Here is a 57,671-nt window from a genome sequence, read left to right on the forward strand (position 1 = left end):
TTCGCAAGAGATGCGATGGATGTCTGGTGATTTGTAGTCATAAATTTTAGTCCCCACTTGTTTTTAAGTGGGGACTAAATTAAGGCTTATAGGATGAATTCATAAGGTGTGTTCAGCGGACGCTTACCAATCTAAAGTTAAATACTTTAAATGAAGCCAAAGTAGAGCATTATTTTGAAAGTAATATGGCACAACGTCTAAATGATGAAATTCACTGCAAGAAATCTCAAAACCTATGTAATATTGATTTCGATATCTTCACGGATACGCAAGATCCAACTACATCAATTCACCCTAAACTTCGTTTTGATGAAAAAGCACATACTGTGCAAGCTGATTTCAAAATTGGAAATGAAGCCAAAATTATTAAATATGAAATGAGTGAAGAAGGTTGCCCTAAGATTAAAAATATAATTTATACAGGGGATTACGATTTAGACATGCTATTGAGTAATCCGACTGAACAGGACATGCATGCTGCTGATATTGAAATATCTAATGATGCTTCAATGGCAACAGTAGAATAGTTATAAACATGGATTACACTTGAAAGCCTGTACTAATTCATTTTGGGTACAGGCTTTTTTATAAAGACTATCTAACTTAGAGTGGTAAAATTTCAATGTCTGCATATTGCTGTATGTCTTCTTCTTTGAGATTAAATATTTCATCCAAAAAGGCAACATTAAAACTGCCGACACTTGATGCAAGCTCAAATGCCTTTTGCCCAGCGATGGCGAAGTGAATATGTGCAGCAACGGTTCCAGTCGTTACATTCTCACTGACAGCACAATAGGCAGCGATGAGTGCACCTAATGCACAACCCGATGCAGTTACTTTGGGTTGTAGATAACAACCGCCATTGATTTTAATTACTGCATTCATTTGCTTAGATAAAATAAAATCGGATTCCCCTGAGATTGCAACACATTCACAGTGTTCGAGTAGGGTACTGGCTTGTAAATAGGTTTCAGCACTATTTAAGGTGCTATCCACACCTTTAGATTCACCTTGATTACCAGCTAGACCGTTGATCTCGGATGCATTGCCGCGAATAACATGTGGTTTATATTGCAAAAGAGTATTTACCATCTCTGAACGCCATGGCAGTACTGGGCCATAACCGACAGGATCAAGCACCCAAACTTTACTTAATTGCTTTGCAGTTTGAGCAGTAATTTGTATTGCCTGCATTTGTTCAGATGTAGGCGTACCTAAATTAATATTGATAGCACTCGCAATTGTTGCAAAACTTTCAGCTTCAAAAGGATTGTCGATCATTGCAGGTGATGCACCTGCAGCCAGTAGGACATTGGCTACATAATTACTCGCAACTGCATTGGTAATAATATGCACCAAAGGTTGAGTGGTTTTAAGTTCAGTCCAAGCTTGGATAACACTTTCTAGGAGAGGACTATTTAAGTCAGATAAATCAGTATTCATAGTGGAATTAAATTTTTCAGATTGATTCATTCATGTTCTCCCTTAACGGGTGAAGTAGTGGTCTTGATGTTTGCAATTACGACAGAATAAGCTGACATAGTCCTCAGCGTCATAATCCACAGAGAGTTCCTGTGAACCGCAATACATACAACGTTTGGTGGAGTAAAAACTTAAACGAGGCTCAATTTTTTTCCAAGCATGCCGGATAGGTTGCACAAAAATGCTCTCATCTAGTCCGAGAAAGTTAAACAGTAAAATTTCACTCATTTTGCTAAAAGGGAGTTGTGGCGGACGTGGTAGGGTAAAAGTTTCCCATTTCTCTTGTAGGCCACGCTCACGATACTGCTGCAAGGTCTTTTTCAATAGATTGGTATTAATGAAATTTTCATTTCGAACTTGTAATGCTTTTTGCTTGTGCAGGTATTCTAAAGCAGACTGAATCATGTAATAGATTTGCCCTACAGCCAAACTATCTAATAAACGGTAACAGAACACTTGGAAACTTTTATTCCCTGCAATTTGGATTCCCCATGTTTTGCAATAAAACTGCATAAATTGTACGATTTCTTGATACAACACGAGATACAAAGTTTCTTTAACTTCATCAGCACTTTTGAACGCGACACCCATAGCAAGGTTTTGATAAAACCAAGCACGCAGTTGCGTGGTAATGCTAAATAGACTCGGTTCAGAATATCCATCTAAACGGACATTGATATAATATTGTTCAGCCTGTATTGCACTATCTTTAACAATTAAAACCTGCTCGTTAACTAAATGCTTTTTTAGTGCTTGCTGAAAAAAATAATTGGGGCTGATGTAGTGATATTTTATGGATTCCCAATCAATGTATTCCACATGTGTGGTGTGTTCATGTACATGATTATCCAGTAGTGCAAGTAAAAAAAGTTTTTGTACAAAACTTAATTCACTCAGTTCGCGTTCTTGTAAAACCTTATTTTTTAATTTGCGCTGTTCTTGTAATCGTGTTTCTTTAAGTAGCTTTTTACGGGCCATTTGGCAGCTTTCGCAATGGCAATTCAATTGCTGTTCAGGAAAGATTTGATGTTTACAGTGACTGCATTCGTGAAAGTTGAATTCCTGATCCATTTGTTCTGCGTCTACCCAATACATAGATGCTCGACACAAAGGGCATTGTGTACTGTCATCCATTTGTTTGCGTAGCACATTAAACATAGTTGTAAATCATTTCGATAAGCTCAAGTCGATTATACACATCTCTATTTAAGTACGGGTTACGGAATTTAATACCTTTCTTGTTTGCATAAAAAAAGTGCTGCATCATTTGCAGCACTTTAGCTGAAAAGAAAAATTAATAGGCTGCTGGACATGGAATTGATTCATCCTCCTCGCCAAGTTGTTTCGCATTAATTAGTGCTTGTACTTTTTTCGACGGCACTTTTTTAGCGCCAAGCGTATCGTAAGTGTTCAATATCGAACTTACTTCGTGAGGTTGAAGTGGGACACCTTCGCAGCTCATAAACATTGCTATTACTTTATGATCGATATTTGCGGCATCCAACGCTTTTAAAGTTTTAAGATTCTCCATCCGAACAATATGATCTTTAATAAACATAGTGCACCTCTTTTTTGTTTTGATAAATATTAAGTTTGTTTTACAAGATAGGTAGTGCAAAAAGTGTGCACAAAATAATCAGCTTGAAATTCATATGTATAAAAAATCAAATAATAATTTTTAATCTATTGATATTTAAATATATTTTATGCGGGTCTAAGTTGTAACAATTCTATAAATAGCTACTTTAGGATTGAGCGGAATATTTATTCAAAGTTTAGATGTTTTTATTGATACATGCTGGTGCACATTGTGAAAACACAGAGAGACAGATTAACTCATCTTTAAAATCATTGATTTTTCAGCGTTTATACGGCTCTTATGTTAAATTGAATTAAATTTTATTTTATCTTCATTGCACCTTTTAGGTAGCACTCAATTAAAAGTTGAATTAAATGGATTTGTGTTACTCAATAGGTTGCTATCGGTAGGCAGATTCGTTTGGAAATGATGGTGAATAACTCTTTAGATTCGTATTGGAAATACAAAATGTCAGATGCATTAAAAACAAGCAATATCACTCGTATGCAGCTATATAAAAAAGACCAAGGCGTAATGGTCGGTGCATTGGTCATTGGGCACGATAAAACGTTAGAGAAGACTTTGGAGTTATTAGGGTTAGCAACTCAGCATAATGTTTCAATGGTCTATGTCGCGGGAGCAACTGATGAAATTGAACAATTTCTAAAAGGCTTTGTATCTCGTTTTACTTTTGTATTTGTGGCAGATTATGACGCAGCGCTTGACCAAATCTTTCCAAATAGTTAAAGGCTTTAAAAAGTTAAATTTCAGTGAAGATTTATAAATGTCAGAGAAAGCACAGAAATGTGCTTTTTTTTATGCAAAGCTTTTTAAATGAATCGATCTAAAACCGAAGTCAAATAATACGGCACCGATATTGCTATAGAGATGCCTAAATATGCGCCAAACTTAAAGAATTATTCTCATTGAATGATTGAAAATAGGTGGAATTGCGCCCATATATAAAACATTGTAAATGCGCAGACAGCCAATAAAACTTGTCGTATGATCAAGCGAGTTAGAATTTTTTTCACGCTTCGCTGATCGACGATAACAAAGGAACAGGACAAGATATGAACATCGCGGCAAATCCAATGGTCGAAGCAGACCAAACTGTATTTTTAAAAGATTATCAAAAACCTTCATATGTGGTTGATAGTATTCATCTTGATATTCAAGTGTTTGATGATTATACCAATGTAAATAGCAAACTGGTGATGCAGCGTCAAACAGCTGGTGATCTTGTACTGTTAGGGCGTGATTTAGAATTAAAATCCATTTCAATAAATGGAGAAGTGCTTTCAGCAGATGCTTACCAATTAGACGCGGAACAATTACGCATCTCTAATGCGCCAGATCAGGCTGTGATTGAAACTCAAGTGGTGATTCATCCTGAAAATAATACTCAGCTTGAAGGATTATATCTTGCCGGAAAAGATTTATTTGTGACGCAAAATGAGCCTGAAGGTTTCCGTAAAATTACTTTCTATCCTGACCGTCCAGATGTTCTGTCTGTATTTACTACACGTGTTGAAGCCGATAAGAAATTTCCAGTTTTACTTGCAAATGGTAACTTATTGGAAAAAGGTGAAGCGGGTGAGGGTCGTCATTATGCCGTGTGGCAAGATCCGACTAAAAAACCGTCTTACCTATTTGCTTGCGTGATTGGTGATTTGGCTGTACTTAAAGATCATTACGTGACGTCTGAAGGTCGTAATGTTGCTTTAGAAATATATGCTGAAGAAAAAGATATTCCAAAATGTCACATTGCGATGGAAGCATTAAAACACTCAATGCGTTGGGATGAAGAACACTATGGTCGTCCATATGATTTAGACAATTATATGATTGTGGCAACTAGTGCTTTCAACATGGGCGCAATGGAAAACAAAGGTCTCAACATCTTTAATACCTCATGTGTGCTGGCTGATGAAGAATATACGACAGATGCTGCAATTATGCGTGTTCAGTCAGTTATTGCACATGAATACTTCCATAACTGGACAGGTAACCGTATTACTTGTCGTGACTGGTTCCAACTGTGCTTAAAAGAAGGTTTGACGGTATTCCGTGATCAGTCGTTCTCAGAAGATTTACAATCTGCTGCGGTACAACGTATCGATGACGTTGCAGTGCTAAAAGCCCATCAGTTTCCAGAAGATTCAGGCCCGCTTTCACATCCACCGCGTCCAGATCATTTTGTTGAAATTAATAACTTCTATACCGCAACAGTGTACGAAAAAGGTGCGGAAATTAACCGCATGATGGCGACACTCTTGGGCAAAGAAAAATTCCGTGCAGGTACTGACGAATATTTCAAACGCCACGATGGTCAAGCCGTGACTGTTGAAGATTGGGTAGCAGCACTGACAGCGGGTTCAGGTGTAGATTTGTCGAGTTTCTTGATTTGGTATAACCAACCGGGCACACCAAAACTTGAAGCAAAAGGTGAGTACGATGCTGCAAATCAAACCTATACTTTAAGCTTGAAACAAAGCTTAAAGGCACACCCGAAATATCCAAATTTAAAAGCTGTGCCTATTCCTGTGGCTTTGGCATTGTTTGATGCGACGAGTGGTGAACAGTTACTTCTAAGCTCAGATGCATTGGTTGAAAATGGCATTAAAGATGGCGTGTATTTATTTGATACCGATACTGCAACCATTACATTTAGCGGTGTAAAAACCCAACCTGTTGTGTCTTTACTGCGTAACTTCTCTGCACCCGTTAATCTTGAATTTAACTATTCAGATGAAGAGCTTGCATTCCTGATGCAGTACGAGCCGAATGGTTTTAACCAATGGCAAGCCAGCCAAACCTTGTTAGAACGTATTTTGTTAAATGGCCATGATGCCGACATCTATGTTCAAGCTATTCAAAATACATTACCGGCATTGGTTGAGCGCGATCCATTACTTGCTTCACGTTTATTCGATGTGCCGACAGAGGGTTATTTAGGTAGTCGTATTGACACTGAATATAATCCAGAAAAAGTTCAAGAACAGCGTGAGGCGCTATTGAGTACTTTGGCACTTGAACTTGGCGCATTCTGTAAAGAGACCTATTTAATACTTGATCCAGATCTACAAAAAGATTTCTCTCAAGCTATGGGTGTACGGGCACTGAAAAACATCATGCTTTCGATGATGGCACGTCAAGGCGATGCGGATGTATTTGATTTGGCTGAACAGCAATATCAAACTACTGGAAATATGTCTGAACGTTTAGGCGCGTTAAAAGTATTGGTTTGGAATGATGCACCACAAGCGGAAGCTGTTTTAGCAGATTTTTATACCAAATTTAAGGATGAAGCCTTGTCTATGGATCAGTGGTTTATGCTTCAAGCAGCACATCCGAAAGCAACGGCTGAAACGATTAAGGCACTGACTGAACACGCTGACTATGACTTGAAAGTGCCAAACCGTATTCGCGCTGTAACGGGTGGATTAAACGCAAATCCAGTCAATACTTGGAGCTTTGGTGTTCAGCATATTATCAATTTGGCAAAAATATTAGATGAGAAAAATCCGATTGTCGGCTCTCGTTTACTGCAAATTTTGTCGCGTTGGTATACTTTGGCTGAACCACAGCGCAGTACAGTGAAGGCTGAACTTGAGGCATTAAAACCATTGGTTAAGTCAAAAAATGTGTCTGAAACATTAAACAGTATGTTGAGTGTTTAAGCTGACGTTGAAATACTGATTTAACTTGCATGTTTTAAATCAATTATTAAACCCTGTTTATCTCGAGATGAGCAGGGTTTCTTAATGCTGAATCTGAAAGCAAGATTTAGATTTTTTTTGAGCAAATTTTTTTTAGATATAAAAGTCAAACTATTAACTTGATAACAAAAGATTTAATAATAAAACTAAATTTTTAAGTGTGATTGTTAACTTTAAATTAATATAAAATGCAATATATATCACATAATAAGCGTAGAATATTAAGGCTTAAAGATCTCGTGTGTCGAAGTAGGGTGTGTTTTATATACACGCCAATCTTTAAACCCAAGAATTAGAATGTTTGAGGCAGGTATGTTGGTTAAGGTGGATGATGGATTTTATTTAAACTCCCATCATATTATTGCGGTTCGTATATCTAAAGATGTTCACAATGCTTTTGTTGTAGCAGTTGAATACACACCTAATAGTGTGCAAAGCACAGGGCTTTTTGAGAAAAAGTTTTCGGTGGGGGTAGATGCAGAACGTTATTTACAAAGTTTGCATAAAATTATTGGCCAATCCTAATTTACATTGTTATCACATAAATAAAAAAGCCCTCGATGAGGGCTTTTTTATTTATTCTTTTACAATCAACACGGGGATTGGGCACTGCGTTAAAATATTTTGTGCAACGCTTCCGAGCATGGCTTTTTTCAAGCCAGTGCGGCCATGTGAACCCATAATAATTAAATCGACATTGAGTTCATCGGCAACTTGTAAAATACCTTCAGTTGGCGACACACCATGTACCAGACGTGTATCGACTTCAATACCATCTCGAATAAAAGATTGTTTAATATCTTCTAAACGTAATTGTGCGCTCTTTTCCGCTTGCATAAAGTATTCAGTAATCGCTGGTGCAATGGCATAAAAGTCAACACCCACAAAAGGGTCAACAGCAACCACACTTACTATAGTGACATGGGCATCTTGGCTTTTTGCCAGTGCTAATGCATGCTCAACAGCAGAATAAGAAATAGGAGATTCATCTACAGGAACTAAAATTTGTTTATATTGACTCATAGATCAGTTTCCTTGGTTATGGCTATTATTTTTAAGATATTCGTAAATCAGAATAATGCAATTATCATATTGAGAATAGAAAGCCCACCGAAGTGGGCTTAAACATTTATGCTTTAACAACAAGTACTGGAAGTTCAGTATTACTTAATACATCTTGAGCAAAACTACCTAAAAGCATTTTCTTGAAGCCCTTACGACCATGTGAACCCATTACAATTAAATCGGCTTTCACTTCATTGGCCGCTTCAACCACACCTTCAGCAGAAACTTGGCCTTTCACAATTTTACTTTGTGCTTCTACGCCTTCACTTGCAGTAATTGTTAATGCTTCTTTTAATGCAGCTTCTGCATTTGCATAGGCCTGGACAAAATATTCTTTCATAATTGCAGAAGAATAATAGAAATCCGCATCAGTAAATGGGTCTTCAGCAACAAGGCTGATCAGAGTCAGTTGGCTGTTAAATGCTTTCGCCAAGATGGCTGCTTTTTTAACTGCAGAAAATGAGATTTCTGAACCGTCGACTGGGACTAAAATTTGTTGATATGACATGAGAAAATCTCCACTATTATTGCTTTAAACCCTATGCTTTATTGATAGCATATTGTGTGCGTTGGTTCAATTTATAAATATAAAAAATATCGTAAATTCATAAAATTAGAAAGAATTTAAATGTTAATTTGTCAACTGTCCGTCAAATAAAGCAGAGCAAAAAACTAGGATTTAAGTATTTTTTTGTACTCAATAAATTTGACTGAAATTGTCGGATTTATAAGCAGAATTACTTGTGTTCAAGGAAATAATATAAGCTTAAAATATCAGCCGATAAATATTTAATTTTCAATCAATCATCCCTATATATGGTGTAGATGATTTTGTAAATAGCTTAGTAGATCAGATTGGAAAGCACATTGGGTAATCGCATGTATACAAAATTAATATTCACGGTATTGAGCCTTTGTTCAGTTTTTCAATTATCAGGTTGTCAAAATACACAGAGCAGCACGAAATTAATTGCGGGTGCATTTAATCTATCGACTCAAGTACAAAAACAATTTATTGATCGGCATGCGCCTGAAAATGTTTTGATACACAGTAATGTACTGTATCAGCAGAATCCAGATTTACATCTAGATATTTATCAACCAGATAATATTGCTAATTTATCGCCAAGACCAACAGTGGTTTGGATACATGGCGGTGGTTGGGTTTCAGGCTCAAAAGAGCATGCGCGTGGCTATTTCAAGCGTTTAGCAGCAGAAGGTTATAATGTCGTATCTGTACAATATCAGTTTGCACCTGAAGCTATTTATCCGACTCAACTCCATCAAATTGATTCTGCGATGAACTTTATTCGGCAGCATGCAAATGACTGGAAAATAGATCCCAATCAATTGTATTTAGCAGGGGATTCTGCTGGTGCAAATATGGCCAGTCACTATGCTGCTTTGGTGACTAATCCGGTTTTTGCGGAAAGTTCTAATATTTATCCTGTTATTCAACCCAATCAACTTAAAGGCTTAATCTTACATTGTGGTATTTATGATTTAGCCTCTTTTGTAAAAACAGCACCTGAAGAGATTGGTTTGATTGAATGGGGCGTGTATAACCTTGTTCAAGCCTACACAGGTGATAAGAAGGATGATACAGAGTTTCTAAAAAGTATTTCGACCAGTCCGCATATCACAAAAAATTATCCGCCAGTATTTATCAGTGGGGGTAATAAAGACTTTTTAACCGAAACACAATCCATGCCTTTCGTAAAGCAGTTAGAGGACGTGGGAGTTCCAGTGAGTACAGCTTTTTATCCAGATTCAAAAGAGTTGCTGGTGCATGAATATCAATTTATGATAGGTAAAAAAGCCAGTCAACACACCTTTCAGCTTACGACCGAGTTTCTTGCGAAGCATTCAAAATAAAAGCAATCTTTATGCGGCTTAGATATATTTCGCCATAAAAATAAATCTAAGCTTGCGAAAATAATTTTAAAAACATAACATACCTACCGATTGGTATGTTTGTTTGAGAGTGTAATGAATTCAGTCATGTTTGCATATGGGTTATTGGCCTGTGCAATTATTTCAGAAGTAATTGGTTCAACATTTTTAGTGAAGTCAGAAGGCTTTAGTAAATTGGTTCCATCCTTAGTCGTAGTGGTACTTTTTTCATTGGCATTTTACTTATTGTCGCAAGTGATTAAAGTCATACCACTTGGCATTGCTTATGCCATTTGGGCGGGAGTAGGGATTGTTTTAACTGCTTTAATTGGCTACTTTATCTTTCGACAAAGTTTAGATATTCCTGCAATGCTAGGTATTGCTTTGATTGTTGCAGGTGTCGTCGTCATTAATTTATTTTCAAATTCTACAGGGCATTAAAAGATTTTATGGACAATCCGCATCAGCGTAAAAAAGAACCGCAGTTAATTCGTCAAAGTATTTTGCAGCACGCAATTCAACTGGCTGCAGAAAAAGGCGTTAATGGTGTTTCTATTCAAGCTGTTGCAGATTTGGTAGGCGTGACGAAAGGCGGTGTTTTTCACCATTTTCCGAATAAAAAAAAACTTTTAGAGGCGATGGTTATTAGCCTGTTGCAACAGTTGGATGATGTCATTGATCGGCTTATTGCAGATGATCCTCAGCCACACGGTTGTTTTACTCGCGCCTATATTGAAATTACCCTTGAAAAAACTGTGTACGGCTTGGAGCATTCGTGGTCTGCAATCTCAATGACCATGCTGACAGATCGTACTTTTAACGATTATTGGATTGAGTGGTTGGGTGAGCGATTAACGAAACACCAAAGCACAGATGCAGATATTGAGTTAAAAATCTTACGCTATGCTGCGGATGGCATTTGGTTGACTGCATTTACAGAAGTTGAGGATATCAGCGAAACAAAATTACTTAAAGATGAACTGATCGCGCGTACTTATCGTGGGATCAGTTCATAAACTTAGGCAGATTTTTTTGCTTTAAATTTGAAAATGAAATGGATGACTAAACCGAAAAGCAAGCCCCAAAATGCTGAGCCAATACCGTAGAACTGTACACCCGAGGCACTAAATAAAAAGGTTAAAAGTGCCGCTTCACGTTCACTCGCATCTTGGAAGGCAATCACAATGTTGTGGCCAATAGTGCCCAATAAAGCAATACCGGCAAGTGATGTAATAAAAATGAGCGGGAAGGACATTAAAAAGCTGACTAAAGTGGCTGCAAAAATGCCCATCAAAATATAAAAGATGCCACAACTCATGCCTGCAATATAGCGTTTTGTAGCATCGGTGTGAGCTTGATCATCGAGACTTATGGCAGCACTTATGGCTGCAATATTGACACTAAAGCAGCCAAAAGGAGCAAAGATTGCTTGAGCAGTTCCCGTCCAACCTATGAGCTGATTGACATGAGGTTGATAGCCATAGCTTTTGATCATGGCTAGACCTGGTAAATATTGTGATGCCATATTGATGACAAATAATGGCAGCGCGAGTCCGAGTATCGCAGGAAAAGAAAATTCAGGTTTAATCCAAACAGGTTGCGCAAAAGCAAGATCAATTGCCGGCATTTTAAAGTTAAGTAATATTGGACACATGGCTATACCAATAATCACTGTGAGTACAATGCTATATCGCGGCCAAAGTCGCTTCATGATGACATAGGCGGCGAGTAAACAGAGTACGTAAGCCCATTCATTTTGAATACTGGCAAATAATGCGATGCCGAACTTTAGCAGCACGCCAGCAAGCATGGCACTGGTTAAACTTTGTGGTATATGGGTGAGAATTTTTTCGAAGATGCCTAAAAAACCTAAAATGGCAGTCACTAATCCACAGATAAAAAATGCACCAAGTGCAGCATTCATACTATAGCCATTGGCAGTAGCCAAAATAAGCGCCAAACCAGCTGTAGACCATGATGTCGCTACAGGATATTTAAATTTCCAAGAAAGCAATAAACCACATAAACCAATACTTAAACCCAGTGCCCAAAACCAAGAGGTAATTTCAGCAGTATCTGCACCTAACATTTGGGCAGACTGAATCACTAAGACAGCAGAGACACTTATACCGACCAGAAAAGTAATAAAACCAGCAAAAACTGCGGGCACAGAGCAATCTTGAAGAATTTTTTGCATAATCCTTGTGCAACTTTTTAATTGGAAAATGTGTGATGTTTCACGATGATACGCTCAACCCTTGTACAGGGAAAGACGATTTTTTGAATAATAAGTAAAAATGAAGTTTCCAAAATATTATGCTTAAATAAAAGTATGCTCAGCATAAAGAGTAACTATTCTTTTGAATGGCCGTTTTACCTTTTTATTTTAGTCTAAAACCAGCAATACCAACTTATCTATTGTAATATTGAGTTGAGAGTTGTATTTGGTATATAAAAAATCAGTATTTCTCGTAATTATTACATCGTTGATGTTGCAAGCTTTAAGCCAAAACCACAGAATAAAAGGCCAACAGAAGCCACACAGCACGCGGTGAACTTATAGCGGTGAGTAAAATAAGTTGCGAGTTTTGCACCAGAGAAAATCAGTACGGTTAAATAACTCATACTAATAATTTGTAAAACTATAGCCAGTGCAGTAAAAGTGATTGCTGGGTAGGCATAATTTGGATCGACAAATTGTACGAAGAAAGACAGGTAGAACAAAATAGCTTTTGGATTCAGAATGCTAATGGTGAGAGCTGTACGAAAAGGTTTGAGCTCTTCTAAACTTTGATGATTTTGTTGAACTTGATCGGGCATAGCAACGGCATGCCAAGTTGCATAAGCTGCTTTAAGTAACTTAATTCCAAGATAACTTAAATATAGCGCACCAATAATTTTTAATAATATGAATAACCAAGGAAATGCATGCAGTAAAGATGCGGCACCAAGAGCTGTAAATAAGATGAGAATAATATCGCCAAAATAGACGCCAAAGGCACTTTGGTAGCCTGCTTTAATGCCGAAACGAGAGGCAATGGACATGACATATAATGAGTTTGGGCCTGGCAAAATCACAATTAAAATCGTACCAATGATAAAGGTCGTTAAATCTGTGATGCCAAACACTGAGTATACTCATATAAAAAAGCCGATGTCACAGTATAGCAACATCGGCTTTTGAACAAGCAGTAAAATTTATTTTAAGCTTTAATTTCAGCATCAATGCCAAAGGATTGGCGAAGTAAACTACTGAGTTGTTCACGTGCTTTTATAAAGCCATCTATACCACCTTGCAGTAACTGAGCTGACATTAAATCTTTTTCAACTTCAGAGTTGAAGCGTTGTTTATCCAAAGGTTGTACGTCATGTTCACAATGTGCATGAGCATGATTGTTACTAAGTTGCGCTTCAACGACGCGACTATCTTTTTCTAGCTCAGCTAAAAGGTGTGGTGATACTGTTAATAAATCACAACCTGCCAGCCCTAAAACTTGATCTACGCTACGGAAGCTTGCGCCCATAATTTCAGTTTTAATGTTGTGCTGTTTGTAGTAGTGATAAATTTGTTTTACTGACAGTACACCGGGATCTTTTTCAATTGGATAGTGATCTACATTTTCAGCTTTTTTGTACCAATCTAAAATACGCCCAACAAATGGAGAGATTAAAGTTACATTCGCTTCAGCACAAGCTTGTGCTTGATGTAAACCAAACAATAATGTGAGGTTACAGTGGATGCCTTCTGCTTCGAGTGCTTTTGCTGCTTGAATGCCTTCCCAAGTGGATGCAATTTTAATCAAAATGCGATTTTGGTTAATGCCATACTGTGCATACAAAGCGAGAAGCTCTTTGGCTTTAGCAACGGTTGCATCTGTATCATATGAGAGCACAGCATCAACTTCCGTTGAAACTCGTCCTTCAATCAATTTTAAAATTTCAACGCCAAATTTGACTGTTAGGATATCAATCGTGCGTTCAATCAATTCATCACTGCTATAACCTTCTTTACGTGCCTGTTCAAATGCGAGTTCAATCAGTTGTTTATTTTCAGGTTGGTTCGCAGCTGCTGTAATTAGCGACGGATTTGTTGTTGCATCCAGTGGGCGGAAAGTTTCAATCGCAGTTAAATCACTGCTGTCAGCAACAATAGTCGTAAGGCTTTTTAATTGGTTTAACGCATTCTGAGTCATTGGATATCTAGTTCTTAATGTTCTTGGTGTATGTACTTTTATAACACAATCTTTTTAGAACCCAACCGAAAAGCGCCCGACAACTGTGCTTAATTGGTATTTTTTCGTGAATTACGGATGTGATTAATCAAAAAATGAGCAGCAGAGCCCATCAGTTTTTCACGATTCCAAACCAAATCGACAAAATATTCAAATTTAGGTGTGAAATCCAAAAAGTTTAAAACTTTCAGTTGTTGAATGAGCTGAGGATTTTCATTGAACATCTGTGAGGGAAGGACACCCCATCCGAGGTTTTGAATGATCATCGAACAGGCAGAATGATGGTTATCCGTACGCCAGTATTGTTTGGAAAACAGTAATTCAGGCTTAATGGTTTTATCTCGGCTAGCAACCACAATTTGTCGGCTCTGTAAAATTTGTTCAAAACTGACTTGCTCAAATTGAGCGAGTGTATGATCTTTCGCTGCAACTGGAACGAGGGACTCAAGTTTCAGTTCTACAAATTGCTCATAATTTTCTAATTCTTCTCGTTCGAACATCAATGCTAATTGAGCTTGTCCATCGCCTAACATTTGTTGTGCATCTTCTTGTGGGGCTGTGAAAATATTGATTTGAAGTGAGGGAAATTCCTGTGCTAATAAACTGATGTAATCCGTCCATTGAGTATGAATTAACTCTGAAACCACCACAATATTCAGTGAAGACTCCAATCCTTGACTTAATGCTACAGCATGTTGTTTCCACTGTTGCATTTCAGTGAGGAGCTGTTGGGTCTTTTCATATAGACTGCTTGCCTGTGCAGTAGGGACAGGCTCACGTCCTATACGCTCAAATAGTTTCATGTCTACATCTATTTCTAAATTGGCAATCGACATGCTAACCGCAGAAGGGACTTTGCCGAGTTGACGTGCTGCAGCAGAAAAAGAACCCGTTTCCATAACAGTCTTAAAGATAGTGAGTTGTTCTTGATTAATATTCATTTTGCTTATCTATCAAATATGTTGAAAGATTCTAACTCAAATGATCAATTAATTGAAAATATAATGCACGCATATTAAATTTTATTAGGTGTTTTTCAAAATGTTGATTTCCAGAAGAAGGATTATTCATGCGCTTAGCTATGAGATCATCCTGTTGGTGATCATTGCTATCGCTTTGAGTTTTATCTTTGCAGTTCCAATGGAAGTGACAGGAACGCTAGGTATTGCTATGGCGATAACTTCAGTTGTTTGGAATATGATTTTCAACCACTTTTTTGAGAAATATGAAGCAAAAAGAAAACTAAAAAGAACGGTAGGTGTTCGTATTTTACATGCGATTGGCTTTGAAGGTGGTTTGATGCTTGCAACCATTCCAATGGTTGCTTATGCCTTAGAGATGAGTTTGGGACAGGCTTTCTTAACGGATCTAAGTTTGACACTATGTATTTTGGTTTACACATTTATTTTCCAATGGTGTTATGACCATATTGAAGCATCGATGGGGATTCGAGTATCAACATAAGTACTTAGTTAAAAAACCACTAAGAAAACTCAGATTTTTCAAAATAAAATATAAAGCTCAGTTAGACATTTTATAAAAAACTGTCAACTGGGCTTTATTTTGTCCATTCTATTTGATGGGTATATCAATAAATACAGTCGCATAAAATACTTAAAAATTATATAAAACATATGCTTATTGAATTTATTTTTGGGGCAGAAATTGAGTGTTAAGTTGAAGACGTTAACCGTCTCTATCTCTTTGTTATTGGTTGCATGTGGTGGTGGGGGTTCAAGCACATCCGGAAATCTGAATTCTCCAGAAGATAAACCAGTGATAGATACTAGTGAGGGTTTAACTAAAATCAATGAATTTCGCGTACTGGATGTAGGGGCAGAATTAACAGCGCAAGATTTCTCATTAGAGACTTGGAATCCTTCTGCTATGGCGTTGGACGGCGATATTTTATATATCTCAAATAGCCAAACTTCCTCGCAAATTTTACGTTATGACTTAAAGCAAAAGCGGGCATTAAGTGCAATTGATCCGACACTGCTAACGGGATTAGCAAAAACTTGGGATGGTATCGTTGATATTAGCCTACAAGCAGGTCGTCTATATGTTGCTTCATATGGTTCGAATCGTATTGATGTTATCGACATTGCAACAGGGCAACCTCAGTTTGTAATGGCATTAGGGACCGGCGTGTGGTGGGGAGATGCCTTAAATTATGCTTTAGTACACAGTAATGCCGTTACGGCAGATGATCGTTTTGTCTATGTACCAGATATTCAAGGACGTATTAATGTGTGGCAGCAAAGTGACGTTCGTGCTGAAAATCATTTAAAAGCCAATAAGTTTGCCCGTTTAAGTTTGCCAAATTGTGCACGTAATTGTAATGCTCGGATGCAGAGCATGGGTGACTATCTTTATACCAGTCTGCCAAATGGTACGACCTATGTACATAATTTAAAAAGCTTAAAGCAAGGTGATACGGATGTTGCCCCGATACTGACAGAATCAACATTATCAACGGTGATGAATCAAGCTGCTGATGGTCAAGTTTATGTGTCTCGCAATAATGGCGTAATTGAAAGTTACTTGGCGAAGTCATTTAATACCAAACAAATATTACCAACCAATTTGGTTGATCAATTTAGTAATTATCGTGTGAAAGGCAATGACAGTACGCAAAACCTAGCAAAGGCTAGTGATCTTGTTGTACATGAGTCGACTTTATTGCACTTAGCAAATCAAAAAATTACCCTTTTGCCGATGCGAAGTTTACAGCAAAATAGAAGTAATCAAACGGCACAAGCCACTGAGTTAAAGCAGGCTCAGGCAATACAACAGTCTCGAATGCTACAAGATGGTGAAAGCTGGGAGGTTTTGACCAATAAAGACGAGCGTCATGTGTTCATGGATAAAATTTTATCTGCACAGTTGAATGGCGCAAGTTTAGACATACAAAGTTATAGCGCTGTTCCTGTGAAAGACGTGCAATTGCATGCCAAGTTAAAAAATTCAGATCAGTGGGTCGTGCTAGCGCATATTGATGAAATTCAGGCATTTTCCAAAACACGTTTAGCATTGAAGTTAGATGACCAATCTCGTTTTCCATTGGTGAATGGGCAAGGTTCAATTCAATTGTCAGGTTTAAGCCAAACTCAGCAGATACCTGCGGGACTATTTGATTTTAAATTCCATTCTGATACAGATTTGCATGTTCAAAAATTGAATCAGATTAAGGCCAAATGGAAAATTTTCTTTGGTACCTATAATCAAGAAAATGATCCAGCTTCAAGCTGGCGCAGAATAAACGCGTTATATGCGCGTGAATGGGTCATGATGATGACTAATTTGGCATACATGCTAAGTACCCCTGAGTTTGAACATTTATGGTTTAATCATAAGAAAGTCATGGGGCATGAGTTCTTTGGTAATGCCGGCTTGGTTGAAGGTGAGAATGGCATTTTCAAAGCAGAAGATTACACACGGATTTATCAACAAATTTTAAATCGTAGTGAAATTAACCTTGGCATTACAGCGATGGGTGGCGGTCTTGGTGGTGGTTCAGTACTGGGTGTAGATACATGGATTTTCTATGGACATTATCGTCATTCAGGCTATGGCATCATTGCTCATGAATTTGGACATGGTTTTGGTAGCCACAGTAGTGCATGGTCAAATTCAGCCTATGGTTTTCAACCAATGATGGCATGGTTACATTTCTACTTCCAACGACAAGCGGGATCAATTCCTTATATGGATCCAGATGTGAATAAATTCCATTTGGCATCGCCAGATCAGCTATATGCGGGTGTTACATCAAATATTGTTAATGCCGTTCCGGGTAAGACACCAATGAATATAATTGATCAATATTTTGCAGCGAATCCATTAGCTAAAAAATAATTCAATCCATAAAAAACCGCTCATATGAGCGGTTTTTTTTAATTTAGATGTTAGGCATTATTTTTCAATAATTGCGGTTACACCTTGACCGCCAGCAGCACAGATTGAAACCAATACACGGCCTGAACCTTTTTGATTCAATAGCTTAGCTGCAGTTGCGATAATACGGCCGCCAGTTGCAGCAAATGGGTGACCTGCAGCAAGTGAAGAACCTTTCACATTAAGTTTGCTGCGGTCAATTGAACCTAATGGTGCATCTAAACCTAAACGTTCTTTACAGAATTTTGGATCTTCCCAAGCTTTAAGCGTAGACAGTACTTGTGATGCAAATGCTTCGTGAATTTCGTAGTAATCGAAATCTTGTAAAGTAATACCAGCACGTTCAAGCATACGTGGTACTGCATAAGCAGGGGCCATCAACAAGCCTTCTTTTTTCTCTACAAAGTCAACGGCTGCAGTTTCTTGGAAAGTTAAATACGCAAGGACTTCATGACCATTTGCTTTTGCCCATTCTTCAGATGCCAATAGCACACAAGATGCGCCGTCAGTTAGTGGAGTAGAGTTACCCGCTGTCATGGTACGAGCATCGCCTTTACCAAAAGCAGGCTTTAATTTTGCTAGTTTTTCTACAGATGAGTCTGCACGTAAGTTGTTATCACGATCCAAACCAAGGAATGGCGTAATCAGGTCATCAAAGAAACCTTCTTCGTAAGCAGCTGCCATTTTTTGATGTGAAGATGCAGCAAGTTCGTCTTGCGCTTCACGTGAAATACCCCATTCAAGTGTGGTAATTGCTTGGTGATCACCCATTGAAAGACCAGTACGTGGCTCACCGTTCTTTGGAGCATCCATCAAGTCTTTTACATTGATTTTAGTTAATGCTTTGAGGCGTTCTTTACCTGTTTTTGCGATGTTCAGTTCAAGTAGTGCTTTACGTAAACCATCACCAAAAGCGATTGGCGCATCAGATGTTGTATCTACACCGCCTGCAACACCCACTTCAATTTGACCCAAGGCAATTTTGTTTGCAACAAGGAATGCCGCTTGTAAGCCAGTACCACATGCTTGTTGAATATCGTAAGCAGGTGTTTCAGGAGCAAGTTCTGTATTCAGTACACACTCACGAGTCATGTTAAAGTCACGACTGTGCTTTAAAACAGCACCAGCAACAACTTCACCTAAGCGTTGACCTTGAAGATTAAAACGTTCAACAAGACCATTTAATGCCGCGGTGAACATATCGCTGTTTGAAGCAGTGAAGTAAGCGCCGTTAGAACGAGCGAAAGGAATACGATTACCACCGATAATAGCAACGCGGCGAACTGTGTTTTGACTCATGGTATTATCCTGTTGAACAGACGTTTGAGTTGTTGATTTTGAAACTGTTTTAGTATTTGAAGCTGGTGTTTTAGTACGAATAGATGCACTACGAGGACGAGTCGTTTTAGCCGCACCACTGGTTGACTTGGTTGCTGCGCCAGTACTTTTAGCGGTACGTGGTGTACTCTTTGATGTATTTGACACAGTTTCCGTGGTCGGAGTTTCGACTGCTGGATTTTCTTGAGTTGTTTTGCTCATAAGGCTTTTCCAAGCATGTGGATGATCTTCTTGTTGGGTACATTAGCATATTCACCAAAGGGGTAAATTGACTAAAATGACATTAGCAAAAGCATTCAGGTCAAGCCATCCGTGGTTTAACTCAAGTATGATTCCATGGAAACTGATGGAACTATTGAAATATAAGTATCTGACATCATCTTGAAGTTAAAGGGATATCTTCAGATCCATCAAAAATTAATCCGTATGAGAGATAATAAACATGACTGATCAATACCAAACATTTGCAAAATCTCCTATTGGTAAATTTGTCATCAAAAATTTAGGTTTACCATCACCGACTTTCTTAGAGCGTTTTGAGTCTGCAACACCTGTAGTAAAAGGTGCTGTTTTATTAGGTGCGGCACCAGCTTCAACATTGTCAGGTGCAATTGCTCAAGTATTGGCAAATATTCATGCCAACAGTTATGCAGGTAATAATGCGGAACTACAGCAAGCTGCTGCCAAGTCAGGTTTAAACCTAAGCGCATTTAATGAAGGTGATAAAGAGTCTAAGTTTAAAGTTGTAGTTTTTGATGCATCTGGCATTCAAAATTCAGAGCAACTTCATACGCTTTATGCATTCTTTAATCCAATTGCTCGTCAAATTCAGGCATCTGGTCGTGTTGTGGTTGTGGGTACAACCCCTGAAACAGCGAAGACCGTGAAACAAGCTATTGCACAACGTGCGCTTGAAGGTTTTGTGAAGTCTATCGGTAAAGAATTCAAAAAAGGCATTGCTGCTCAACTTGTCTATGTAGATGAAGGGGCAGAAGCAAACTTAGAGTCTGCGCTGCGTTTTGTTATTTCACCACGTTCAGCTTATGTATCTGGTCAAGTAATTCGTGTTTCGAAAGCAGACGTTGTTGATGTTGATTGGAACAAACCGCTAGCAGGCAAAACTGCGGTTGTGACGGGTGCAAGCCGTGGTATTGGTGAAGCAATTGCGCATGTATTGTCACGCGATGGCGCACATGTGATTTGTTTGGACGTTCCACAACAACAAGCCGATCTTGACCGTGTAGCAGGTGAAATTGGTGGTTCAACACTGGCAATTGATATTACCGCAACTGATGCAGGTGAAAAAATTAAAGCAGCTGCAGCGGCACAAGGTGGTTTGGACATCATCGTACACAACGCAGGGATTACCCGTGACAAGACTTTGGCGAATATGAAGCCTGAACTTTGGGATTTGGTAATTAACATTAACTTATCTGCAATTGAGCGTGTAAATGATTACCTTCTTGAAAATGATGGCTTCAATGCAAATGGTCGTATTGTTTGCGTGTCTTCCATTTCAGGTATTGCAGGTAACTTAGGTCAAACCAACTATGCGGCATCGAAAGCAGGTGTGATTGGTGTAGTGAAATTCACAGCACCATTACTTAAAAATGGTGTAACCATTAATGCGGTTGCTCCAGGCTTTATTGAAACGCAAATGACGGCAGCAATTCCATTTGCAATCCGTGAAGCGGGTCGTCGTATGAACTCGATGAGTCAAGGTGGTTTACCTGTTGATGTCGCAGAAACAATTGCAATGTTTGCATCTACTGCTTCTACGGGTTTAAACGGTAACGTGGTACGTGTTTGTGGACAAAGCTTGTTAGGGGCTTAATGTAATCCCTCCCGATCTCCCTTTGTAAAAGGGAGGAGAAAAGTCCCTCTTTACTAAAGGGGGATTAAAATTCATTGGGAAAGTTAACCTCTCCCTAACCCTCTCCTTTAAGGAGAGGGAATTGCTTTTAAATAGATATATTTATAATTAAAAGGTTCGGTATGAATACTCGCCATTTTAGTCAACTTCCAAAGCCTTATTTAGCCTATCCAAAAGTGATTCAAGGCTTGATTTTTAAAAAGCCAAAAGGTGAAAAAGTTCTGCCGCAAGTTGAATATGTGGTGGATTCTTTTAAAGTCGATCAAAAGCATTTAAAAGCTTATAACGAAGTCTGTGGCTTTAAAAATAATGGTTATATTCCGGCTATTTATTTAGCGGTGCTTTCGCAAAGCTTACAAATGCATATGATGACTACTGAAGCATTTCCATTTGCGATTTTAGGATTGGTACATATCCGCAACCAAGTGAAGCAATATCGTAAAGTGGGTGTGAATGAAACATTATCGCTATCATGCAAATTCGGTGAATTGCAGCCACATGATAAGGGTGTGCAATTTGACTTTATTACCACTGCAAAAGTTGGTGATGAAGTTGTTGTGGAATCATTAACCACATATTTAGCACGTCAAAAAACTGAAAATAAAACAGCAGCAAAAGCTGCAGAAGCGAAGCCAGCTGAATTGCAGGTTCAAGCGCAGTGGGATGTTTCAGAAAATACCGGTCGCCGCTATGCGCTGACTTCAGGTGACTTTAACTTGATCCACATTCATGCTGTGACGGCTAAAGCATTTGGTTTTAAACAAGCGATTGCCCACGGTATGTGGAGTAAGGCTAAAGCTTTATCGAGTCTGAGTTTGCCAGAGGCTTATGAAGCAGATGTCTGGTTTAAACTACCGATGTATCTCCCATCACAAGTTGAGTTTTTAACTGCTCAAACTGGACAAGATACCGAGTTTGCAATTCGAAATAGCAAAAACAAAAAACCGCATGTAGCGGGAAGTGTAAAAGCACTGTAAGACTTAAGCCTAAATCGATATCGATTTAGGCTTTTTTGTTTTAATCTCAGACAGTTCATATAAAAAGGAATGCAGGATGCAGGCGGTCAAGGAATACTTATTTGCACAAAAGCATAATTATCAGGGTACTGTAGATCGTGCCTTTCAAGATTTAGCCGAACAGTTCAGTCGAATGCAGGATGCACGAACTGATTTAGGTGGTGCCGCTTTGGTGGTGTATTTCCAAGGGCAAAAAGTAGTTGATATTTGGACGGGTAAAAAGTCAGCCGAAGAAGCTTGGCAGTCCAATACACCCTCAGTCTGTTATTCTACGGGTAAAGGAGTACTTGCGACGCTTGCACATATATTAGTGAGTCAGGGCTTTTTAGATTACGACACACCTGTTGCCAAATATTGGCCAGAGTTTGCACAAAATGGAAAGTCGCAGATTACCTTAAGACATATGTTAAGCCATCAAAGTGGTTTATATGACATACGAAACAATATTGATACTGCTTCGGAAATGGCAGACTGGTCGCATATGCTGCATATACTCGAACAGGCGACACCGCGTTTTGAAGCTGCCACAGATGCTGCTTATCAACCTCTAACCTTTGGCTGGCAAGTGGGTGGAGTACTCGAAAAAGCCACTGGCAGATCACTTGTAGAATTGATGCAGCAACATTTGGTAGAGCCATTGCAATTAGATCATGTATATTTTGGTGTGCCTCAAGATAAACTCTGTGAAGTTGCAAGACTAATTCCAAAAAAGAAGAAGGCAGAAATAGTAGATGTTACAACCCAACAAAATAGTCAAAAAATAGCTAATTCAGAAAACTCTATTTCAAATAATGTTAAGAAAAAAAAGCTTACACACAAACCTTCCATGCTAGATAAACTGTTAGAGCTTTCAGGTCAAAACTTGCAAGACTTTCAAGATGGCATGATTCCAAAAGGTATGCGTCAATTTTCATTTTTTAGTGATGAAGGCTTGCAAGCAATCATTCCTGCGGCCACAGGTGTGTTTAGTGCTACTAGTCTTGCAAAGATATATGCCATGCTGGCGAATCAAGGGCAATGGCAAGGTCAAACCTTGATAAAGTCCGACACCTTTAATGAATTAAGTACGGTTCAATTTACCAAACGAGATCGAGTAATGCCTCTGCCGATGCATTGGCGTTTGGGCTACCACCGTATTCTAACGTTAGGGAAGTCTAGCAAAGGTTTTGGGCATATGGGCTTTAATGGTTCTGGGGCCTGGTGTGATCCGCAGCGCGATTTGAGTTTTGCCTATACCCATAATTTTCCGACAGGTTCAATCACGGGTGACTATCGTTTATGGGGCCTAACTCAAGAAACTTTACGCTGTGCAGATAAAGTATTAAAAGGGCGTAAAGGCTGGCTTTAAGAATAAGATTGCGTCAATGTGAATAGGGGAATTTAGCAATCTATGTTATTTTCCCTTGCAGTTTTAAAGGCAGTGATATGTTTTATGAAAAAAGTGATTTTGATTCATTTGGTGGCAAGTTCTGCATTGTTGGGCTGTCAGGACACAAAAAAACCTCAATCAAATGACAACACAGCAATCACTGCGGAAAAGCAACACGCGGCCTGGGTGGGTAATTATAAAGGTACAACGCCGTGTATGGGATGTCTTTCTCGTTGTGAAGATTGTCCCGGTATGGCTGTGGCTCTTGAGCTACATGAAGACCAAACTTATACACTCACTCGTGAAAGTCTAAGCGGTCATAATGACATTGAAGTGCTTAAAGGTGCAATTCGTTTTAATGATGATACTCAGCAACAGTTAGAGTTAATGCATGTGCAAACGCGCAATCTATTGTATGTAGATTTAGATCAGCAATTGCTCGAAATTCGTGAAGACCAGACGGCGAAACGCTATCAAATGCAGAGTGATTTCCTTTTAAATAAAGCAGTTTAAACATTCGAAATTTGTATTAAATTTGCCTGATTTTGAGGATAGCTCAAGATCGGGTTTTTATTGTTCAAACTGTGCCATTTATTTCACTATTAAGCAAAAAAACAGTATGCTTACACCTGTAAAAAGGAGCATACATGTATCAAGTACTTGCACGAAAATACCGTCCACGAAATTTCATTGAACTTGTGGGGCAAAACCATGTGTCACGCGCACTCACCAGTGCCTTAGAACGTGGTCGGTTACATCATGCGTATTTGTTTACAGGGACACGTGGTGTAGGTAAAACTACCATTGCGCGTATTTTGGCAAAATGTCTAAATTGTGAAACAGGGGTAACCTCAACCCCATGTGAAGTTTGTCCAACCTGTAAAGCAGTAAATGAAGGCCGTTTTATTGATTTAATTGAAATCGATGCGGCATCACGTACCAAAGTTGAAGATACCCGAGAACTACTCGATAACGTTCCTTATGCTCCTACACAAGGCCGTTTTAAAGTCTACCTGATTGACGAAGTGCACATGCTATCAACGCATTCATTTAATGCGTTATTAAAAACTTTGGAAGAACCGCCAGAGCATGTGAAGTTTTTATTTGCAACGACAGATCCACAAAAATTACCGATTACTGTAATTTCACGTTGTCTACAATTCACTTTACGTCCTTTAGCAGTAGATGAAATTACTACGCATCTGACTGATATTTTAAAAAAAGAACAAATTCAAGCTGAGCAAGATGCGATTTGGCAAATTGCTGAATCTGCACAAGGTTCACTGCGTGACGCATTATCTTTAACTGACCAAGCCATTGCTTATGGTCAGGGTTCAATTCAGCACCAAGATGTTAAAGACATGCTGGGTTTAATTGACCGCACTATTATTTATGATTTGATATTAGCGATTCATCAAAATCAGCGTGAAAGGGTAAGCGGTTTATTACTGCAATTCCGTCAACAAGCCTTAGATGTTTCTTTAGTTCTAGATCAATTAATTTCGACCTTGCATGAATTGGCATTGTTGCAATATTTGCCAGACTTGGCTTTAAAATATAGCGCCGAGATTAATCAAAAAATCATGCAATTGTCGCAGTTAATTTCTGCACAAGATTTGCAGTTGTATTACCAAGTGGCTTGTAAAGGTCGTGCAGACTTACAGTTGGCGGTGACACAAGAGCAAGGTTTTGAGATGTGTGTGCTACGTTTGTTAGCATTCCGTCCATTACAACCGAATGAAATGTTAGTTTCTGCGGTACAGCAAGAAACAGCAGCACAGCCTCAACTGATTCAAGCGCAGACGAATACTCAGCCATTAGATGAGCAACCTTTAGAACAAACGAATGTGAATGTGCATCATTCACCAGTCAACGTTGCTACTGAACAGCCAGTTTCTGCAGCTGTGGTCGATACGCCGCCAGTTTTCGATGATTTTGATGATTCACATTATGATGAAGATGACGGTTTCGCATCAGCACCTGCTATCGATGAACCTTCATCAGATGACTTCTTAGATGAAGAGCTAGACGAGCAGTCAAAAATAGCAGATGCTGAACCTGAAAGTGTACACGCCGTAGTCGATGTGAGTGAACAAGCTAAATCTGTGACTACTGCACAAAATGACACGATAGTCATGGATGCAGCTACTGAAGATACGCTATTTGATTTAGATGAAACGCCTAGTGTGGCAACGGCGGAGGTTAATGCAGCCGATATTGATTTCGAAGAAATTGCACCTTTAGAGTTAAGCATTACAGAATCTGTTCAAACACCACCAGTTGTGGAAGATACTCCGGTTGCTGTTAAGGTTGAAGATACATTTGATTTAGCTACACCAGATGTTGCTGAAACTACAGAGATGAGCGTAGTTACAGCACCTGTCAGCGTTAATCTTATGCCTCAGGATATCTTGACTTTACAGCCACAAATACTTGAAGGTGAGTGGACTGTCGATAAGTGGGAGTATTGGTTCCGTAATAGTCAACTTTCACCGGCAGTACAAGAGTTGGCACAGCATGGCATTATGAGCGGAAGCATTGACGGGGAGTCGATTTTCCATATTCCCAAAAAATATGAAGCTTTAGTGACCCAGTTACAGCATGTTCTAGAACATGCCATCCGTGAGCAGTGGTCAAATGTTCATTTCCAAATTCGTTTTGAAGATGTAGATGATGTTACGCCATACGCATTACAGCATGTGCGAAAAGAAAAAGCTTTTGCTCGTGCGAGTGAATTACTGCATGCAGAGCCAGTGGTAAAAGATTTACTCAAAAGTTTTGATGGTGAATTACAAAATATCCAACTTAAATAAGCGTTAAGTTGGATACAGAATAGTTGAATAAATAAAAACTTATTTGACTAAAAATTGCATGAGAGCATCTCGCATATCATTCGGTATCGAGGTGCTTTTTCGTGTTTGGCGGTCAACAAAGACATGTACAAAATGGCCTTGTGCGGCAGCTTGGTCTTGACCTTGTTTGAAAATAGCAAGGTCATAACGTAGCGAAGAATTGCCAATTTTACTAATTGCAACACCTACTTCAATAATCTCTGGATAAGACAATTCTTGTAGAAAGCTACAAGCTGAATCAACCACTAAACCAATAATTGGGGAGTCTTTTAATTGAAATCCAGCATGTAGAATTAAAAGTGCGTTAGCTGCGGTGTCAAAGTAGCTGTAATAGGTCACGTTATTGACGTGACCATACATATCGTTATCGGCCCAACGTGTTTGTATTGGAAATAAAAAAGCATAATTTTGGCGTAATTTTAATACAGGTTTCATTATTGTGGATTCTAAATATACTTAGTACTGTTCAGTTGTTTTACCCAGCATTAGATAAAAGATCAAGCTGATATAAAAGATAAAAAGGTCATTACAATTACAGAATGACCTTTTCAAAGAATGTATTTATCTAAAAAGAAACGCTTAAAAACGATATCCAAGACCTACGTAAGTCACGATAGGATTAATTTCGATTTCGCTACGTCCTTTTAAGATCGTTGCGCGAGGTATATCTTTGCCAATAAGTTTGGTATTTCCAATGACATCTAATTTTGCTGTAGTGGATAAATGGGCATAACTGACAGATGCGGTAGCGAACCAGTTTTGATTTAAGTTGTAGTCAAAACCTGCAATAGCTACAGGTGCAAAGGCATCATCAACTTTAATTTTTCCTAATTCAGGTTTTAATATAGCCAATAGGCCATTACTATTCAGTTCTGCATTGACATTCGGGTCTGCTTTAACATCGCTAAAATGTGCATACATCACACCAGCCCCAACATAAGGACGGAACTTATTGTTGATGGATCCGAAATGGTATTTTGCCAACAAAGTTGGGGTATACGCATCGGTTGTCGCAATTTTATCGAACTTACTTAAATCTGCAGCTTGTCCAACAACAGGTAAATCAATTGTTCCATGTCCAGAAAGTTCCATTTCTGGTGGAGCACCTAGAACCAGTTCTAAAGAAACGTTATCGTTAACAAAATAATCAAGCATTAGGCCTGCAGTATCAGCATCTTCAACTTCAAAACCTGCGCCCGGTGATGAAACTGAGCGTTCACCTAATAGGGGTGTTTGTTTTGTCGTCGAGCCAGAAATACCTTGTTTTTCACCTTGTGGCATCACATGTAACCAACCTGCTGATACGGCAAATCGTTTACCGTCACTGGTGGCTGCATGAGTTACAGAAAATGCGCTTAAAAGAGCAGTTGCCAAGATTGTTGTTTTATATAATTTTATAGCTAAGTCCATCTTTGTGTTTAGGTTCTCAATATCCTTTGAACCTGTTGATACAATCATAGGTTATGAAATCAACAAAACTCGTGAATAGTTAATAAAAATTACACAAGGTTTAAATTATTTGAGTATTTGTAAAAATATATAAATTCATATAAAACAGTCACATAGTGATTTTATTTAAATATATATTTATAATATATTGATTAATATGTATAAGTTATAAATAGTTGTTTGTTTGAAAAATAAACAAATATAGTGACTATAGTGTGATTTGTATCACACTACAATTTGTGTGAAAATTACAATTAAACATAGATCGCTTGATAAATATCCCGAGCATCCTGTAAATTAAGTTCACGTGGATTATTTTGCAATAAACGTGTTTGCAATAAGGCATCATGTGCTAACTCATCAATCATCTGTTCAGGCACATTGAGTTGATTCAATTTTAATGTCAATCCACTAGAATCTAAATGATTTTGCATGTGGTCTATGAACAAGTCACATAAGCCATCAGTACAACCTGTACTATATGGATCAAGCCAAGTCATGAGTTCAGCATAGTGTTGTTTCGCTACAGGAGCATTAAATTTTAAAACCTCAGTGAGAACCAAAGCATTGGTATGCCCATGCGATAGATGAAAATGTCCACCAAGCGGATATGCCAAGGCGTGTACGGCAGCAACGGGAGAATTTGCAAAGGCTTGTCCAGCTAGCATTGAACCTACCAACATGTGTTGCCTTGCTTCTAAATCATGTCCATCTTGTAAGACCAATTTCAAATTTTTATTGAGTAGTTTTAAGGCTTGTTTTGCAAGCATGTCGGCATAAGGATTCTTTTTTACTTTGGAGGTATAGGCTTCAATCGCATGTACCATAGCATCAATGCCAGTTGCCGCTGTGATATGTGTAGGTAGGTCGCGGGTAAATGTTGCATCAAGGATAGCGATATCAGCATATAAAACAGGTGAGACGATGCCTGTTTTGGTGGTTTTACCGGTAGTAACAATAGAAATAGGGGTAACTTCTGAACCTGTACCTGCTGTAGTTGGCACTAAAATTAAAGGTAGTCGTGGGCGTTTTGCATTTCCCACGCCATATAAGTCAGCAAGTTGTTGTGTTTGTTCAGGATGTGCCAAAATTGCAATCAGTTTGGCTACATCCATTGAACTACCACCACCAAAACCCAAGATCAAATCAATTTTTTCATTTTTGGCAAACTGCACAGCATCTAATACGATGTGTTCAGCAGGGTCGGCCTGAATGCTTGAGTAAACAACATAGTCTTGCTGCATACTTTCGAGTATTTCAAGCAAAGGAAGATGCAGTTGTTGTTTTAGCATGCCGGGGTCTGTAACCAGTAGTACGCGTTTCGGTTGATATTCTTGAAGAACATCTTTTAATTGCTGAATCGAGCCTAAGCCAGAAATAATATTGCTGACGGTTTGAAACTGAAAATTACTCATTGGCTTATCCCTAATTTTTATATCGAAATGAACATTATTCTTGAGTCTTGATATAGGATTCATCTTGTAAATAACTTAACATAAGACGCTTGAAATAAAAGTACTCTTGAGGTTGTTATGTCATCCAGCACGCCATACAAGGTGTTGTGTGTTTGTTTAGGAAATATTTGTCGTTCTCCCACGGCGGAAGTGGTTCTGAGACATTTTTGTGATGAAGCTCAACTCAATATACAGGTCGATTCTGCGGGTACAAGCAATTATCATCCTGGTAAAGCGCCTGACAGTCGCAGTCAAAAACATGCAAAATTACGTGGTTATAATTTATCGTCGTTGCGTGCACGTCAATTAACCATACAAGACTTCATTGATTTTGATCTGATTTTGGCGATGGATTATGAAAATTTAAAAAATATTCAACAACTCATGGCACAAGCTCAACGCCAATTTGGCACATTGCGTGCTCAAATCTCGCTTATGAGTCAGTATGATGGTCAATATCCGCAGCAGGAAGTTCCTGATCCTTATTATGGTGGGGATGCTGGATTTGAACACGTTTTAGATCAATGTGAATCGAGTAGTCAGGCCTGGGTCAATTTTTTACAAAATCAATTTAAAGCACAGCAGAATTATTAAGGTTTAAGAATGCACATTCAAACACAGGTTCAACTTAAGCCTTTTAACACATTAAGTCTGGATGCCGTCGCATCACATTATGTCCGTATTCAATCTGTTGCAGATATTCAATCTGCATTGGACTTTGCCGCAGCAGAAAATCTGAATGTTTTGGTATTGTCAGGTGGTAGTAATATGCTTTTACCTGAACAGATTCATGCATTGGTGATGCATATGGATATTCAGGGTATTGAACGTATTTCAGAAGACGCAGATACATGTACCATACGTGTCGGTGCTGGACAGGTATGGCATGATTTTGTACTGTGGACGACGAAACATAATTTATTTGGTCTGCAAAACTTAGCCTTAATTCCAGGTTTAGTGGGTGCATCACCTGTACAAAATATCGGAGCTTATGGTGTAGAAGCTGGTGAGTTTATTGAGTCTGTGCAAGTTTATGACCGTCAAATAGCACAAAATATTAGTATTGCTGCGCAGGATTGTCATTTTTCTTATCGTCATAGTATCTTTAAAGAAGAGCCAGAACGTTATGTGATTAGTCATGTCACTTTTAAACTATTAAAACAGCCTGATTTGAAATTAAATTATGGCGATCTTAAAGCTGCAGTTGGTGTAGATCTGACAGCAGAAAATTTGCAAAATCAGGTCATCCATATCCGTCAAACTAAATTGCCAGATCCTAAAGATTATCCAAATGTAGGCAGTTTTTTTAAAAACCCAGTGATTAGTCAGCAAGCATTTGACCAAATTGCACAACAATTTCCAAATTTGCCCCATTACCCGCAGCCGAATAATGAAGTTAAGCTTGCTGCAGGCTGGTTAATTGACCAAGCAGGCTGGAAAGGTAAAACATTAGGTGCAGTTGGTATGTTCCATAAGCAAGCTTTGGTGCTTGTGAATTATCAACAAGCTAGTTTGCAAGATGTACGTGCAACGTATAAAGCCGTACAACATGATGTTTTTCAAAAATTTAACATTGAATTGCATCCTGAGCCTGTATTATTTGATACACAAGGTCTCATTTGCTCGCATCAAGATGAATGCTAATCATAGGACATAGGTTTTACTGAATGAATAAGACACATTGGATGGTTCGCCTTGTACAAATAGTCGCTGTGCTATTTGTACTGTTCGGCTGTCTAATGATTTTTATATATTCACCTTTCTATTCAAAGCTGGTGGTGAATGGGCTGAATTATTTTGTTCCTGTTGAGGTAAATCAGTTAGCAGCGCAAAGCCAAAAAATGGGGGCTTTGAGTGATGAGGATGGTTATGAACCCGGCTCGGATATGTGGATTGCACGTCAGGCCTATTTGAAGCTGATGGAGCAGGCGATTCAGTCAGATGAGCCACAGGACTTAACGGTCATTCAAGCGCGTTATAAAGCGTTGCAACAATTGATTGAAGAAGAGCAACAGAAAGAAAATGATCAGAAAGAAAAGCCGAAAGTTCCGCTGTTAAATACCGTTGAAATGTCTGCTTCGGAAATTCAAGCCGATAATCCTGCACAAAAAATGAAGGATTTACTTGATTTAAATAGTGAAGAAAATAAAGGTTTGATGACGCAGTATCTTGAGTTTTTAAAAACGCATGAAATTGAGCAAGCTGCATCTGAAGCAGAGCCGATTGATGATGCCACTTATCATGATTTGGCAAAATTACAGGGACAAAATCAACCTGTTAAACAGCCAACTGCAGAACCTTATGCAATTGTGGTATTGGGCGGTGGTTTAACACTGGATAAAAATGATAAAGATATTGTGGTTAATGACTATACCCGTTTACGTTTAGAAACCACGCTTGATGTTGAACGCCAGTATAAATTACCAATTGTATTAAGTGGGGTTGAAGCCCCCTATATGCAAGCATGGTTAAAGGCGCGTGATGTTGATGCCAAGTTACTTGAAGATCGCAGCATGAACACCTGCGAAAACTCTCGATTTAGCTCATTATTACTACAGAAAAAAGGCGGTGCGCCAACGGTGATTTTGATTACGGATCAATACCATATGCCGCGTACACGCCGTTTATTTGCATTAAATGGTATTGAAACCATTCCTGTGGAAGCACCGATGCCGACCTCACTTACAGCTTGGCGACCAAGTGAAAAAAATTACGATCATAGTCGCCGGGCAAATTATGAATTATTGGCCACCTTACGTGATGTTTGGTTTGGCTCTAGCGATTGTCGCGAGGTACCTTAAATGCCAGATATCCCATTTTTAAATCCCTCGATTTTAAAACAATTAGACCTTCCAGTTCCAAGCCGTGAACATACGCCTCAGTTGCTTGAAGCATTAAATTTAAATCGCAAATTTGAGCCGACCGTAGAGATTCAGTCATATCGTCGTTTATATGCACTTGATGCTCTAGATTGTGAACATTGGCAAGGCTATGTTGAAATGCCATTATTTAAAGTTCATGTTCAAGTATTTAAACCCAATTTAAAATCTGAAGACGAACAACTCAAAGGCACAGTTTTTCTGTTACATGGTTATTTAGAGCATAGTGGCATTTATCAACCGATTATTCGTGAGTTACTCGATCAAGGTTTTAGTGTACTGACTTATGATTTGCCCGGACATGGTTTAAGTAATGGTTCGCCTGCGAGTATTCAAAACTTTGATCATTATCAGCAAGTATTAGAGTCGGTGTATCGCTATGTTAAACATGCTGTGCAATTGCCGACACCTTGGTTGGGTATTGGCCAAAGTACCGGTGGGGCAATTTGGTTACATCATTTACTCGATTTTGCAGAACGTCGTGAAAATCCATACGTGGAGCGAGTGCTATTATTATCACCGCTGATTCGTCCAGCGAAATCGGCGTGGTGGCATAATTCGGTTGGACTTGGCATTATTCGCAGAATCAAGCGCGAAGTTCCACGTCATTTCCGTCGTAATAATCATAATCCTGAGTTCTTACGTTTTGTCCGTTTAAAAGATCCGCTACAACCTCGTATGATGGGTATGGACTGGATTTTGGCTATGTCAAAATGGATGCAGGAAATGGAAGCACGTCCTGCCTGTCGTATTCCAGTATGGTTAGCGCAGGGTGCTCAGGATCAAACTGTAGATTGGCGCTATAACATTGAATTCATTCGTCGTAAGTTTCGATTACAAACTTTACTGATGCTCGAAGAGGGCTCACATCAGTTAATTAATGAACGTGCTGATATTCGAGCGGCTTTGACAGGATTAATTCCGGCATTTTTACATGCACAGCCCAATAGTAAGTCTTACTATTAATTAATATTTTTTAGACATTCAGATAGTAAAAAAGAGGCTTTAAAGCCTCTTTTTTTATAGTTCATTGGCCGTCGTGTATGAATTAGAACTTTTCTAAACTCGCCATATTCCACATACGGAAATAAAAGTTTTCGTCATCTTTATTTTCACAACTTAAAAGTTCACCATCTTTGAGCCAAAAATGCAGTTGAGCATAATTTTTGATTTCACGATTATTAATGCGCTGTGCGAGGTGATGGGCACGTATATCCGCAGGATGCTGTAAACCTGCAGAAGCAATCAGTTCAGACAAGCCATGCATGGTATTTTTATGAAAATTAAAAACACGCTCAGCCTTAGTGGGTACATGAATGGCTTTTTGGCGGTCTTTATCTTGGGTCGCGACACCGACAGGACATTGGTTGGTATGGCAGCTTTGTGCTTGAATACAACCCACAGCAAACATAAAGCCGCGTGCAGAATTTACCCAATCAGCACCAATAGCCATGGTGCTAGCGATATCAAATGCACTGATAATTTTCCCGCTGGCGCCGACTTTAATTTTTGAACGCAGTCCTGCACCAATCAGTGTGTTGTTCACAAAGAGTAAACCTTCACGAAGAGGAGTTCCCATATTGTCAATCAGCTCAATTGGCGCGGCTCCTGTGCCACCTTCAGAGCCATCTACCACAATAAAATCAGGATAGATTTTAGTGTGTAGCATGGCTTTTACAATACTCATAAACTGCCAAGGCTGACCAATACATAATTTAAAGCCGACAGGCTTACCATTAGATAATTCGCGCAATTGTTGAATAAATTGCATCATCTCAATAGGTGTGCTGAATGCTGGATGGCTAGAAGGTGATATACAATCATGTTCGCGACTCACACCACGAATTTGTGCAATTTCTTCTGAAATTTTATCTTTAGGAAGAATACCGCCATGACCTGGCTTTGCACCTTGTGAAAGTTTAATTTCAATCATCTTCACTTGCGGAAGCTTGGCTTGCTCAGCAAAGCGTACTGGGTCAAATTGACCATCGATGGTACGACAACCAAAATAACCACTACCGAGTTCCCAAACAATATCACCACCATTTTCGAGATGATACGGACTAATGCTTCCTTCGCCAGTATCATGGTAGAAATTACCCATCTTGGCACCTAAATTCAGCGCACGAATGGCATTGGCACTCAAACTACCAAAACTCATCGCTGAAATATTCAAAATTGAAGCACTATAGGGCTGGGTACATTGTTCATTACCAATGCTAATCCGAAAGGTTTCAGGAATGGCGGGTACACACGGTGTAAGAGAGTGATTTAGAAAGCGGTAGTCATTTTGGTATACATCGACAATAGAGCCAAACGGTTTATCTGCATTTTGATTTTTTGCACGTTGATAGACTAGACTGCGTTGCATACGTGAAAAAGGTAATGCATCTTGGTCTGATTCAATAAAATATTGACGAATTTCGGGACGGAATTCTTCAAACAAAAAACGAAAATGGCCCATGATTGGGTAATTTTTTAAGATCGAATGTCGATTTTGTAAAACGTCATATAAACCTAAGAAGCTCAGCGCAATACTAATCACCCAAATCGTATTCAGTAAGGTTTCAGGGATAAAGTACTGAAGATAGTGCGGTGAATAGCCGAAATAAAAATTGGTAATCAATAAGGCAATAAAAATGCAGAGAAACCAAATAGAATGTCGTGAGAAAAAAGTATTTAAAAGTTTATGTCGAATGGTTTGTGCTGGACTTGGCATGTTTTAGACAATCTTATGAGCTCAGTTTCTACTAATTTGCCGAGTTTACATACAATGCTCAAGCTTTAATTTGTTGATTCAGTGTAGCTTTGTTCTAAAAATTGCGCATTTAGATGGGAGATGGCGTTTTGGGCATTTAGATATAAGAAAATATAAAAACTTGTTTAAGAAAAAATCTGCAAAGTTGATCAATTCTTGTTATTTCCATCTTTGCAACGCGGCCGCTATATTGATTTTACTTCCACTGAACGAGGTTTTTATTATGACAATGAAATCTATTCGATATAATAATTCAGACTTAGCTTGCTTATGTCAGTCTTAATTTATACGAATCATGAGAAATTCGTGCTATGGCATAAGGTTTTCAGCAGAGCCTTATGCACTAGTTCCAAATGGCATTAACCACAATAATCACAACAATATTCTAAAAAATTAGACAGTCCCATATTTGGGACTTTTTCTTTTAAAGTAAAAAGAAGATTATTGATGTGATTTTCTTCTAAATTAAGGCTAAACCACTGTAAAACTAAAACGGTTCAAAGTTTAGTCTTCTTCATTTATCTGTTGTACAACAATTGAAACTTCTTCAGGTTCAATCTTTTTCAATTTTTTACCGAAACTGCGTAACCACCAGACCAATTGAGATGTAAAGGGCACAGTTGCACTAACTTCAGCTGAACCGAATTCATTTTTATAAATGGTTTGATCCTTACTGAGTTGGCTTTCTTCAAAATACAACGCATCACGTTCAGACATGGTCAATTTTAATTGAATCATTTCAGTCGGTTTATTGAAGTCTACGCGGAAACCCAGTGCGCCAGAGTCAATATAGCCATCTATATCAAAATCAACAGGATGTAGCGCACGTGAATTTAATACAGTCGCTGACTTAAAACGGTGCAGGGCAAAGGTTTGAATGTCAGTTTTATCATGTCGTGTGCACACTAAATAAATAATCGCACCTTTTTGGACCAAAGCTAAAGGGTTGAGAATATAGGTTTTTTCTTCACTTTGTTGACCACGACCTTGATAAATACATTCCAATTGTTTGTCTTGTAATAAGCCTTCATAAATCGCTTGTTGTGATGCTTTATCAACCACCGGAGGAATGGAGGGTTGTGTTGCAGGAACGATACGGACACGGTTAATCCATTGGCGTACATTATTTTGAGAAGAGAGGCTACGACGTGCCAAATCGAACCAAGGATTCATCTCTTCAATGAGACTCGGTGGTAGTAAATGTTTGAGATGTTCTTCTACCATCATGAATGTAACCGCTTGCGAACTAGTCATATGCGGCAAACTCTGAATTGGAGCATCTGAGCGCCAACGCCAGCCTTGAGGTGTGGTTTTACTGCTTTCAATAGGGAAGCGAAGCGAAATTTGATTTAAATCACGTTGGATGGTGCGCAGGCTAATATCAATGCCTTCGCGATTTAGGATTTCCTGTAGTTCACGTGTTCCGATCCACTTACCTGTGGATAATCGTGAAAGAATTTGCCACTGGCGATAGAGGCTATTCGACGTTTCTTTTTCTTGTGAAGACATAATCTCAAACTTGAACTGATCTTGAAATGAATAAAATGATGCTGTTGGACACAATATGGAATCTTCATGTGTTTCGCAAGTCTTGAAATTAAAAAATAAGCTTTGACGCTGCTAAAGCATTTAGAAACATCTTGAGCAGTTTGATGCTGTACCCCTTACTGAATTTGATGCATAAATAAACAGATGAGCTGTGTGTAATGCCGTGGCATGTTTATTGCTTAATCTTATTTACAATAGATTACAAGAAACGTGGAGTTGCTATGCTGAAAGAGAACCGTAATACAACTTCGGATGGAATTGAGGGTTTGGGGGTGGAGCTTGGCGGTCATTTTACGACAGCACTTGCACTAAGAACATCACCAGTAGCACGAGGGTATGCGCTGTTTGATCAACTCAATTCAAATTTTTTTAATGAAATACGTGACAACAAGGCATTGAGTACTACAACTGCCCAACAACTTGAACAGTGGTTATCACATCATACTTTGGAAGAGCTCAAACAGCTAAATCAAGTGGCGAAACAACATTTTCTTTATGAGGGTATTACTTTTACGGTTTATGGTGAAGATGAAGGTATAGAGCGTACGATTCCTTACGATTTAATTCCACGTGTGATGGCACGTAAAGAATGGAATAATTTAGCTTTGGGCTGTGCGCAGCGGATAAAGGCGTTAAATTTATTTTTACATGATGTTTATCATCAGCAAGATATTTTAAAAGCGGGGATTATTTCTGAACTACAAGTGTTAACCCATGAAGCCTATCAACCACAAATGTATAAGCATTCTTTAAAGGGCAAAATTTATAGCCAAATCAGTGGAATTGATATTATTCGTGACAATAAAGGCGAATTTTACGTTCTAGAAGATAATTTAAGAACCCCATCGGGTGTGTCTTATATGTTAGAAAGCCGCAAAATCAGTCAAAAATTAATGCCTGAGCTGTGTCAGCAAAGCAATATCATGGGTATTGAGCAGTACCCGCAGTTACTGCGTGAAATTTTAGCTGAGAATGCTTATGTAGATAATCCGTTTATTGTTGTCTTAACACCCGGTCGCTATAACAGTGCTTATTATGAACATGCGTTTTTGGCAAGAGAGATGGATGTTCCCTTAGTGACATCACGTGACCTTTATGTAGAAAACGATAAGGTTTATGTGAAAACAGTCAAAGGTCGACAACAAGTTCATGTAATTTATCGTCGTGTGGATGATGCTTTTCTTGACCCGTTATGTTTTAAACCTGACAGTACATTGGGTGTAGCAGGACTCATGTCAGCTTATATGCAACATAATGTGGTTATTGCCAATGCGCCGGGTACGGGCGTTGCAGATGATAAATCGATTTATCCGTATGTCGATAAAATGATTCATTTCTATTTAGGTGAAAAAGCTATTTTAAAGAATGTGCCAACCTATCAGTGTCGCGAGCAGCATGATTTAGATTATGTTTTGGCCAACATGGAGCAACTTGTGGTGAAAGAAGCACAGGGTTCGGGTGGTTATGGCATGCTGATTGGCCCACAAGCATCAGCACAAGAAGTGAATCTATTTAAAGATAAAGTCGCTGCAGCACCACATTTATATATTGCCCAACCGACATTGGATTTGTCTGTCAGCCCGACTTTGTGTGAGGCAGGTATTTCAGAACGTCATATTGATCTTCGACCGTTTGTATTGAGCTCTCCATATCGCACTGAAATTGTGCCAGGTGGTTTGACGCGTGTCGCAATGCAAGCAGGTTCACTGGTCGTGAATTCATCGCAAGGTGGCGGCATTAAGGATACATGGGTCGTAGACGATTTACGCTCATAAGAACTTCAAAATAAGGAGCAACACGATGATTTTATTAAATAGTAACGCTGAACATATTTTTTGGTTAGGCCGTTATTTAACGCGTACACAATATTTATGCAGTTTATTCCCGTTTCAAACGTCTGATGATGCTGTCAATTATGCGCATGCATTTTGCTTACCTGCTTTTGATGCGGCTTCTCTCAATGAGCTGGTTTTGAATCCAGAACAGCCAGCATCATTTTCCAGTCAATTTGAATGTGCGCGTGGCAATATTCAGGACTTGCGTGGAGTGCTTTCTGCAAAAAGTTATGCGGAATTGAATCAGCTTATTCGAAATGCCAGTGATAATCCTGGTTATATCTGTGATGTTGTCAATGAATGCCAAGAGGTTTTAGAAACTGAATCTGAAGATGTATTTTTATTTTTTAGTTTGGGGCAGTGCTTAGAACAATTTGATCGTCAACTTCGTATGCATCAGGATACGCAAACGACACTATCTAAAATTGAACATATTGTGAGTGCATTAGTTTCACAAGGTTGGGATAGTTTAGATGACGCATGGTTAAAATTAAAAGCTGAGCCAAATAGTCAAAATTTTTATCATTTTAGTGACTATATTCAAAACCTATTTGAGGTGAATATATGAAATTAATGGTTAACCATCAAACACATTATTTTTACAGTGATCTGGTAAATAGCAGTATTCAATACATCAAAATGACGCCATCAACCAATTCACATCAATGTGTCAAACATTGGGATGTGAGTGTACCAGGCGTGCGTGAAATGAAACTGGATGCATTTCGTAATGTGTGGTTGACCACAACTCAACGTAAGCCATATCAGCAGATGACCATCATGGCGCAAGGAATTGTGGAAATGAATCCCAATAAGCCTGATGGGGTACAGGATGACCTCAATCCAAATCTGTTTTTACAGCCTACTTTAAGCACCATGTGTGATACAGACATGAAAAGTTTCGCCGATTGTTATGTGCCTAGAATCAATCGTGCCAACCTCATTCGTTTATCTGAGGCAATTTTGGAGCATATTCCTTATGTCTCAAATCAAACGTCTGTACATACGTCAGCTATTGAGGCTTTTCAGCGTCGTCAGGGGGTATGTCAAGATCATAGCCATGTCATGATAGCGATGTGTAAATATTTAGGTATTCCTGCACGTTATGTATCAGGTTATTTATATGTACCAAATACGGCTCACCTTGCGAGTCATGCATGGGTAGAAGCGTATTTAAATGATACATGGTATTGTTTTGATACAAGTAATCAGTTGTTTACACCACAATCACACATTTATGTTGCTGTTGGACGGGATTACTGGGATGTAGCTCCTGTACGCGGTGTACGTGATAAAGGCGGCGTTGAGTCAATGAACTCAATTGTTCAGGTGTTGGGCTGTTAATCATTTAGAGGGAAAAAGATGACTTATTGTTGTGCATTACGTTTACAGGATGGCATGGTATTTATTAGTGATACACGTACCAATGCAGGTGTTGATCATATTTCTGTTTTTCGTAAATTATATACTTTTGGGGTGCCTGGCGAGCGTTTTATTGCCATACAAACCTCGGGTAATTTAGCGACAACACAAGCGGTCATCGGACATTTAAAAAATCAACTTGAAGTGAAGCAAGAGCCAAATTTATACAGTGTAAATACCATGTTCGAAGTGGCTGAATTGGTTGGGCATACCTTAAAAAAGGTGATTGCCGATGTAACCTCAGATACGCTTGAACAGAGTAATTACTATTGTAGCTTATTGGTCGGTGGGCAAATTCAGGGTGCAGAAATGCAGCTTTATAACATTTACCCGCAAGGTAATTTTATTTGTGCTACATCAGATACGCCTTATTTCCAAATTGGTGAAAGTAAATATGGAAAACCGATTTTAGATCGGACGTTGCGATACGATATGCCCCTAGATGAGGCAATGCGATGTAGTTTAATTTCCTTTGATTCAACAATTCGCTCAAATGTATCAGTTGGAATGCCTTTAGATGCGTTGATCTATAAAAAAGATAGCCTTGAAATGCCAAATGGCAAACGTATTTATGAAGAAGATCCTTACTTCACAATGATCAGCAAAGGTTGGTCTGAAGCGTTGCGGCAGGGACTAATTGAATTGGCTAAACCGACAGAAGATTATTTTAATTAATTTATTTACTGACTAATGCTATGTTAAAACTGTATTAGAATCTGATAGTTCCAATGCAGTTTTTTTTCGGGATAAATAAAGATGAGGGCAGTTTAATCATGAAGCAACTCTGTTATGCAAGCTGTTCAACATCATCTTCTATAACATTGCTGGAAGATTTAAGAAATATACTCAGTGAAGCACGGGATTTTAACTATCGCAACGCAATTACAGGGGTGCTGTACTACGCAGATGGCTACTTTTTTCAGTGTTTGGAAGGTGAAGATCCAGTGCTTGAGTTGCTTGTGGAAAAGCTGCGAAAAGATTCTCGACATCGGGAGATTATGATCTATGGATTAAAGACCATTGATCAAACACATTTTACAGAATGGTCGATGAAATATGTTAGCAGAAGCAGCCATGCGCTTCAGTATTTGCATGAACAAGGGCAGGATAAATTTAGGCCATTTGCTTTAAATCCTGATCAGGTAGAAGCATTTGTAGCGTATTTGTATGATGCACAGCCTGATGAGGCTGCTTAAATAAAAAAGCCCAGAACAGATTCTGGGTTTTTTTAAGCATGATTCATTTATGCCAGTTTGCGGACAGGACGTGCACTCATACGGCAAAGTAATTCGTATCCAATCGTACCATTAGCTTCAGCTACATCGTCGACTAAGCGCTCTTTGCCCCATAGTTCAACTTCTGTACCAATCGGTGCATTGATATGAGTTACATCAATAGCGATCATGTCCATCGCTACACGACCAATTACACGTGTTTGTTGCCCGTTAATCGAAACATAGTTTTGTTTCGGGAAAGCACGAGGATATCCATCGCCATAGCCAATAGAAACGATAGCGAGTTGCATTTCTTGTTCAGCAATAAACGTCGAGCCATAACCAACAGACTCACCGGCTTGAATGGTATTTAAAGCAATAATTTCAGCAGTAAATGTCATTACAGGTTTTAGATCTAGTTCTGCAACAGTCTTGTCTGCAAATGGTGTTGCACCATACAGCATGATACCCGGGCGAACAAAATCAAAGTTTAATTCAGGCCATTTAAAAATCGCCGCTGAATTACAGCAAGAACCCATAATCGGTGCACATGCTTCTTTCACTTGTAAGAATTGATCACGCTGTTGATCATTCAAAGGGTAGTTTTCTGCATCCGCATTAGCAAAATGCATTGCCAGAACACAAGTAAAGCCTTCGGCTTTAAGTGAATTAATCACTTCAATAATTTCAGGGACTTTAAAACCAAGGCGGTTCATACCGCTGTTTAGTTTGACCCAAACTTTTAAGCCTTGAGCAATATAGGCATCTTTATGGGCACGTAACCAATCCAATTGTTGTTGGTGGTGCACGACACATTCAATTTTTTTATCGATGACGATTTGCATTTCATCATCTGAAAAAATCCCTTCAATCAGTGTAATTGGCTGTTCATAACCAAGTTCACGAATTTCTAAGGCTTCTTCTAGGCAGGCAACACCAAAGGCATCACTGCCTTTTAAGGCTGCTAAGCAGTCTTTAACTCCATGTCCATAAGCATTGGCTTTTACCATGCTTACAATTTTAGCAGTCGGGGCAAGTTGTTTGACACGGTTTAAATTATATTGAAGTGCTTCTTGATCAATATAAACTGTAGCTTGGCGCACCCTAAATACTCCTACAGGGTCGATGAGATAATTGATGATGAAGTGTCTTTACTCTTCATCATCATACTGAGCATAAAACTCAGGAGAGAGGTTACTAAATTTGGTATATTGGCCTTCAAAGGCTAGACGTACAGAGCCAATTGGGCCGTTACGTTGTTTACCAATAATAATTTCAGCTGTTCCAGCTTCTTTCGATTCTTTGTTATATACCTCGTCACGGTAAATAAACATGATCAAATCGGCATCCTGCTCGATCGCACCAGATTCACGTAAGTCTGACATGACTGGACGTTTATTTGGGCGGTTTTCCAGTGATCGGTTCAACTGCGACAGCGCAATAACAGGGCAGTTCATTTCTTTTGCTAAGGCTTTGAGGCTTCGTGAAATTTCCGAAATCTCACCGACACGGTTATCACCCATACCTGGGACTTTCATTAACTGTAAGTAATCGACCATGATGCAACCGAGCTTACCACCATGCATTTTTGCAATACGGCGAGCACGAGCACGTACTTCCGTTGGCGGTAGCGCTGAGGAGTCATCAATGTATAAGTTCTTTTCTTGTAAATGCACGATGGTACTGGTCACTTTAGACCATTCATCTGCATCCATTTTACCAGCACGTAAATGCCCTTGATGTACACGACCAAAGGAGGAAATTAAACGCATCGCAATGGAGTCGGCTGGCATCTCCATTGAATAAACCAGAGCGGGTAAGTTATTGTTAAACAATACACTTTCAACCAAGTTCATGGCGAAAGTTGTTTTACCCATAGATGGACGTGCGGCAACAATAATTAAATCGCCTGCTTGCATACCTGAAGTTTTATTATCGAGTTCAACGAAGCCAGTGGTTAAACCGGTAATACTGCCTTCCGTTTGTGATAGTTCATTTAACTTATCAAAAACACTAGCAACAACTGAGTTAATCGCTTTCGGCCCTTGGGCTTTGGCGTTGTTATTGTGTTGTTCAGCAATAGAGAAAATATTGGTTTCAGCTAAGTCTAAAATTTCACTAACTGTGCGACCTTTAGTGTCATAGGCATTTTGTAAAATTTCAGAGCTGACCTTAATCATATTACGTAAGGTTGAGAACTCTTTAATTTTGGCTGCATACGTTTCAATGTTATAGAAACTTGAAGGGGAATCTGACATCAATTGCATCAGATATTCTTCACCACCAGCAGCATCAAGTAGGTTTTGTTTAATCAGCCAGTCATTGACCAGCACAGCATCATACGGTGAATTTTCTTTCGATAATTGATCGATGGCTCGGAAAATATATTTATGTCGTGTTGCATAAAAATCAGCTTCTGTCAACACATCACCCACTTGCTCAAAAGACTCAGCCACAGTCATAAGTGCGGCTAGTACAGCTTGTTCAATGGCAAGATTATGGGGTGGGGTACGAAACTCTTTCAGCTGACCTTGTTCAGTCGGTTTTGCTGCTGAAGTTGAATTTTGCTTGCTGTTGGCATTCGCCTGTGACATAAAAATCCCTGATGATCAATTCACTGGATGCGGTAAAAAGTGGGGTTGAAAAATGTTGTTTCAACGCTTCATACAACCGAAATAATAGGCGTTTTATCCGCAATTGCGAAACAACTATTTCCGATTAAACCATGATTTCATGCATTGGATGAAGACTTGAAAAACAATAATTTGCTTAATATTTTTTATAAAGATAAAAAAAGAGCATGCCAAGGCATGCTCTTTTTTTTGCAGGAAATTACTCAGCTACGATAGTAACGAGAACTTCAGCAACAACATCATGATGCAATTGGATTGCGATGTTGAATTCACCAGTGTTGCGAAGCGCACCATTTGGTAAACGAACTTCTGCACGGTCTACAACAAGACCAGCATTAGTCAATGCGTCTGCGATGTCGCGAGTACCGATTGAACCGAATAGTTTACCTTCGTCACCAGCTTTAGCAGTAATAACGATGTTAACTTCGTTCAATTGGTCAGCACGAGCTTGAGCAGAAGCTAATACTTCAGCTTCTTGTTTCTCAAGTTCAGCACGACGAGCTTCAAAAGCAGCAGTGTTAGCTTCAGTTGCAGCAACAGCCTTACCTTGAGGGATAAGGAAGTTACGGCCGTAACCAGCTTTAACAGATACTTTATCGCCTAGTTTACCTAGGTTTTTAATGCGTTGTAATAAGATAATATCCACAGCTCAACCTCACTTATGATTGTCAGTGTAAGGGATCAAAGACAAGTAGCGAGCTTGTTTAATAGCTAACGCTAATTGACGTTGGTAACGAGCTTTAGTACCTGTAATACGGCTAGGAACAATCTTGCCGTTTTCAGTGATGTACTGTTTTAAAGTGTCGATATCTTTGTAGTCGATGTACGTAACGTTCTCAGCTGTAAAGCGGCAGAACTTGCGACGACGGTAAAAACGTGCCATGTTATGTTCTCCTTATGCTTCAGCAGAGTCTTGAGCTTGTTGTGCTTCTTCACGTTGAGCTTTACGCGCACGTTTTTCTTCAGCACTCTTAGCCAATAGTGACTCTTCAGTGATAGCGTTTTCACGACGGATGATAAGGCTACGAATGATTGCATCGTTGTAACGGAACAATTCTTCTAGCTCATCAAGAGTAGTTTGACCACACTCAACATTCATAAGAATGTAGTGAGCTTTGTGGATCTTGTTGATTGGGTAAGCCAATTGGCGACGGCCCCAGTCTTCAAGACGGTGGATTTGACCTTCAGCTTCTTTGATGTGAGTTAGGTAACGTTCTACCATACCCACAACTTGATCGCTTTGGTCTGGATGTACCAATAGTACGATTTCGTAGTGACGCATTGTCAGCTCCTTACGGTTTAGGCAGCCCCAACCTATAATTAAGTTGAAGCAAGGAGTCACAACCAAAGTTGTGTCGCATTAATTTGCGAAGCGTGAATTTTAGAGCGTTTAAGATTGAAATACAAGGTATTCAATAAAAAAGCCCTAAATAATTTCAGGATTAGTTCAATCAGGCTGACGAAGTAAAAATACGATATAGCCTTTGAAATTTCGGTCATTTGTTAAATGGGGTAGAGCTTGCCATTGCTCATGTTGTACCACACCAATTTTATTGGGCAATTTAAGTTTTGAAATTTTAGCTAAGTAACTTGCATAATTTGGGATGGTCGTTGAGCCTTGATAAGTTTGAATCGCAATTTCGTCAATATTTTGTCGAAGTAGTGCGAGGGTGGATTGATTACGAACATTCGTCCAATCTAATAAGCCGGTAATACTTAAAGATAGTGTTTCGGCAAATGCTGTCTAAATTTTGCAAGAAATTCGGCATATTGCTGAATATTTTGAGTACGTACATCAAAATAGATCTGTAAGCCTTGTATTTGATTGTCTTGGCTTTCCCACTGCTGAAGCCGCTGAATAATTTGTTGAATATTCTCCGTTGACCAATTTAAATGATGGCTACGAACAACTAACCAAATATTTTGATTAGTTTTTTTTAGGATTGAGATCCCTTGAGGACTAAAATACGAGCGTTTTTGGGCCCGATTCCAATTGATTTCACCTTGTAAAATATAAAGCTCTTTGGCTTGCTGTAAGTAAGTGGCGCTGCTGATATTTCCCCAAATCCAAAAACTTGAGTACTCCGAAGCATCTACAATTGTTTTATTTGTAGTTGAAGCTGTATGACGCTCTAAGTCTTTGGGTGACGTTTGTTGCGGCGTACAAGCACATAGTAATAGGCTCATGCATAACAAGGCACAAATGTTTATTAAAAATCGTGCTACATGTTTTGGCATAAATTTTACCAATAATATTTTAATGATTTTGCTCAGCCTGTATCAGGATAATCACGTTTTATTTGGTCATACCATTATTTACGAAAAGGTTTAGCAACATCTGAATCTTGACACTCATTGATGCCACTAGGTGCATAACATTGTATCGCACGAAATAGTGCATAAGCCGTTAATTTAGTTTTCTGATTTTGCTTGATAATCTCTTTATAGGTATTTCCACGGGCAAAGTCAGTGCCTTTAAAGCTAAGTAGAGAGTTGTCATGCGGATAACCTAAGTTAACAAGGTCATAGGCTTGTGAACTACGGCTATATTCTCCAAGGCAAAGTTTGAGTGGGAGTTCTTTTGGATTTATTTGGAGCTGTTTGGTTAATGTGAATAAATCAGGACATTGGACAGCGTTGCTAATCTTTGTTCCTTTCCAAAAGAAATTGGCGAACGGTGGTTGTTGATTAAATTTTTCCGGGGAGTTTTCACCTGAATGATATTGTGCTGAATTATTGGGTAATGCAGTAAAGGCTTGATTGAATAGTGGGTAATTTTGAAAAGCTAATGACTTATTCAGTACAGTATAGAGTGCTACATTTTTTTGATCTTGCGAGGCATTTGGACTTTTAATAACGTGCATTAAGCTAGTTTCGTTGGCAGCATCAATTAAATATTGCTTCTGTAAAAATGCTTGCTTAATTTTGGCATTTGAACCAATAAATTGGTTTAAATTTTGTTGTTTCGCATAGTGTGGATACAACATTAACTCGGCTGTATCACGTTGTTCAGCAGTTTTGCTTATTGCAAGCAAGTTTTCCCAATATTGCTGGGTATTTTATTCGACTGAGTATTTTCTAAAATTCGACCTTTTAAAAGCAACTGACTGAGTTGTAAATAGCTGTTCATACTATTTGGCATCGTCTGAGGTAAGTATTTAAACGCTTCCAATGGTTTATTTTGTACATAGTACAAATGGTTGGTTTGTAAATATTGAAAGAGTTCCGGTTGATCTTTAAAGATATTTTTCTGCGTATTTAATTCATTCCACGAAATAATCACATCATCATCCGCTTGTTTCTTTCGCATGTGCATCAAATCATAAATACTCAGAAAAAATGGATTTTTTAAATGTTTGATATTGAAATGTGAAGATTGAAAAACGTGTCGATCCATTTCATGAACTAGATTAGGCAGTTCTAAGTTGTAGACACTTGATTTGGGATTATTGAGTTGCCAAACATATTCGTTCACTAATAGATCATGCTTAGCGCTTAACCAAAAACTACGACGTAGATAACCACGCGCACTTGCGGCGTATAGTCCTTGAGGGTAGAGCTTAAAATATTGGGTAATTGTATTAAAAAAATTGGTGACTAACTTTTGATTGATTTTGCTGTGATCGAGATCGCCATATTCACCCACACCACTTTGATAGGCTTCATTGAGTGAGCTGCGAATTAACATATATTGAGATGTTTCTTTCAGCCAAGCAGAGTCGACTTGTGTTAATACGGTGTAAATTTTAGTAGCTGTGGAAAAGTTAGTATTATAAAAAGAAATAGTGGCGTTTAAATAAGATGCACATTGGCGAGCAGTAGAAGACCACCTGGGATTCACTTGAATCAATACTAATGTTTCTGCACATTGATCGATCTTTTGACGTTCACGGATCAAGCTTTGTTTTTCAGTTGCAGAGAGTTTAGCTTCAGCTTTCACTTGCTGAATAAATGCCTCAGAACCGTACAATAAACTACTACAATGTTCATTGTAGCTTAAGGCAGGGTTGTCTGTTACTTTTCGTGCATTCGGCGATTTATTCGCACTCACACTCAGCATACTTGATGCTTCAAAGGGCATCTTACTATACGAAGTCATCCATAAGGTCGATTTTGTTTCAGCAATATTTATTTTTGCTAAACCGAGATCGCTGAGCAAAAGAAGCATATTGACTTGGTTGTCATTTGCAGGGGTTAAGGCGGGGAGTGACTGGCAAGCCGTATATTGATTGCTCTGAACTTCTGTCGAAGGTTCACAGTAATTATTGACACCTGCTTGGTTTGATGTGTTGTAAAAAATAGAAAAAGGTATGAAAGAAAAAATAAAGCTTGATTGAATAATTTGTGTGAAGTGTTCATTTGCGCAGTGGTTTATTGTTTTTTGCGCAATAGTAGCAAGTCATTATTTTAAACAAAAGCGAGATGCAAAAAAAAGATAGAGATGACTCTATCTTTTTTAAAACAGAACGAAATTTGTTGCTGGCGCTGTGGAGGTAAAGCTAAAGCAAATACTGATTATTGTAATCAAAATTACAGAGAACAAGAAAAAGCGTTTTGCCCAAACTTGATCATTTTCAGCTTTGAAGCCCAATACACCAATATAAAACCAATAAATACAAAGTGCATTTAAAATAACCAAGTACAGCCAATTTGCATAACCAAATACAAATAGCAAATTCATGGTAATGGTAAATAAAACAACATAAATCAATGATTCAATTTTGGTACGTTGAATAGAGCGTGCCACAGGTAGAATCGGGATACCTGCATTTTTATAGTCATCGAAACGGTACACTGCAATTGCCCACGAATGTGGCATTTGCCAAAGTGCATATCCAATGAAAATAAGTAGCGCAGCAATATCAAACTGGTTGGCAACAGCGGTATAACCAATTACAGGAGGGCTAGCCCCTGAAATACTGCCAATCACGGTTTGATGAATTGTTGTTCGTTTTGTCCATAAGCTATAGAAAACAACGTATACGACAAAACCAATAACAGCAAAAAGGAAAGCGTAAGCATTTACCCAAAACCACAAAATGCCAAAACCTAACACACCGAGTACCAATGCATAAACATAAGCAACAGGTTCTGAAATGGTTTTTTTCACTAACGCACGATTTTGTGTGCGTTGCATTTTGATGTCGATGTCTTGATCAATAACATTGTTGACCACACATCCTGAAGCAACAACAAGGGTTGTGCCTAGAAGGGTAAGAAGCAGGAGAAGGAAATCTACAGAACCTTGAGTGGCTACAAAGTAGCCACCCAAAGTGGTAACGAAGTTACCAAAGAGAATTCCTGGTTTAGTCAGGAATAAATACTTTTTCAGCATGACGACCAGTTTAGATCATCATGTTGAAGTGAAGGTAGTTCATAATCCACACTGAACCTACTAAAAGAATAGCAATTGTGAGGATTGTATAAACAAATGCAATCACGTTCCAGCGTTGCTCTGAAGAAGAGTTCATATGCAGGAAGTAAACTAACTGAATAAGAATCTGAGCAATCGCAGTAATCGCGATTACGGCAACTAATAAACCACGGCTAAAACCACCTGCCATTACCATACCGAATGGAATTACGGTAAGTAGGACAGAAAGGATGAAACCAATCGTATATTGTTTAACGTTACCGTGAGCTGCACCAGCAGAGTTATGATCGTGACTCATTAGATAACTCCCATCAAGTAAACAACGCTGAATACACAGATCCAAACGATGTCAAGGAAGTGCCAGAACAAGCTTAGGCAAGCAAGACGACGAGTGTTTGGAAGTGTCAAACCATATTTCTTGATTTGGAACATCAACACAAGCATCCATACCAAACCAGAAGTTACGTGAATACCGTGCGTACCAACTAGAGTAAAGAACGCAGATAAGAACGCACTTGTGCTTGGGCCATGACCAGCATGAACTAAATGATTGAATTCATAAAGTTCCATACCAATGAAGGCTGCACCGAATACCCAAGTAACTGCTAACCAAGTTAAAACTTGATTAACATTTTTCTTGTATGCTGCAAGAACAGCAAAACCAAAAGTTACAGAAGAGATAAGAAGGGCGAAAGTTTCAGTTAAAACGAAACCTAAAGATTCACCAAATAGCTCTTTTGCACTTGGAGTGTCCACTGGAACGTGGCTACTTAATACAGCGAACGCGATGAAGAGTGTCCCGAAAAGAACCAAGTCACTCATCAAGTAAGTCCAGAAACCAAAGACAGTGATGTCAGTATCATCATGATGATGATGTTCGTCATGTCCGTGGTTGTCGTGATGAAGTACTTCAGCCATTGTCTTAGTCCTTCTTCAAATGTTTTTCAAGAAGCGCGTAGCGTTCATTTTCAATACGTTCAACTTCTGCAGCTGGAACATAGTAGTCCACTTTCTTAGTGAAAGAAGAAACGATGAAGCTGATAATTGAAGCAATGAAAGTTACAACGACTAACCACCAGATATGCCAGATTAATGCGAAGCCCATAACTGTAATAAACATTGCAATTACGAAACCTGCCGCACGGTTTGTAGGCATATGGATGTCTTCGTATGTAGTTGGCTTAGCGTAAGCAACACCATTTTCTTTGTCAGTCCAGAAAGTATCAATACCATTGATCTTTGGAAGGTAAGCAAAGTTATAGAATGGTGAAGGAGATGAAGTAGCCCACTCAAGAGTACGACCATCCCAGATATCGCCAGTAACGTCCATGTTGTCTTTGCGTTGAAGGAAACCAACAACAATTTGCATAACAAAACAGAAGATACCGATAGCAACAAGTACAGAACCGAATAACGCGATCGCTAAGTACGGATCCCATTCAGGGTTGTCATATGTATTCAAACGACGAGTCATACCCATGAAACCAAGGATATAAAGTGGCATGAATGCAAAGTAGAAACCGAAGAACCAGAACCAGAATGCTGCTTTACCCCAAGTTTCATTTAACTTCCAACCAAACATTTTTGGCCAGTAGAAAATGATACCCGCGAACATCGCGAATACTACACCACCAATAATTACGTTATGGAAGTGAGCGATAAGGAATAAAGAGTTGTGTACTAGGAAGTCCGCTGGTGGAACTGCCATTAACACGCCTGTTAAACCACCAATACCGAAAGTCACAAGGAAGCCAAGTGTCCAAAGCATTGGAGTTGTATAGGTGATGCGGCCCTTGTACATAGTGAATAACCAAGAGAAGATTTTCACACCAGTAGGGATCGCAATGATCATGGTCATGATACCGAAGAACGCGTTAACGTTGGCACCAGCACCCATTGTAAAGAAGTGGTGAACCCATACAACTAGTGAAAGAACACCAATTGCTACAGTTGCGTACACCATTGATTTGTAGCCGAACAACGCTTTGCGTGAGAACACAGCAGTAACTTCTGAGTAAATACCAAAAGCAGGTAATACCAAGATGTAAACTTCTGGGTGACCCCAAGTCCAAATCAAGTTTACATATAACATTGGGCTACCACCCATGTCATTTGTAAAGAAGTGGAAGCCGAAGTAACGGTCAAGTGAAAGCATTGCAATAGTCGCAGTTAATACTGGGAAAGTTGCAACGATAAGCACTACAGTAACTAATGCAGTCCAAGTGAAAATAGGCATGTCCATAAGTTTCATGCCAGGCGCACGCATTTTGATGATGGTAACGAAGAAGTTAACACCAGTAAGAAGCGTACCTAAACCAGAAACCTGAAGTGCCCAGATATAGTAGTCTACACCTACGCCTGGAGAGTATTCGATGCCAGAAAGTGGAGGGTAAGCCATCCAACCTGTTGCAGCGAATTCACCAATTGCAAGAGAAGCCATCATCAAGCCCGCAGCGCCGGCGAATAACCAGAAGCTAAGAGAGTTTAATAATGGGAATGCTACGTCACGCGCACCAATTTGAAGTGGTACTGCAACGTTCATTAAACCAACTACAAGACCCATCGCTACGAAGAAGATCATGATTACGCCGTGGGCAGTAAAGATCTGGTCATAGTGTTCAGGGTGTAAGTAACCTTCACCGCCACCTTTTGCAAGGAACAGTTGAAGACGCATCATAATCGCATCGGCAAAACCACGCACAAGCATGACAATTGACACGAGGATATACATGATACCGATTTTTTTATGGTCTACAGAAGTGAACCATTCAGTCCACAAGTAGTTCCATTTTTTAAAGTAGGTGATACCAGCAACAACTGCGATACCGCCAAGAATCATCATTGCAACTGTAACCAACACGATTGGATCGTGCGGAATTGCATCTGGTCCTAACTTACCTAATAAGCTCATGTCTTATTCCCCTGCAGCCGCATGTTCAACGCCTGCATGAGCTTCAGAAGCAGCAGCTTCATGACCAGCAGTAGCTGAATGATCAGCACCGTGGTAGTTGCTCATGTATTTGTTAATCACTGATTCGAACAATTTAGGTTCAACTGAAGAATAGTAAGTCACTGGGTGTGGCTTAGTAGGGTAAGGCTTCATTGCTTCAGCTAGAGCCTTCTCTTCAGGAGTAGTTGCTTTAGCAACTAAAACTTCGATCTGGTGTTTAGAACGGTTGCCGTCACGTAAGGTTGCAAATTCAGCTTGGTCTAAAACAGTTTTTTGAACTGCTTCAGGATTTACTGAAGAACCATTACCAGCTTTAACAGCAGAAACCCATTCAGCAAACTGAGCGTCAGTCACAGAATGTGCACGGAAGCGCATTTGTGAGAAGCCATAACCTGAATAGTTAGAAGAGAAACCACGGAAGCCTTCAGCAGGACTAGTTTCATCAGCTAATAAATTCAAGTGAGTTTGCATACCTGCCATAGCATAAATCTGACCACCTAACGCCGGAATGAAGAATGAGTTCATTGTGAAGTTAGAAGTTAAACGAAGGCTTACAGGAGTTTTCTCAGGGAAGCGGATTTCGTTTACAGTCGCGATGCCTTGTTCAGGGTAGATGAAGATCCATTTGAATTGTTCAGCAATAACTTGAACAGTTAAAGGAGCTTTATCTGACTCGAGTGGACGGTAAGGGTCATACTTGTGGGAACCCCACCAAGTTAACCAAGCTAAAATACCGATAATAATTACGGGGATACCCCAAACTACAACTTCAATTGCAGTCGAGTGTGCCCAAGTAGGTGCATAGTCTGCATCTTTATTTGACGCGCGATATTTCCAACCAAACCAAAGAGCCATAAGTGCTGATGGAATTACGACCAAAAGCATTAGGTAGATCGCAGTAAGCATGAGGTTTGACTGACCTTCAGCAACTGGACCTTTTGAGTTTAGAAGTACCATATCACCACCACACCCAGTTAAGAGTGCAGCGATCGCAGATAAAGACAATACAGCTAAAATTGTTTGTCTCATTTTACAACCTCGGTGAAGAGTCCCATTCCCTAATTTTTAAAATTGGGATAGCGATTAAAGTGTCGCATGATTATGAGGTTTTTTCAGATATGAAAAACCAACGCAATCATGTGACACCGCTACGTTGTAGGGCATTATGCCTTATATCGACAAACTAAGCTATATATAAACATGCTTTAAATGACTGTATTAAAACCCTATTTTGATGGTCGGGATTGTATTTTTTTTATGGTAATTTTATTTTATTTTCAAGGTGCTGCATAAAAAAGGGATGAAAAAATCATCCCTTTTGAAAAATGCTAAGTTATTGATTTATGACTTTAGTTTTTGCCAACTTGTCGTGCAAAGTTTGGCGTTTTTGTCCAAAGATAAACAACGAATCAATAATTACACTGAGAGGCATAGATAAAAAGTTTAAGAAAATAAATAAAACACTGCGTAAAGTGAAGCCACGCATTAAGTTTACTTGCTCATGTGTTTCGGCATCTACAATCTTAATTTTGGTGATTTTTTTTCCAATACTTTGACCTGACTTAGCAATTAAATAAGCCTGAATAAATAACATGATAAAGATGTAGGCAAACATTGCGATCCACGCTTGGTTTGGAAACATATCCATCATTTGTGTCTGTAAATTTTGCAATACTGTTGGTTCAACATTTGGTGTCATTACCGCTTGCATAAACTGTTCATTTAAACTTGCGAATTGTGATTTTTCTTCTGTATTAAAAAAACCTGTCAAAATGAAAGTCGCAGGAATCCAAAGGAGTAAATCGACTATTTTAGCCAATACGCGTTTAGGAATACTTGCTAGGCTAACAGACTGATTTTGTGCCTGTGAATTTGTAGAAGTATAACTTTGCTGTGTGTTATTTGGACTTTGCTCGAAAGGCGTCGTTGGTGCAGGAGCTACATAACCTTCAGGCGTGTACACATGCTGACCTTGAGTAAGTTCACCCAAAGCTTTCCATTCGCTCATGCCTTGATGCCAAACGAGATCCGTTAACAAAACTTGCTGGCTTGCAAGCATTTGGTTGAGTTGCTCAAGTGAATAAGGACCTGCTTGTTGATTATTTCGCGCCAAGTAAATCTGCATAAAACTAATGTCTCAAAAACGTCTATAAAAGTATAAATAAAAAAAAAGACCCACGTGTGGGTCTTTTTTTAACACAGTTTATTAAGCTTGTTGAGCTTTTTCTTCAGAAAGGAAGAACCATGTGTCTAATACTGAGTCTGGGTTAAGTGAAACAGATTCAATACCTTGTTCCATTAACCATTGTGCAAGATCAGGGTGATCTGAAGGGCCTTGACCACAAATACCTACGTATTTACCCGCTTTACGGCAAGCATGAATTGCCATAGAAAGTAATGCTTTAACCGCTGGATCACGTTCATCAAATAGGTGAGAAACGATACCAGAGTCGCGGTCTAGACCAAGTGTTAACTGAGTCAAGTCGTTAGAACCGATAGAGAAACCATCGAAGTGTTCAAGGAACTGTTCAGCCAACAATGCGTTGGTTGGAAGTTCACACATCATGATCACTTTAAGACCGTTTTCACCACGTTTAAGACCGTTAAGCGCTAATAATTCAATTACACGTTTCGCTTCAGCAACAGTACGTACGAAAGGAATCATGATTTGAATGTTAGTTAAGCCCATTTCGTCGCGTGCTTTTTTCAACGCGCGGCATTCTAATTCGAAGCAGTCACGGAAGTTATCAGACACATAACGGCTAGCACCACGGAAGCCCAACATTGGGTTTTCTTCTTCAGGTTCGTATAACTTACCACCGATTAAGTTCGCATATTCGTTTGACTTAAAGTCAGACATACGAACAATCACTGGTTTGTCAGCGAAAGCAGCAGCAAGCGTAGAAATACCTTCAACTAGTTTTTCAACATAGAATTCGATAGGTGATGCGTAACCAGCAGTACGTGACATTACAGCAGCACGAGTTTCACGTGGAAGGCTGTCAATGTTAAGTAGTGCTTTAGGGTGAACACCGATCATGCGGTTGATGATGAATTCAAGACGTGCAAGACCAACACCTTCGTTTGGAATTTGAGCGAAGTCAAATGCGCGGTCAGGGTTACCTACGTTCATCATAATTTTGAACGGTAGAGTAGGCATTGATTCAATCGAGTTACGTTGGATTTCAAAATCCAAAGAGCCTTCGTAAATAAAGCCTGTATCACCTTCAGCACAAGAAACAGTCACTTCTTGACCATCAGTCAATACTTCAGTCGCATTACCACAACCAACAATTGCTGGAACACCAAGCTCACGTGCAATGATTGCAGCGTGACAAGTACGACCACCACGGTTTGTTACAATCGCAGCAGCACGTTTCATTACTGGTTCCCAATCTGGGTCAGTCATGTCAGATACAAGTACGTCGCCGTCTTGAACTTTATCCATTTCTTTGATTGAAGTTACGATACGTACGCGACCAGAACCAATACGTTGACCGATTGAACGACCTTCACAAATTACGTTGCCTTTTTGCTTAAGCAGGTAACGTTCCATTGTGCCTACGTTTTGGCGGCTCTTCACAGTTTCAGGACGTGCTTGAACGATGTAGATTTGACCGTCATCACCGTCTTTCGCCCATTCGATGTCCATTGCAGAACCGTAATGGTTTTCAATGATCAACGCTTGTTTCGCTAGTTCTTGAAGTTCATGGTCGTTTAATGCAAATTGCTGACGATCCGCTTTTTCAACATCAACAACAACAACTGATTTACCAGCTGCACCTTCTTCACCATAAATCATTTTTTGGTGTTTAGAACCAAGGTTACGACGTAATACAGCATGTTTGCCTGCATTAAGAAGTGGTTTAGACACATAGAATTCGTCAGGGTTTACAGCACCTTGTACAACCATTTCACCCAAGCCATAAGAAGCTGTGATGAAAACTGCGTCGCGGAAACCAGATTCTGTATCTAGTGTAAACATTACACCAGCTGCACCTGTTTCAGAGCGAACCATGCGTTGAACACCAGCAGATAACGCAACAACGTCATGTGCAAAGTTTTGGTGAACACGGTAAGAAATAGCACGGTCATTATAAAGTGATGCAAACACTTCTTTGATTGCAACAAGAATATTGTCGATACCACGGATGTTCAAGAAAGTTTCTTGTTGGCCCGCGAAAGAAGCGTCTGGTAAGTCTTCTGCAGTAGCAGATGAACGAACGGCAACCGCGATTTCAGGGTTGCCGTTTGAAAGTACTGTGAAAGCTTCACGGATTTCTTTTTCAAGTTCTGCTGTAAGCGGAGTGTCTACAATCCATTGGCGGATTTTAGCGCCTGTTTCAGCCAATGCATTTACGTCATCAACATTCAAGGCTGCAAGTTCAGCATTGATTTTAGCGTTTAGGCCGCTTTGCTCGAGAAATTCACGATATGCTTGAGCTGTAGTAGCAAAACCACCAGGTACCGATACACCAGCATTTGATAAATGGCTGATCATCTCGCCCAATGATGAGTTTTTCCCACCAACGAGTTCAACGTCGTGTTTCCCTAATTTTTCTAGACCAATTACGCGCGCTTCCAAAGTTGTTACTCCACTTTTGCAGTATTAATCACTATCTTGGCATGAAATTATAACAAAAAACTTAGCATTTTGATTTTACTAAGTGACAGTCATGTAAGATGGTTTACTATAAAGATTATATAGCACTAAGACAAATGTTTAAGGAGAATTTTAATGTCGGAAGGTAAACAGATTAAGCGTAGTGTTTTCTTTATTTCTGATGGTACTGCGATTACTGCTGAAACCCTTGGTCATTCACTGTTAGCACAGTTTCCACATGTTGATTTTGATATCCACATTATTCCTTACATTAGCTCTGAAGAAGCTGCGACTAATGTCGTAGCAGAAATTAACTTACGTGCGCAGCAAGATGGTGAAAAGCCACTGGTTTTCGATACGCTTGTTGACCCGTATGTACGTGACATTATTAATACTGCAAATGCAATAAATCTTGATGTTTTTGAAGGGCTTATTAGTAAGCTGTCTGATGAATTGGGTACTGCACCTACGACTTTAGTCGGGCAAACCCATGCGGTAACAGATTCTGAGTCTTATAAAGCACGTATTGATGCAGTACATTTCGCTTTAGATAACGATGATGGTGCGCGTACACGTCATTATGATAAGGCAGATTTAATTTTGATTGGCGTCTCTCGTTCGGGTAAAACACCAACGTCAATTTACTTGTCATTACAATTTGGTATTCGTGTTGCGAACTATCCACTAACTGAAGAAGACTTGGACGACAACCGTTTACCGGCAGTATTGCGTGAGCATAAACATAAACTATTTGGCTTAATGATTGACGCAGAGCGACTTGTAGCGATTCGTAGTGAACGCAAAGCGAACAGCCGTTACGCAAGTTATAGCCAATGCCAAATGGAATTACGCGCAATTGAAGGCATTTATATTTCAGAAGGTTTGAAATATTTGAATGTTTCTGAGATGTCTATTGAGGAAATTTCGACTCGTGTACTTCAAATGACTGGATTAAAACGTCGTATTGGTTAATCAAAAAAAGAGCCATTTCGGTGGCTCTTTGATCATAAAAAAAATGCAACAAATAATACTAAAATTGTATTAAAGATAATTTTTTTGATTGGTTTTATTGAAGACTTTTATCAATGTATTTGATGTTGAAAGGTTGTTTAAACTTTCATCAAAAAACAATTTATTTTATATAGAAAATATCGACTTTTTAGTCATAAAAACTAAGTGAATTTGTATAGGTTTTTGGGTTTTATTTTAATGATATTTTTGATGGGTTTATTAA

At 39.0% G+C, this 57,671-nt stretch carries 52 protein-coding genes and 2 pseudogenes; 24 read left to right on the forward strand and 30 right to left on the reverse strand.

What is annotated here, in order from left to right; genetic code table 11:
* Nucleotides 1–185: 185 nt before the first annotated feature.
* Nucleotides 186–527: a hypothetical protein gene (locus FTV09_RS01725; RefSeq protein ID WP_180056477.1), complete on the forward strand. Its 342-nt coding sequence runs from the start codon at nucleotides 186–188 to the stop codon at nucleotides 525–527.
* A gap of 76 nt (nucleotides 528–603) precedes the next feature.
* Here FTV09_RS01725 and thiM read toward each other — a convergent pair whose 3' ends face one another.
* From thiM to FTV09_RS01740, 3 genes are all read right to left on the reverse strand, one after another.
* Nucleotides 604–1,473 carry a hydroxyethylthiazole kinase gene (gene thiM / locus FTV09_RS01730; RefSeq protein ID WP_180056479.1) on the reverse strand — a complete coding sequence of 290 codons (870 nt, stop codon included), beginning with the start codon at nucleotides 1,471–1,473 and terminating at the stop codon, nucleotides 604–606.
* Nucleotides 1,474–1,485: 12 nt separating this feature from the next.
* On the reverse strand, nucleotides 1,486–2,640 hold the full coding sequence (locus tag FTV09_RS01735; protein WP_180056481.1) for a hypothetical protein: 1,155 nt from the start codon (nucleotides 2,638–2,640) through the stop codon (nucleotides 1,486–1,488).
* A gap of 136 nt (nucleotides 2,641–2,776) precedes the next feature.
* Nucleotides 2,777–3,040, reverse strand: a complete 264-nt coding sequence (locus FTV09_RS01740) for a hypothetical protein (RefSeq protein ID WP_067767417.1) — start codon at nucleotides 3,038–3,040, stop codon at nucleotides 2,777–2,779.
* 489 nt (nucleotides 3,041–3,529) lie between these two features.
* Between FTV09_RS01740 and FTV09_RS01745 the strand changes: the two genes are divergently transcribed.
* The 3 genes from FTV09_RS01745 (at nucleotide 3,530) to FTV09_RS01755 (ending at nucleotide 7,308) form a co-directional block, all read left to right on the forward strand.
* Entirely contained in the window at nucleotides 3,530–3,808 is a 279-nt protein-coding gene (locus FTV09_RS01745; RefSeq protein ID WP_067767411.1) for a hypothetical protein, read from the forward strand.
* Nucleotides 3,809–4,134: 326 nt separating this feature from the next.
* The gene (gene pepN, locus FTV09_RS01750) at nucleotides 4,135–6,744 is read left to right on the forward strand and encodes an aminopeptidase N (RefSeq protein ID WP_180056484.1); all 2,610 of its coding nucleotides are present in this window, start codon (nucleotides 4,135–4,137) and stop codon (nucleotides 6,742–6,744) included.
* 336 nt (nucleotides 6,745–7,080) lie between these two features.
* Nucleotides 7,081–7,308 carry a hypothetical protein gene (locus FTV09_RS01755; RefSeq protein ID WP_257222757.1) on the forward strand — a complete coding sequence of 76 codons (228 nt, stop codon included), beginning with the start codon at nucleotides 7,081–7,083 and terminating at the stop codon, nucleotides 7,306–7,308.
* Nucleotides 7,309–7,359: 51 nt separating this feature from the next.
* On the opposite strand, the gene FTV09_RS01760 is transcribed toward FTV09_RS01755, so the two are convergent.
* Nucleotides 7,360–7,806, reverse strand: a complete 447-nt coding sequence (locus tag FTV09_RS01760) for a universal stress protein (RefSeq protein ID WP_180056486.1) — start codon at nucleotides 7,804–7,806, stop codon at nucleotides 7,360–7,362.
* Nucleotides 7,807–7,912: 106 nt separating this feature from the next.
* Entirely contained in the window at nucleotides 7,913–8,356 is a 444-nt protein-coding gene (locus FTV09_RS01765; RefSeq protein WP_180056488.1) for a universal stress protein, read from the reverse strand.
* Nucleotides 8,357–8,727: 371 nt separating this feature from the next.
* Here FTV09_RS01765 and FTV09_RS01770 point away from each other — a divergent pair, with 371 nt between their 5' ends.
* The 3 genes from FTV09_RS01770 (at nucleotide 8,728) to FTV09_RS01780 (ending at nucleotide 10,757) form a co-directional block, all read left to right on the forward strand.
* Entirely contained in the window at nucleotides 8,728–9,723 is a 996-nt protein-coding gene (locus FTV09_RS01770) for an alpha/beta hydrolase (protein WP_180056490.1), read from the forward strand.
* 126 nt (nucleotides 9,724–9,849) lie between these two features.
* A complete protein-coding gene (locus tag FTV09_RS01775; RefSeq protein ID WP_180056492.1) occupies nucleotides 9,850–10,182 on the forward strand; it encodes an SMR family transporter in 333 nt (110 codons plus the stop codon).
* Nucleotides 10,183–10,190: 8 nt separating this feature from the next.
* Nucleotides 10,191–10,757, forward strand: coding sequence for a TetR/AcrR family transcriptional regulator (locus FTV09_RS01780; RefSeq protein ID WP_180056494.1), 567 nt, complete (start codon nucleotides 10,191–10,193; stop codon nucleotides 10,755–10,757).
* Nucleotides 10,758–10,759: 2 nt separating this feature from the next.
* Here the strand turns inward: FTV09_RS01780 and FTV09_RS01785 are convergent, their stop codons facing one another.
* The 4 genes from FTV09_RS01785 to FTV09_RS01800 all read right to left on the reverse strand — a co-directional run bounded on the left by FTV09_RS01785 (nucleotide 10,760) and on the right by FTV09_RS01800 (nucleotide 14,914).
* Entirely contained in the window at nucleotides 10,760–11,938 is a 1,179-nt protein-coding gene (locus FTV09_RS01785; protein WP_180056496.1) for a benzoate/H(+) symporter BenE family transporter, read from the reverse strand.
* Nucleotides 11,939–12,219: 281 nt separating this feature from the next.
* On the reverse strand, nucleotides 12,220–12,870 hold the full coding sequence (leuE, locus tag FTV09_RS01790) for a leucine efflux protein LeuE (RefSeq protein ID WP_180056498.1): 651 nt from the start codon (nucleotides 12,868–12,870) through the stop codon (nucleotides 12,220–12,222).
* A 74-nt stretch (nucleotides 12,871–12,944) separates the two neighbouring features.
* Entirely contained in the window at nucleotides 12,945–13,934 is a 990-nt protein-coding gene (gene tal / locus FTV09_RS01795) for a transaldolase (RefSeq protein WP_180056500.1), read from the reverse strand.
* A gap of 89 nt (nucleotides 13,935–14,023) precedes the next feature.
* Entirely contained in the window at nucleotides 14,024–14,914 is an 891-nt protein-coding gene (locus tag FTV09_RS01800; RefSeq protein ID WP_067767379.1) for a LysR family transcriptional regulator, read from the reverse strand.
* Nucleotides 14,915–15,014: 100 nt separating this feature from the next.
* Here FTV09_RS01800 and aceI point away from each other — a divergent pair, with 100 nt between their 5' ends.
* On the forward strand, nucleotides 15,015–15,437 hold the full coding sequence (gene aceI, locus FTV09_RS01805) for a chlorhexidine efflux PACE transporter AceI (protein WP_180056502.1): 423 nt from the start codon (nucleotides 15,015–15,017) through the stop codon (nucleotides 15,435–15,437).
* A gap of 201 nt (nucleotides 15,438–15,638) precedes the next feature.
* Complete coding sequence (locus FTV09_RS01810; RefSeq protein ID WP_180056504.1) at nucleotides 15,639–17,831, forward strand: YncE family protein; 2,193 nt, start codon at nucleotides 15,639–15,641, stop codon at nucleotides 17,829–17,831.
* Nucleotides 17,832–17,888: 57 nt separating this feature from the next.
* On the opposite strand, the gene FTV09_RS01815 is transcribed toward FTV09_RS01810, so the two are convergent.
* The gene (locus tag FTV09_RS01815) at nucleotides 17,889–19,409 is read right to left on the reverse strand and encodes an acetyl-CoA C-acetyltransferase (protein WP_180056506.1); all 1,521 of its coding nucleotides are present in this window, start codon (nucleotides 19,407–19,409) and stop codon (nucleotides 17,889–17,891) included.
* 241 nt (nucleotides 19,410–19,650) lie between these two features.
* Here FTV09_RS01815 and FTV09_RS01820 point away from each other — a divergent pair, with 241 nt between their 5' ends.
* The 5 genes from FTV09_RS01820 to dnaX all read left to right on the forward strand — a co-directional run bounded on the left by FTV09_RS01820 (nucleotide 19,651) and on the right by dnaX (nucleotide 26,279).
* Nucleotides 19,651–21,042 carry a 3-oxoacyl-ACP reductase gene (locus FTV09_RS01820; RefSeq protein ID WP_067767367.1) on the forward strand — a complete coding sequence of 464 codons (1,392 nt, stop codon included), beginning with the start codon at nucleotides 19,651–19,653 and terminating at the stop codon, nucleotides 21,040–21,042.
* A gap of 161 nt (nucleotides 21,043–21,203) precedes the next feature.
* Complete coding sequence (locus FTV09_RS01825; protein WP_180056508.1) at nucleotides 21,204–22,058, forward strand: MaoC/PaaZ C-terminal domain-containing protein; 855 nt, start codon at nucleotides 21,204–21,206, stop codon at nucleotides 22,056–22,058.
* Between the two features lie 76 nt (nucleotides 22,059–22,134).
* Nucleotides 22,135–23,445, forward strand: coding sequence for a serine hydrolase (locus FTV09_RS01830; RefSeq protein ID WP_180056510.1), 1,311 nt, complete (start codon nucleotides 22,135–22,137; stop codon nucleotides 23,443–23,445).
* A gap of 84 nt (nucleotides 23,446–23,529) precedes the next feature.
* Entirely contained in the window at nucleotides 23,530–23,979 is a 450-nt protein-coding gene (locus FTV09_RS01835) for a copper resistance protein NlpE N-terminal domain-containing protein (protein WP_180056512.1), read from the forward strand.
* Between the two features lie 134 nt (nucleotides 23,980–24,113).
* A complete protein-coding gene (dnaX, locus tag FTV09_RS01840) occupies nucleotides 24,114–26,279 on the forward strand; it encodes a DNA polymerase III subunit gamma/tau (RefSeq protein WP_180056514.1) in 2,166 nt (721 codons plus the stop codon).
* Between the two features lie 39 nt (nucleotides 26,280–26,318).
* Here dnaX and FTV09_RS01845 read toward each other — a convergent pair whose 3' ends face one another.
* The 3 genes from FTV09_RS01845 to FTV09_RS01855 form a co-directional block, all read right to left on the reverse strand.
* The gene (locus FTV09_RS01845; RefSeq protein ID WP_171256709.1) at nucleotides 26,319–26,756 is read right to left on the reverse strand and encodes a thioesterase family protein; all 438 of its coding nucleotides are present in this window, start codon (nucleotides 26,754–26,756) and stop codon (nucleotides 26,319–26,321) included.
* Nucleotides 26,757–26,897: 141 nt separating this feature from the next.
* Nucleotides 26,898–27,716, reverse strand: a complete 819-nt coding sequence (locus FTV09_RS01850; protein WP_180081131.1) for an OmpW family protein — start codon at nucleotides 27,714–27,716, stop codon at nucleotides 26,898–26,900.
* Nucleotides 27,717–28,021: 305 nt separating this feature from the next.
* Nucleotides 28,022–29,182, reverse strand: a complete 1,161-nt coding sequence (locus tag FTV09_RS01855) for an iron-containing alcohol dehydrogenase (protein WP_180056516.1) — start codon at nucleotides 29,180–29,182, stop codon at nucleotides 28,022–28,024.
* A 117-nt stretch (nucleotides 29,183–29,299) separates the two neighbouring features.
* On the opposite strand from FTV09_RS01855, the gene FTV09_RS01860 reads away from it, so the two are divergent.
* The 4 genes from FTV09_RS01860 to FTV09_RS01875 are packed head-to-tail and all read left to right on the forward strand — an operon-like array spanning nucleotide 29,300 to nucleotide 33,066.
* Nucleotides 29,300–29,815, forward strand: coding sequence for a low molecular weight protein-tyrosine-phosphatase (locus FTV09_RS01860; protein ID WP_067767351.1), 516 nt, complete (start codon nucleotides 29,300–29,302; stop codon nucleotides 29,813–29,815).
* A 9-nt stretch (nucleotides 29,816–29,824) separates the two neighbouring features.
* Nucleotides 29,825–30,865 (forward strand): UDP-N-acetylmuramate dehydrogenase, encoded by a 1,041-nt coding sequence (gene murB / locus FTV09_RS01865; RefSeq protein WP_180056518.1) that lies wholly within the window; start codon nucleotides 29,825–29,827, stop codon nucleotides 30,863–30,865.
* A gap of 23 nt (nucleotides 30,866–30,888) precedes the next feature.
* Nucleotides 30,889–32,022 carry a YdcF family protein gene (locus FTV09_RS01870; RefSeq protein ID WP_180056520.1) on the forward strand — a complete coding sequence of 378 codons (1,134 nt, stop codon included), beginning with the start codon at nucleotides 30,889–30,891 and terminating at the stop codon, nucleotides 32,020–32,022.
* Nucleotides 32,023–33,066, forward strand: a complete 1,044-nt coding sequence (locus FTV09_RS01875; protein WP_180056522.1) for an alpha/beta hydrolase — start codon at nucleotides 32,023–32,025, stop codon at nucleotides 33,064–33,066. It begins immediately after the preceding gene.
* Nucleotides 33,067–33,148: 82 nt separating this feature from the next.
* Here FTV09_RS01875 and FTV09_RS01880 read toward each other — a convergent pair whose 3' ends face one another.
* A complete protein-coding gene (locus FTV09_RS01880; RefSeq protein WP_067767344.1) occupies nucleotides 33,149–34,819 on the reverse strand; it encodes an FMN-binding glutamate synthase family protein in 1,671 nt (556 codons plus the stop codon).
* Nucleotides 34,820–35,362: 543 nt separating this feature from the next.
* Entirely contained in the window at nucleotides 35,363–36,367 is a 1,005-nt protein-coding gene (locus FTV09_RS01885) for a YafY family protein (RefSeq protein ID WP_180056524.1), read from the reverse strand.
* 380 nt (nucleotides 36,368–36,747) lie between these two features.
* Here FTV09_RS01885 and FTV09_RS01890 point away from each other — a divergent pair.
* The 5 genes and pseudogenes from FTV09_RS01890 to FTV09_RS01910 all read left to right on the forward strand — a co-directional run.
* Nucleotides 36,748–38,181, forward strand: a pseudogene (locus tag FTV09_RS01890) (circularly permuted type 2 ATP-grasp protein); the annotation flags it as partial.
* A gap of 25 nt (nucleotides 38,182–38,206) precedes the next feature.
* The gene (locus tag FTV09_RS01895) at nucleotides 38,207–38,809 is read left to right on the forward strand and encodes an alpha-E domain-containing protein (RefSeq protein ID WP_067767336.1); all 603 of its coding nucleotides are present in this window, start codon (nucleotides 38,207–38,209) and stop codon (nucleotides 38,807–38,809) included.
* On the forward strand, nucleotides 38,806–39,585 hold the full coding sequence (locus FTV09_RS01900) for a transglutaminase family protein (RefSeq protein ID WP_180056528.1): 780 nt from the start codon (nucleotides 38,806–38,808) through the stop codon (nucleotides 39,583–39,585). The genes FTV09_RS01895 and FTV09_RS01900 overlap by 4 nt, the downstream gene beginning before the upstream one ends.
* An 18-nt stretch (nucleotides 39,586–39,603) precedes the next feature.
* Nucleotides 39,604–40,338 (forward strand): proteasome-type protease, encoded by a 735-nt coding sequence (locus FTV09_RS01905; RefSeq protein ID WP_067767331.1) that lies wholly within the window; start codon nucleotides 39,604–39,606, stop codon nucleotides 40,336–40,338.
* Nucleotides 40,339–40,436: 98 nt separating this feature from the next.
* Complete coding sequence (locus tag FTV09_RS01910; RefSeq protein WP_180056530.1) at nucleotides 40,437–40,859, forward strand: BLUF domain-containing protein; 423 nt, start codon at nucleotides 40,437–40,439, stop codon at nucleotides 40,857–40,859.
* A gap of 47 nt (nucleotides 40,860–40,906) precedes the next feature.
* Here FTV09_RS01910 and alr read toward each other — a convergent pair whose 3' ends face one another.
* The 15 genes and pseudogenes from alr to ppsA all read right to left on the reverse strand — a co-directional run bounded on the left by alr (nucleotide 40,907) and on the right by ppsA (nucleotide 56,419).
* Nucleotides 40,907–41,980: an alanine racemase gene (gene alr, locus FTV09_RS01915; RefSeq protein ID WP_180056532.1), complete on the reverse strand. Its 1,074-nt coding sequence runs from the start codon at nucleotides 41,978–41,980 to the stop codon at nucleotides 40,907–40,909.
* 48 nt (nucleotides 41,981–42,028) lie between these two features.
* A complete protein-coding gene (gene dnaB / locus FTV09_RS01920) occupies nucleotides 42,029–43,471 on the reverse strand; it encodes a replicative DNA helicase (protein WP_067767323.1) in 1,443 nt (480 codons plus the stop codon).
* Nucleotides 43,472–43,709: 238 nt separating this feature from the next.
* Nucleotides 43,710–44,156: a 50S ribosomal protein L9 gene (rplI, locus tag FTV09_RS01925; protein WP_067767320.1), complete on the reverse strand. Its 447-nt coding sequence runs from the start codon at nucleotides 44,154–44,156 to the stop codon at nucleotides 43,710–43,712.
* A gap of 9 nt (nucleotides 44,157–44,165) precedes the next feature.
* Nucleotides 44,166–44,393, reverse strand: a complete 228-nt coding sequence (gene rpsR / locus FTV09_RS01930) for a 30S ribosomal protein S18 (RefSeq protein WP_004278792.1) — start codon at nucleotides 44,391–44,393, stop codon at nucleotides 44,166–44,168.
* A gap of 12 nt (nucleotides 44,394–44,405) precedes the next feature.
* Nucleotides 44,406–44,792, reverse strand: a complete 387-nt coding sequence (rpsF, locus tag FTV09_RS01935) for a 30S ribosomal protein S6 (protein WP_004696436.1) — start codon at nucleotides 44,790–44,792, stop codon at nucleotides 44,406–44,408.
* A 165-nt stretch (nucleotides 44,793–44,957) separates the two neighbouring features.
* Nucleotides 44,958–45,697, reverse strand: a pseudogene (locus FTV09_RS18280) (DUF3142 domain-containing protein).
* A gap of 125 nt (nucleotides 45,698–45,822) precedes the next feature.
* A complete protein-coding gene (locus tag FTV09_RS17985; protein ID WP_257222758.1) occupies nucleotides 45,823–46,545 on the reverse strand; it encodes a hypothetical protein in 723 nt (240 codons plus the stop codon).
* A complete protein-coding gene (locus FTV09_RS17990; protein WP_257222759.1) occupies nucleotides 46,533–47,678 on the reverse strand; it encodes a hypothetical protein in 1,146 nt (381 codons plus the stop codon). Before FTV09_RS17990 ends, FTV09_RS17985 begins: the two co-directional genes overlap by 13 nt.
* Nucleotides 47,679–47,966: 288 nt before the next feature.
* Nucleotides 47,967–48,845 carry a heme o synthase gene (gene cyoE / locus FTV09_RS01950; protein ID WP_067767318.1) on the reverse strand — a complete coding sequence of 293 codons (879 nt, stop codon included), beginning with the start codon at nucleotides 48,843–48,845 and terminating at the stop codon, nucleotides 47,967–47,969.
* Nucleotides 48,846–48,855: 10 nt separating this feature from the next.
* The gene (locus FTV09_RS01955) at nucleotides 48,856–49,182 is read right to left on the reverse strand and encodes a cytochrome o ubiquinol oxidase subunit IV (protein WP_067767316.1); all 327 of its coding nucleotides are present in this window, start codon (nucleotides 49,180–49,182) and stop codon (nucleotides 48,856–48,858) included.
* Nucleotides 49,182–49,802 carry a cytochrome o ubiquinol oxidase subunit III gene (gene cyoC / locus FTV09_RS01960; RefSeq protein ID WP_067767313.1) on the reverse strand — a complete coding sequence of 207 codons (621 nt, stop codon included), beginning with the start codon at nucleotides 49,800–49,802 and terminating at the stop codon, nucleotides 49,182–49,184. The genes FTV09_RS01955 and cyoC overlap by 1 nt, the downstream gene beginning before the upstream one ends.
* A 4-nt stretch (nucleotides 49,803–49,806) precedes the next feature.
* Nucleotides 49,807–51,795, reverse strand: coding sequence for a cytochrome o ubiquinol oxidase subunit I (cyoB, locus tag FTV09_RS01965; RefSeq protein ID WP_180056534.1), 1,989 nt, complete (start codon nucleotides 51,793–51,795; stop codon nucleotides 49,807–49,809).
* A 3-nt stretch (nucleotides 51,796–51,798) separates the two neighbouring features.
* The gene (cyoA, locus tag FTV09_RS01970; protein WP_180056536.1) at nucleotides 51,799–52,863 is read right to left on the reverse strand and encodes a ubiquinol oxidase subunit II; all 1,065 of its coding nucleotides are present in this window, start codon (nucleotides 52,861–52,863) and stop codon (nucleotides 51,799–51,801) included.
* Nucleotides 52,864–53,167: 304 nt separating this feature from the next.
* Nucleotides 53,168–53,959, reverse strand: a complete 792-nt coding sequence (locus FTV09_RS01975; RefSeq protein WP_067767305.1) for an RDD family protein — start codon at nucleotides 53,957–53,959, stop codon at nucleotides 53,168–53,170.
* Nucleotides 53,960–54,040: 81 nt separating this feature from the next.
* On the reverse strand, nucleotides 54,041–56,419 hold the full coding sequence (gene ppsA / locus FTV09_RS01980; RefSeq protein WP_067767300.1) for a phosphoenolpyruvate synthase: 2,379 nt from the start codon (nucleotides 56,417–56,419) through the stop codon (nucleotides 54,041–54,043).
* Nucleotides 56,420–56,572: 153 nt separating this feature from the next.
* On the opposite strand from ppsA, the gene FTV09_RS01985 reads away from it, so the two are divergent.
* Entirely contained in the window at nucleotides 56,573–57,409 is an 837-nt protein-coding gene (locus FTV09_RS01985) for a pyruvate, water dikinase regulatory protein (protein ID WP_067767296.1), read from the forward strand.
* The last annotated feature ends 262 nt before the right edge of the window (nucleotides 57,410–57,671 follow it).

The organism is Acinetobacter sp. YH12227 (assembly GCF_013417785.1).
Taxonomy (GTDB): Bacteria; Pseudomonadota; Gammaproteobacteria; order Pseudomonadales; family Moraxellaceae; genus Acinetobacter; species Acinetobacter gandensis.

What these genes read in the sequence shown, in the direction of transcription:
- FTV09_RS01835 (WP_180056512.1), top strand. Translation starts at nt 23,530, where the DNA reads ATGAAAAAAGTGATTTTGATTCATTTGGTGGCAAGTTCTGCATTGTTG.
- FTV09_RS01875 (WP_180056522.1), top strand. Translation starts at nt 32,023, where the DNA reads ATGCCAGATATCCCATTTTTAAATCCCTCGATTTTAAAACAATTAGAC.
- FTV09_RS01780 (WP_180056494.1), top strand. Translation starts at nt 10,191, where the DNA reads ATGGACAATCCGCATCAGCGTAAAAAAGAACCGCAGTTAATTCGTCAA.
- FTV09_RS01975 (WP_067767305.1), bottom strand. Translation starts at nt 53,959, where the DNA reads ATGCAGATTTACTTGGCGCGAAATAATCAACAAGCAGGTCCTTATTCA.
- FTV09_RS17990 (WP_257222759.1), bottom strand. Translation starts at nt 47,678, where the DNA reads ATGCTTCTTTTGCTCAGCGATCTCGGTTTAGCAAAAATAAATATTGCT.
- FTV09_RS01740 (WP_067767417.1), bottom strand. Translation starts at nt 3,040, where the DNA reads ATGTTTATTAAAGATCATATTGTTCGGATGGAGAATCTTAAAACTTTA.
- cyoC (WP_067767313.1), bottom strand. Translation starts at nt 49,802, where the DNA reads ATGGCTGAAGTACTTCATCACGACAACCACGGACATGACGAACATCAT.
- aceI (WP_180056502.1), top strand. Translation starts at nt 15,015, where the DNA reads ATGTTGATTTCCAGAAGAAGGATTATTCATGCGCTTAGCTATGAGATC.
- rpsF (WP_004696436.1), bottom strand. Translation starts at nt 44,792, where the DNA reads ATGCGTCACTACGAAATCGTACTATTGGTACATCCAGACCAAAGCGAT.
- FTV09_RS01880 (WP_067767344.1), bottom strand. Translation starts at nt 34,819, where the DNA reads ATGCCAAGTCCAGCACAAACCATTCGACATAAACTTTTAAATACTTTT.
- FTV09_RS01725 (WP_180056477.1), top strand. Translation starts at nt 186, where the DNA reads ATGGCACAACGTCTAAATGATGAAATTCACTGCAAGAAATCTCAAAAC.
- FTV09_RS01755 (WP_257222757.1), top strand. Translation starts at nt 7,081, where the DNA reads ATGTTTGAGGCAGGTATGTTGGTTAAGGTGGATGATGGATTTTATTTA.
- thiM (WP_180056479.1), bottom strand. Translation starts at nt 1,473, where the DNA reads ATGAATCAATCTGAAAAATTTAATTCCACTATGAATACTGATTTATCT.
- FTV09_RS01830 (WP_180056510.1), top strand. Translation starts at nt 22,135, where the DNA reads ATGCAGGCGGTCAAGGAATACTTATTTGCACAAAAGCATAATTATCAG.
- FTV09_RS01910 (WP_180056530.1), top strand. Translation starts at nt 40,437, where the DNA reads ATGAAGCAACTCTGTTATGCAAGCTGTTCAACATCATCTTCTATAACA.
- FTV09_RS01765 (WP_180056488.1), bottom strand. Translation starts at nt 8,356, where the DNA reads ATGTCATATCAACAAATTTTAGTCCCAGTCGACGGTTCAGAAATCTCA.
- FTV09_RS01905 (WP_067767331.1), top strand. Translation starts at nt 39,604, where the DNA reads ATGACTTATTGTTGTGCATTACGTTTACAGGATGGCATGGTATTTATT.
- FTV09_RS01985 (WP_067767296.1), top strand. Translation starts at nt 56,573, where the DNA reads ATGTCGGAAGGTAAACAGATTAAGCGTAGTGTTTTCTTTATTTCTGAT.
- FTV09_RS01800 (WP_067767379.1), bottom strand. Translation starts at nt 14,914, where the DNA reads ATGAATATTAATCAAGAACAACTCACTATCTTTAAGACTGTTATGGAA.
- FTV09_RS01895 (WP_067767336.1), top strand. Translation starts at nt 38,207, where the DNA reads ATGATTTTATTAAATAGTAACGCTGAACATATTTTTTGGTTAGGCCGT.
- rpsR (WP_004278792.1), bottom strand. Translation starts at nt 44,393, where the DNA reads ATGGCACGTTTTTACCGTCGTCGCAAGTTCTGCCGCTTTACAGCTGAG.
- FTV09_RS01785 (WP_180056496.1), bottom strand. Translation starts at nt 11,938, where the DNA reads ATGCAAAAAATTCTTCAAGATTGCTCTGTGCCCGCAGTTTTTGCTGGT.
- FTV09_RS01760 (WP_180056486.1), bottom strand. Translation starts at nt 7,806, where the DNA reads ATGAGTCAATATAAACAAATTTTAGTTCCTGTAGATGAATCTCCTATT.
- FTV09_RS01770 (WP_180056490.1), top strand. Translation starts at nt 8,728, where the DNA reads ATGTATACAAAATTAATATTCACGGTATTGAGCCTTTGTTCAGTTTTT.
- murB (WP_180056518.1), top strand. Translation starts at nt 29,825, where the DNA reads ATGCACATTCAAACACAGGTTCAACTTAAGCCTTTTAACACATTAAGT.
- FTV09_RS01855 (WP_180056516.1), bottom strand. Translation starts at nt 29,182, where the DNA reads ATGAGTAATTTTCAGTTTCAAACCGTCAGCAATATTATTTCTGGCTTA.
- tal (WP_180056500.1), bottom strand. Translation starts at nt 13,934, where the DNA reads ATGACTCAGAATGCGTTAAACCAATTAAAAAGCCTTACGACTATTGTT.
- FTV09_RS01735 (WP_180056481.1), bottom strand. Translation starts at nt 2,640, where the DNA reads ATGTTTAATGTGCTACGCAAACAAATGGATGACAGTACACAATGCCCT.
- cyoB (WP_180056534.1), bottom strand. Translation starts at nt 51,795, where the DNA reads ATGAGCTTATTAGGTAAGTTAGGACCAGATGCAATTCCGCACGATCCA.
- FTV09_RS01860 (WP_067767351.1), top strand. Translation starts at nt 29,300, where the DNA reads ATGTCATCCAGCACGCCATACAAGGTGTTGTGTGTTTGTTTAGGAAAT.
- FTV09_RS01745 (WP_067767411.1), top strand. Translation starts at nt 3,530, where the DNA reads ATGTCAGATGCATTAAAAACAAGCAATATCACTCGTATGCAGCTATAT.
- FTV09_RS01900 (WP_180056528.1), top strand. Translation starts at nt 38,806, where the DNA reads ATGAAATTAATGGTTAACCATCAAACACATTATTTTTACAGTGATCTG.
- FTV09_RS01775 (WP_180056492.1), top strand. Translation starts at nt 9,850, where the DNA reads ATGTTTGCATATGGGTTATTGGCCTGTGCAATTATTTCAGAAGTAATT.
- dnaB (WP_067767323.1), bottom strand. Translation starts at nt 43,471, where the DNA reads ATGTCACAGGCGAATGCCAACAGCAAGCAAAATTCAACTTCAGCAGCA.
- FTV09_RS01825 (WP_180056508.1), top strand. Translation starts at nt 21,204, where the DNA reads ATGAATACTCGCCATTTTAGTCAACTTCCAAAGCCTTATTTAGCCTAT.
- FTV09_RS01870 (WP_180056520.1), top strand. Translation starts at nt 30,889, where the DNA reads ATGAATAAGACACATTGGATGGTTCGCCTTGTACAAATAGTCGCTGTG.
- dnaX (WP_180056514.1), top strand. Translation starts at nt 24,114, where the DNA reads ATGTATCAAGTACTTGCACGAAAATACCGTCCACGAAATTTCATTGAA.
- FTV09_RS01955 (WP_067767316.1), bottom strand. Translation starts at nt 49,182, where the DNA reads ATGAGTCACGATCATAACTCTGCTGGTGCAGCTCACGGTAACGTTAAA.
- cyoE (WP_067767318.1), bottom strand. Translation starts at nt 48,845, where the DNA reads ATGCTGAAAAAGTATTTATTCCTGACTAAACCAGGAATTCTCTTTGGT.
- FTV09_RS01815 (WP_180056506.1), bottom strand. Translation starts at nt 19,409, where the DNA reads ATGAGCAAAACAACTCAAGAAAATCCAGCAGTCGAAACTCCGACCACG.
- FTV09_RS01885 (WP_180056524.1), bottom strand. Translation starts at nt 36,367, where the DNA reads ATGTCTTCACAAGAAAAAGAAACGTCGAATAGCCTCTATCGCCAGTGG.
- pepN (WP_180056484.1), top strand. Translation starts at nt 4,135, where the DNA reads ATGAACATCGCGGCAAATCCAATGGTCGAAGCAGACCAAACTGTATTT.
- FTV09_RS01820 (WP_067767367.1), top strand. Translation starts at nt 19,651, where the DNA reads ATGACTGATCAATACCAAACATTTGCAAAATCTCCTATTGGTAAATTT.
- cyoA (WP_180056536.1), bottom strand. Translation starts at nt 52,863, where the DNA reads ATGAGACAAACAATTTTAGCTGTATTGTCTTTATCTGCGATCGCTGCA.